This is a genomic window from Thermostichus sp. OS-CIW-26, assembly GCF_054058395.1.
Genome location: NZ_JBSSAG010000018.1, coordinates 1 through 57,158 on the forward strand (window position 1 = coordinate 1; position 57,158 = coordinate 57,158).

The following is a 57,158-nucleotide window of genomic DNA, read 5'->3' on the forward strand; positions in this document are numbered from 1 at the left end:
ATCGTATTCTTGACCTATGCGTGATGACAACGATATTCACATGGCCGGCACTGCGTTTTTAAAGGGCGTCGGCTACGGTCGGCGCTATCCTTCCCTGCCCTGAAGGACGGGGCTTGCCGCGCCTTTTGGTCAGGGTGCGTACTCTTCAAACTCGCTCCAAAAAGGCCACCCCCTCCACATGCCCGGTTTGGGGAAAGAAGTCAGCCGCCCGCCATTGGGTAAGGCGATAGGATCCCTCTGCCAGTAGGATCTGCAAGTCTCGCGCCAAAGTGGCAGGGTGACAGCTAATGTAGACGATGCGTGGTGGTCGTCGCAGCTTTAGGGTCTCGAGCACTTGGCGGTCGCAGCCGCGCCGCGGCGGATCCAGCACCACAATGTCGGCAGGGGGCAGGGTCGGCAAAACCTGTTCCACCGTGCCCTGGAAAAATTGGGCTGAGGCGATACCGTTGAACTGGGCATTGTAGCGGGCTTGGGCCACCGCTTCCGGCAAAGCTTCCACCCCCATCGCCCGTTTCGCCCGTTGCGCCAGCAGCAAGGTTAAGGTGCCGATGCCACAGTAGGCATCCAGGATGGTTTCCTCTCCCCGCAGGTTCAGTTGGTCGGCTATCCAGGTAAAAAAGGCTTCTGCTTGCTCTGTGTTGACCTGGAAGAAAGAGGTGCTGTCGATCCAGAGGGAAAAACCGGCAAATTCCTCCCGCAAAGACCCCCGACCGGCAATCACCTCAGTCTCCGGGCCGAAGATGGCATTGGTGCGGGCCGAGTTGAGATTGAGACAGACCCCCACCAGGTCAGGGTAGCGCTGCATCCAGCGTTCGGCCCAGCTTTCCAGATGGGGCAGGCGACGACTGCAACTGACCAAGGTCAGGAGCACCTCGCGGGTACGGCGACCGATGCGCAAACCCAAGTGGCGGAGATGACCTTGGTGACGACTTTCGTCGTAGACACTCCAGCCCGTTTCTTGGAGATCCCGCTTGATTTCCCTCAGGAACACATCCAGCCGCTCGTCTTGCACGGGGCATTGGTTGAGGTTCACCAGGCGGTGGCTGCCCCGTTGGTAGTAGCCCATGCGCAAGGGCTGGCCCTCCGGTTTGGCCATGGGGTAGGTGACCTTGTTGCGATAGCGCAGCGGCTGCTGGGATCCCAAAATAGGGACAGGCTGCGGCAGAGTCAGACCGCCAATCCGCTCCAGTGCATCCCTGAGGATTTGCTGCTTGGTGGCCAATTGCTGGGCATAGCTGACATGTTGCCATTGGCAGCCACCACATTTGTCCGCCACAATGCAGGCTGGTCGCACCCGTTGGGGAGAGGGAGAAATCAGCGACCGAATTCGCCCGACCAAGTAATTGCGCTTGATCTCGGTTATTTGGGCCACCACCTGATCCCCGGGCACCGCCTGGGACACAAACACCACTCGCCCTTGTCCAAGTCCTACCGTGTGGGCAATGCCATCTCCCTGGGGGGTCAGGGCCGTGACCTCCAACGCCAAGAGATCCCCAGGTTTAACGGGATCAGGAAGGCTGGAAGGGATCGGATGTTCCATTAGGCTGTTTCGCCGAAATTCGAAATAACTATAACCATAGGTCAGGTCGTGTTGGCTGGAGTCAGCATTGCCGGAAAAAGCTGTAGCAAGGCAAAAAGCATGTCAGCCGCCAACTGCTTACGGGATTGAAAACCCCATCCAATGAAGTGGTTCACTCCTTGGTCAAAGCAGATAGAGAAGGCAAAACATCTTCTCGAAAAGGAACCTCGTTTTGATTCACGTTCTCCAGCTCGGCCAACATGAGAGGGTTAACCCGGTTTAGGTAGGGCACCAAAACCTGTTGTAGCCTTCGGCTGTAGAAGCGGTGGTAGCTGTACACAGGCGTGGCCGGAAATCCCCGTCGAATCTTATGGGATCCCCCTGCGCCGGGATCAAAGTTGCGGATCCCTTCTCGGATGGCGAGGGCAATGGGCTCGTAGTAGCAAACGTTAAAGTGCAAAAACTTCACCTCCTCCCGACAACCCCAGTAGCGCCCGAACAGGCGATCTCCCTTACGAATACAAAAAGACATCCCCACAATTTCTGCATTCCGTTCCCCGGCCACTAGCACAACTCGCTCCCGATAGTTGGGATAGAGAGACTCGAAAAAGCGGCGATTGAGATATTTGCTCCAGTTCCAAAATTGGGCGCAGGTGTTGCTGTAAAAGTCGTACATGAGAGACAACAGGCGGGGCGTGATCTCCTCTCCTGTGTAAATCTTGAGTTCTAGGCCGCTTTTTTCCATTGCAGCCCGCTCTCGCTTGATGTTGCGCCGCTGGTTGGCATTGAACTGGCTCAAAAAGTCTTCGTAAGAGCGGTAGCCGGGGTTGTGCCACTGGTAGTTGTGGGTGATCCGAGGCGTAAATCCATCCGACTCCAATTGAGTCCGCCAGTCCAGATCTACATAAAGCAAGCTAAACACCGAAATATCCTTCTCTTGGCAAAACCGGTCAATGGCTGCCAGCATCAACGACCACACCTCTGCTTCCGAATACTCGGGATGGACGAGGATGCGATAGCCCGTGGCCGGGGTGAAGGGGGCCATGCCGATTAACTTCGGGTAGTAGCGTTCCCCCAGTTGGCCGGCAACTGCAGCCCATTCTTGGTCAAAGACAAACTCCCCCTGGCTGTGGCTTTTCAAATACAAGGGGGCAGCAGCAACCAACTGGCCGTCCGCCTCCACCAACAGGTGACAGGGCAGCCACCCTGTCCTGCGGCTGGCACAACCTGAGCTCTCTAGGCTGTGCAACCATTCGTATTCCAAAAAAGGAGAGGTGCGCTCCGTTTGCAAGGCGTGCCAGGCCACTGCCGGGATCTCGCGAATATCGTGGCACCAGCGCCATTTCAACCCGGTTGACATTTGCCTGCTCGGATCAGACCAACCCGCCGTGCAATTGCCTCAGCTTGGCTGGGAAAAGGCCCCCAATGCTCTTGCCGACTCAACGCCGCCAAATGCAGCACCTGGCAGGATCCCTGCGCCTGCTTGATTATGGACCACCCTGAAGCGGGGTCGGAAACCACGCTGCTGCTCCTTTGCCCGTCCACAACTTCTCCGGCGGAAAACCACACTTTTGGGTTCTGGTTTGATTTTAATCGGGATCCCTGGGCTCGTAGTAACGGTTGGCCAAATCCAGAGCCATCTGAAACTTCTGCTCGCGGGTGAGGTCAGCCCGTCGGGCAATGTGAGCAAAGCGGTTGATATCTGGGGGCAGGAAGTCGAAAGGACGCTGTTCCCGCACGATGTCCAAGACCAAATCGCAAAGGGCCTGCTGGTAATCGTTGTAGAAGATCTCTCCCAAAGCCTTGAGCCGTCCATCGGGCACCGGATTGTTAAAGTCGATGGCCTGGAGCTCTCCCTGCTCGTCGATAAATAGCTCCACCGAGTTCATTTCATAGCCCAAAACTCGATTGATAATCCGACAGGTATTGATGACTTTCTGGCCCATTTCCGGCGTGAGAAATTCTGGATCAAACAGATATTCGCTGGCATCGAACTTGCGAAAGATATACTTGATCGGAATGATCTTTCGGCCAATGCAGAGGGCGCGAATCTGCCAAGGGTAAGGGGTTTTGACCTTCTCTTGGATCATCATCACCTGAGATCCAGAGCGGTCGTAAAAATAGAGGAGCTGCTCCATGTTGTGGGCTATTTCTACTCCAATGGCCTCTCGCCCCTCCGCCGGCTTAATCACAATTGGCCAGCCCAGATCTTCCGCCATCCCCTGCCAATCGAAAAACTTGTGATACTTAAAGTCCTCTGCTTTCAATGCGGGGGCTTCTTTAGGGGGCAGAATGTAAGTTTTGGGGATGGAGATCCCCAGCTCTTTGACCACCATGTAGGCAGCATCTTTGTTGCGCAGGTAGTAATAAAAGCTAAAGGGGTTGTTGATGAGGTAAACCCCCCGAAAGGCAAAGCCCATGAATAGGCCGATGGCTTGGGGGTAAAGGTAGCTGAAGCGATCCAGGATCAGGCGATACTTGGTGCGGTAATCCAGGTTCACCTCATGAATGGTGACATGTTCGGCCCGGATCTTGTAAGTTTGGCCGTTGCGAGCTTGAACAGGGGGAAGTGCGTTGAGGCGAGCCAGAGTATCGTCCCCAAAAGGCTCGCTGAAGTGCAGGCTGCCAACCCAATAGTCTTCAATCATCAAAGCTCTCTCAAAAGCTATTCCCTGCAAGGGATCCTACGCGAAGGCGCGGATTTGCGCTTGCCAAGTGGGCCAGTCGTGATCCCCCTCCCATACCTCCAGTTGATGGGGGATGTCGTTGCGGCTGAGCACTTCTGCCAGGCGCAGATTGTCGCTGAGGCAGTGGTCGCGGCGAGCGGTGAGCAACTTCAGCTCGGTGTTGCGCCCGCCCAACTGATCCCAGAGTTGCCGGCTCATGTTGGACATATAGGCCAGCGGGTTGATGAAATACAGCTCCTGCTCTGCCCGTTGGGGATCCCAGCCGGTGACAGAGCCGAGAGCGGCCACATCGTAGGGCCCCCCCAGAGCCAAACAACGGCGCACTAGGCCGGGATGCCGACAGGTGAGGTTGACAGCATGGGTAGCTCCCAGGGAAAACCCAGCTACCACCAGAAACTCATTTTGCGCCTCGGCCTTGGCGTAGGGGATCAGCTCTTCTACCCAGTGCCGCTCCAACAACAGCCAACGCTCCCGCCGTTGGGGCAAGTCCAGCTGGCGGTTGAACAAAGTCTCCCAATCTAGGGTTTCCACGCAAAAAGCCTGCAAATAGCCCTGCTCCAGATGATGGCTGAGGCTGGCAATAATGCCGCGATCTTCCACGTCAAAAAAACGCCCGTTGCTGGTGGGCAGACAGATCAGCGGGTAGCCGTGATGCCCAAAGTGGAGCATCTCCATTTCCCGGCCCAAGATCTGAGAGGGAAAGCGCAAGTAGCGGCGAGCGTAGGCCATGAAAAACGGGGAAGGGATCCTCAAGAAATACCCAACCTTTCCGGGGGAAGCATTCTGCTCTGCCTGGTCGAGCAAGGCAAAGGGCACTCTCTGGAAAGGTCCACAAGAGCCACCAGAACAGATGGGAGCAGACCTGACCAACTGACAGGAACCTCAGGAAATTTCCGTGAACAGATCCTTGAGGGCTGTGCGGGCGGCCAAGTGCTTGCGGGTGGACTCGAGAATTTCGGCTTCTCGGCGCAGCCGCCTTTCGGTACTGACCATTTCCAGCAGAGCTTGCTGCTCTTGGGGGGCCCCATGGAAGTGGCTAGCCACCCAGTAGGACAGTTCTATGGGGGTGGTGGGGAGCTGCTCCGGCAACTGTGCATCCCGCTCCATTAGCTTGCCCGAGAGACGCACCACATCTTGAAGGAGAGTGGTAACCTGGCGCACCCAGCTCTGCAGGTCATCGGAAGGGGTGGTCGGCTCATCCTCAATCCATTCCACCAGCCCCACCCGGAAGGGTTTTTCCCGCACGTAATTCAAGACGCGGAAGCGCTGCTGCCCCAAGGTCAAAATGTCCATGCGGTCATCCGGCAATCGCTGCACCTGCAACACCTCAGCACAACAGCCCACCCGCACTGGGGATCCCGTCTGGGGATTGAACATCAGCACCCCAAAGCGGCGATCCGTCTCCAGAATGGTGTTGATCATCATGCGGTAGCGGTACTCGAATATGTGCAGCGGCAGAGGTCGGCCCGGAAACAGCACCACCTCCGGCAAGGGAAACAGCGGTAGCTCGCGAACATCCAAGGAAGAAGAAGGCATAGGGCTTGTGCTTCTCGCTGTACTGAGTCTAGCCCATCTTTATTGGCCAATCTTTATCTCTGCTAAAGGTAGGGGATTGACAGGGAGGGGATCCCTCAAGAGAAGCGGTGGTGCCAGACTGTGATGGCAATCGCCAAGGCATCGGCGGCATCATCCGGGCGGGGCAAGCTGGGCAGGTTGAGTTCCCGGGCCACGGCAGCTTGTACAGCCTGCTTGTCGGCGCGTCCGTAGCCTGTCAAACTTTGCTTGACTTGGGCGGGCGTAAACTCCACCGGCAACAGATGATGCTGGGCCAAGGTGAGCAGGATCACGCCACGGGCTTGGGCGATGGCAATGGTATTGCCCATTTTGTAGAAAAAAAGTTTTTCCAGCCCCACCTGATGCGGGCGCAGTTGGCGCAGCAACTGGCTCAAATCCTCGTGCAGCGTTTGCAGCCGCTCCGGCATCGAGTGTTGGCTGGGGGTGCTGATCACCCCATAATCCACAGGTTTCAACCCCGCAGATCCCGCCAGAATGCAACCAAAACCCATGGTTTCCAGACCTGGATCTAGGCCGAGGATGCGCTGCTCAGGTGGGGTGTCTGATACATTTACGCTGAACACTGCTGAACATCACTGTTCAACTATGCAGCGATAGCACTCTGTTTGTTTCCAAACAGAATGGCGGTATCCCGCAAAGCTTTGAGTAGAATACCCAAAGCGCAGTTTCCGTGTCGTCTTACTACCAATTTTCTGCTTTGCTTTGGCTACCATGTTGGCAGACTCGAAAGTAAACAGAAAGATCAACTGGTAGTAATCCGCACTGAACATATTATACATTATTTTCAGTATAGTTGAGCTTATTATTGACTAGAGTCATGCTCCTCTGTCGGCGAGGGGCGGGGGGATCTGACAAGGGCTATGGCCTGCCGGGTGACTGCGCATGATGGGGATGATCGGTGTGCAGGTAGGTCAGGCCCGAGATCAGGGTGAGAACCACCGCCACCCAAAAACAAGGGATCCCTCCCGGCCACCCCAAAATCAGCAAAGCAATGGCCAGGATTTGGGTTACCGTCTTGGCTTTGCCCCAGAAATTGGCACCGCGGATTTGGCTTTGGTTGACCCGCCAGCCGGCGATGGCCAGCTCCCGCCCCACCAGCAAAAACACGCCCCAAGCGGGGATCCGCCCCAGTTCCAGCAGGCCCAGCAGCGGCGCCAACACCAGCAGCTTATCCACCAGAGGATCCAAAAACTTGCCCATATCGGTTACCAAGCCATAACGGCGGGCCAAATGGCCATCCAGCCAATCGGTTGCCGCCGCCAACAGGAACGCCCAGAGGGCCAACCTCTCTCCCCAGGGGGACTGCAGGCTCAGGCCCAGCAAAACAAAAGGGATCCCTGCCAGCCGCAGCAGGGTGACGGCGGTGGGCAGGTTCACCCACTCCAGCTTGGCACGTTGGACGGCGCTGGGATTCTCCACCTTCGGATCTGGCCTCAAGGATCAGAACTATCAGAATTATCGGTAACGGCCCAGGCGCTCGGTGAGCAGGTGGTAAAACCCCTGGGCATCCACCCCAAAAGCCACCTGAACATTGGCGAGGCGACCACTGGATCCCCAGCGATCCACCACCGTCCGGCCCAGGTTCAAGGGGCTAGCCGTTTCCACCTCGACGTAGCAGGGCTTGAGCTCGAACAACTGCGGCTGTAACAGATAGGCAATCACACAAGGGTCATGCAATGGCCCTCCCGGTAGCCCGTAGCGTTCTACGTCGACCTTACCGTAAAAGGTGAGCATATTGGCCACCGTCTGCCCAACGCGGGTGCCCAGGGCGCGGATGCGCTCAATCCGCTCCGGCGTGCTGAGGACATGTTGGGTGACGTGCAAGCCCAGCATCACCACCTCCGGGATCCCGGCGCTGAGCACGATCTGGGCGGCGTGGGGATCGGTGAGGATGTTGAACTCGGCTGCCGGGGTAACATTCCCCTCAAAGGCGGATCCCCCCATAAACACCAGCCGCTGGATGCGCTCCACAATCCGGGGCTGCTGCACCAGGGCCACTGCCAAGTTGGTCATCGGGCCCAGCAAAGCCAAGGTAACCGGCTCAGGGGCAGCCATCAGCGTCTCGATGAGATAGGGCACTGCATGCTGGGATCCCAAAGGCATCTGGGGCTCCGGCAGATCCGCTCCGTCGATCCCGGTTTTGCCATGCACCTGCTCGGCGGTTTCCAGAGGGCGCAAGAGAGGTCGGGGGCAGCCAGCATACACCCCCATCTGCGGCTGACCGGCCAATTCACAGATCTGTCGAGCATTGCGGCTGGTTTTGTCCAAGGAGACATTGCCAGCCACCGTGGTAATGCCCAGCAATTGCAGCTCTTCTGGCGACGCCATAGCCAGCAGCAGAGCCACCGCATCGTCTTGGCCAGGGTCACAGTCGATGATCAGGGGCACCATAGGGATCTCAGCAGCAGCTCACTCACCCCTAGTTTAGGTTTTTCTCCCGCTCTTTTCCTCTGGCCGGTGAGCGCGGATCCCGGTCAGATTTAAGATAGGAAATATATCTTCATCCTTTGTCTTGTTGCCTGACACCCATCCACTGCGCATCAACCTGTTGCTGGATTGGGAGCCGCCAGCAGGAGAGCCCCTAGCTTGCGAGGACTGGCTACCCCCTGAACGCTTTGTTGTCGAGTGTTTTCAGGATCAAGCTACCTTCCTAGAGGCTCTCAGGAGACAAGACGGCCATGTCGATTGCTTGGTGCTCCTGGTGGATCCCACTCGGCTGCAAGAGCTGCACGATCTGGGCAATCAGCTCTGCGCGTGGGGACTGCTGCTGCCGACGGTGCTGGCGATTGTGCTGGAAGAATCCCACCTGCAAAAGGAAACACCGGAGACGGAAGGAGAGATCCCTGCCACCTCATCTTTGGTGAAAGCATTGCTCAAGCGAGAGCAGTTTTTCTACCACAACGCCACCCTCGTCCGTCCCATTTCGCCACAGGAGCTGAAGGGGCAGGTGCGGGCCGACTGTACCGCTTCGGGATCCCCTTCCGTCTTGGAGCTGCTGGTGGATCGGGCCATCGCCTTGTTTCTGCAGATGTCTCCCACCTGCGGCCTCCCGCAGGGCCCAGCGCATCCCAGCGATCAGCCCTACCTGGCTTACAGCAACCAACAACAACGGCGGCTGGCGGAGAAATTGCGGGAACGGCTGGGCTACGCCGGAGTGTACTATCATCGTGACCCAGAGCTGTTTTACCGTCGCCTCCCGCCCCACGAGCAGCAAGCCCTCATGCGACGGCTGCGTAACCTTTACCAGGCAATCGTCTTGGACTATTTTCAATCTCCCGAGACCGTCAATGCCCGCATCGACGAGCTGGTGGCCTTGGCCTTTTTTGCCGATATCGGCGCTGCTCAACTGCTGGAGCTGCACATGAACTTGATGGAAGACTTTGCCAAACAATTGAAACTGGAAGGCCGCAGCGAAGAGATCCTGCTGGATTACCGCCTTACCCTGATCGATGTGATGGCCCACCTGAGCGAAATGTACCGCCGCTCCATTCCCAAAACCGCTCCAAGGGATCCTTAGATATGTCCACTCGCAAAGCCTATGTTCTCAAGCTCTACGTGGCGGGCAACACCCCCAATTCTCTGCGTGCCCTCAGCACCTTGCAAGACATCTTGGAAAAGGAGTTCCGCGGCGTGTACAGCCTGAAGGTGATCGATGTCTTGAAAAATCCGCAACTGGCAGAGGAAGATAAGATCTTGGCAACGCCGACCTTGGCCAAAATCCTGCCGCCACCGGTGCGGAAGATTATTGGCGATCTGTCCAACCGCGAGAAAGTGCTCATCGGCCTGGATCTGCTCTACGAAGAATTGGACGAAGAGGCTTGAGACAGGCTGCAGGAGCAAGGAGAGTGGGATGAACCAGTCATTGGGGCCTTCTGAGCCAGAAAAGCCACAAGATAACACCGCAGAGGACTCCACCGAACCAACCCCAGACAACCACCGGGCGGATCTCTCAGAGCTGCGAGGGATCCCCAAAAAACAGACGGGCATCGAGGGCTTTGAAGACATCAGTCACGGTGGGCTACCCCTGGGACGCACCACCTTGGTCAGCGGCACCTCCGGCACCGGCAAAACCCTGTTTGCCATGCAGTTCCTTTACAACGGCATCGTGAAGTATCAAGAGCCGGGGATCTTCGTCACCTTCGAGGAAACCCCCGCCGATATCATTCGCAATGCCTCCAGCTTTGGCTGGGATCTGCAGGCCCTCATCGACAGGGGCCAACTGTTTATCCTGGATGCCTCCCCCGATCCCGAAGGCTATGAGGTGAGCGGCAACTTTGATTTGTCGGCCCTCATCGAGCGCATCCAGTACGCCATTCGCAAATACAAAGCCAAGCGGGTCTCCATCGACTCAGTGACAGCCATCTTTCAGCAATACGACCCTGCCGGTGTGGTGCGGCGGGAGCTGTTCCGCCTGACGGCCCGCCTCAAGCAGGCCAACGTCACCACCGTCATGACCACGGAGCGCACCGACGAGTACGGCCCCATCGCCCGCTACGGCGTAGAGGAATTCGTCTCCGATAACGTGGTGATCCTACGCAACATCCTGGAGGGAGAGAAACGGCGGCGCACCATTGAGATCTTGAAGCTGCGGGGCACCACCCACATGAAGGGGGAATATCCCTTCACCATCACCAACGACGGGATCAACATCTTCCCCTTGGGAGCCATGCAGCTGACGCAGCGCTCCTCCAACGTGCGGGTCTCCTCCGGCATCGAGAAGCTGGACGAAATGTGCGGCGGCGGTTTCTTCAAGGACTCGATTATTTTGGCCACCGGCGCCACCGGCACGGGCAAAACCTCGCTGGTGAGCAAATTCCTGGAGCGGGGCTGCCTGGATGGGGAACGCTGCATTCTCTTTGCCTACGAAGAGTCGCGGGCGCAGCTGTCCCGCAACGCCTCCTCCTGGGGCATTGACCTGGAAGAGTTCGAGCGGCAGGGCCTCCTCAAGATCATCTGCGCCTACCCAGAATCTGCCGGCCTGGAAGACCACCTGCAGAAGATCAAAACCGAGATGATGGCCTTCAAGCCCTCCCGCATGGCCATCGACTCCCTGTCAGCCCTGGCGCGGGGAGTGAGCCAAAATGCCTTCCGCCAGTTTGTAATCGGGGTAACTGGCCTGGCCAAGCAGGAGGAGATCACCGGCTTTTTCACCAACACCACCGACCAATTCATGGGATCCCATTCCATCACCGAATCCCACATCTCCACCATCACCGACACGATTATCCTGCTGCAATACGTGGAGATCCGCGGAGAGATGGCCCGCGCCCTCAACGTCTTCAAAATGCGGGGATCCTGGCACGACAAAGGGATCCGCGAGTACCTCATCTCCAACGCGGGCATCCAAATCCGCGATTCCTTCCGGGGCTACGAGCGCATCATCAGCGGATCCCCGACCCGCATCAATGTGGATGAGAAAAACGAGCTCTCCCGGATTGTGCAAAACGTCCAGGCCCTCGAGGAAGAAGGGTTGTGAGCGGTTACAACAGTTCCGTGAGTGGGCGCGGCAACAGACCCGTTGAGTCAAGCGAATTTCCAACACCACTCAACACCGCGCAAGCCCTGCACTTGCGGCTGGCAGGGAGGGATCGGCCCAGACAAGGATTTCCCCGCGGCCAATGGCGAACAGTGGTAACCCACCTACAAATTGGGTAGTATGCCTCTAGCAGTAGCGCAAAGGGCGGGGTTTCCCGGCGTGTTTAGTTTTCTTGGTGGTTTCAAAACCCGAACCATGCTTGGGGTGGACATCAACCCCGAGCGCATCGCCGTTGCCCAATTGAAAAAGCAGGGCAATGGTCGCTATCGTCTGGCCCACTACCACAGCGTGGACATGCCGGAAGGGGCGATGGTCGAAGGGCGCATCCTCGATCCGAGCACAGTTGGCTTGATCCTGATGAATTTGCTCAATGAAAACAAGGTACCCACCAACCTGCCGGCAGCCACAGCAGTGCCCGTAAGGGAGGCCATCGTTCGTCTCATTCGCCTGCCTGCCGACCTGCCCGCCGATGAGCTGCGCCGGGTGGTTTTGGAGCAGGAGGCCGAACTTTACATTCCCTATCCGCGGGATCAGGCGGATGTCGACTACCAGCCCTTGGGTCTCGATCTTTCCCAGGATGGCATTGAGCGCATCGAAGTCTTGCTGGTGGCCATCCCCAAAGAGGTGGTGGACAACTACCTGGAGGTGCTGCAGGTGGCCAACTTGCAGGTGCGCTGTGTGGAGCTGGCCAGCTTCTCCCTCATTCGCACCATCCGCGATCAGCTAACCCAGTACGGCCCCCAAGAGGCCGTGTTGCTCAGCTCCATCGGCTACGACAGCAGCGAGATCAGCATTTTGGTGAACGGGATCCCGCAATTTACCCGCACCGTCAACATCGGCACCATCCACATGCGGCAGGTGCTGGCCCAATCCCTGAATCTGCCGCTTAGCCGCACCGGCGACCTGTTGCGAACTCTGAGGTTACCCTTGATCAACCCCACCGATATTTTGGCCACGGGAGAACAGCCAGCGCCCAGCAATCCCGGTGTAGCAGCAGTAACGCGCGTTGTCTCCGATTTGGCGGATGAACTGAAGCGCTCCATCGACTTCTTTACGAGCACAGAAAGCAGCTCGCCTGTGGTGAAAGTACTGCTGGCCGGAACTGGGGCAAGCATCGGCCAAATCGACGGCTTCTTATCTCAGTCGTTGAGCGTGGCGGTGGAGTTGGCGGATCCCTTTGGCAACATTGTCGTGCCGGATTCAGTGGAACTGCCCCTGGAGGAACGCCCAGCAATGGGAGTGGCCCTGGGGTTGGCGTTACGGGAAGACACCAAGTAGCGGCAGCAGGCAGCGCAAGCTCGCCCAACCGATGGAATAGCGCACAAGGCGGTTAAAGAGATGTACACACCGGAGATCAATTTCCTCAAAGAAAGGCCGGATGTCCTCACCACAGCTCGAACAGGGAGAGGGGCAGTAGCCGCGACTGGGGCCGCAGAGGGATCCCAGAATTGGATCCCGGCCATTGGCCTGGGGGTTGCTGTTGCTGCTGTAGCGATGGGAGCTTTTTGGTATTTCCAAGACAGCTTTTCCCGCCAGAGAGAAACCTTGAGGGCGGAGCGGGCTCGCCTTGACAGTGAGCTCAGCACAGCCAATGCTGAGTTGTCCCAGCTGCAGAATGCCAATCAAGAGCTGCAAACCATTCGCGCCCAAACGGAAGGGTTCCGCTCCTTTCTGGGATCCGTCCAGCCTTGGTCGGCCATCTTGGAAGAGCTGCGGCGCAAGATCCCCGGCCAGGGGGTATGGATAACCAACATCAGCGCTTCCGGGGATACTGTCAATATCCAAGGAGGGGCGCTGGACTTTCCCCTGGTGAACGACTTTTTGCTCACCCTGCTGGATTCCAACTTTGTTACCAGCGCCGTCCTGAACAGCAGCTCCCGGGTGGACGGCACAGACGTAACCGAGCCCAGCGTTACCTACGGCATAACCGTAACCATCCGTACCCTGGGGGATCCCGACCCAGAATTTACCCGCGAGCTGGAGCAGCGGGGAGCGATAGGCTTGGTTGAAAAGATCCGCATTTTGCGTCGAGTGGAGGCGAACTGATGACTGGATCGGTTGAAGGTTTTCCCGACGAACAACTGGTGGTTCCCCCGGCAGGGCCGCCGGTACTGCTGGGCGTGGAGCTGACCCCCATTCGAATTGGTCTTTTGATCGGGATCACAGGGTTAGCCGCGGCGGGGTTTCTGGCCTTCACCCAACTTCGCCCCTTGATCGAGGAGGTACAGGCTTTGGAAAGGGAGGTAGCCAACAAAACCACCCAGTTGCAGGACATAAAGAGCCAGATTGCCAGTTTGCAAGATGTGCCCAATCAGGTCGAGAGAGCTCGCGTGGAGCGGGAACAGATCAGTGCCCTGCTCTCCACCCCCGAGAATGCCGACACACAACTGCTGGATCTCAACCGGCTGGTGCAGGGGCAGCCCAACAGCGAGCTGCGCAGCTTTAGCCCTTCTCCACTGACTCCAGCGTCTTCGGCCAATCCGGAAGTGCCTGGGATCATCGCTCCCGCCATCCAAGTGCAGACCACCCGTGTCGCTCTGCGTGGCCCCTATACGGAGCTGATCAATCTGATGGGAGATATAGAACGTCTGCGCACGCTGTTCCGGGTGAGCAACATCAGCTTAAATCCTGTTCAAGACACAGGGGAACTGGACGCTGCTTTTGATTTGATTGCCTACATCTACAACAAAGACGTTCCGTTGGGCACTGCTCCTCCACCTGAAGGGCAAACGGCACCTGGTCAGTAGCCCAGCCATGCCTTGACTCAGGGGGGGATCCTGCCAGTGCGGGATCCCCTCTGGTTTTCAGAAGACGGGAACAACCGCCGGTTCAGCACGGATAGTGTTGCCGAATCGAAGATCTGGGAAAAATTTCTTCCGAAACGGCTACAGGTAGTGGCAAAGTCCGAGATTTCGGCTTTGATTAGGGAAGCACGGGGTGAACGAGGCCAAAGGCACCTGTGGCGAGGTGAAGCAAGAATACGACTGGGTGAAGGAGTGAGGTGTGAGGATGATGAACCGTCGAGTTGCTTATGGGTGTGCGTTGGGCTTGATCCTGTCCCTGCCCCCATTGGCCTTAGAAAGCCGGGTCAATGAGGCAGCCGCTCAACAGTTGACCTCCGCAAACCCGCAACGCCTCAGCCGCATCACAGATATCCGCCTGGTGCCCAACGGCAACCGCATGCAGTTGGAGATCAACACCGAAGGGGGCGCTCGCCCACAGGTGTTCTTTACCCAGCAGGGACAATCTTGGATCGGGGACATCACCAATGCTCAATTGAGCGGAAGCCAGGGCCGCTATCGCCAAGAGTCTCCCCTGCCAGGGGTGCGCTTCATTGAGGCCTGGCAGTTGAGCAACGACAGCGTGCGGATAGAAATAGCCGGTGTGGCCGCAGCTCCCCAAGGCTTGCTGGCTCGGCGCAGCCCGACGCAGTTGGTCTTCGACTTTGAGGGCCTACCCTCTGCCCCACTGGCTCCCCTAGCGGCGGTTCCCCCTCAACCCTCGTCCAACCAAGCAGCGCCCGGCCAACCGGCGTCACTAAACCGACCTCAGCCCGTGGCTCCTGTTCCTCAGCCCGCAGCTCCTGCCCCTGCCTCCCAACCGGTCGCTCAAAACCCTGCCCCTCCGCAGACAACTCAAGCGGCTCCTCCTGCACCTGCTGTTCCTGCTGCACCCGTGATTTCTCAGGTGCCTTCTGTGGACCAGCTCAACCAACCCCAACTGCCGCCAGGGGTTGTCAATCCTGATGTTTCTCCGTTTCAAGGTCGAGCAATGGCTCCCCCGGCTGGAGATCTTGCCGTTGGCAGTATTATTCCAGCTCCTCCCCCGGTGGATTTGGGTTCAAATGCCAAGATCACTTTGACCTTAAGAGATGCTCCTGTAGGTGATGTGTTAAGCCTACTGGTGCGTCGAGCTGGGCTTAATGTAGTTCTCAATGATGTGCCTCCGGACTTGACGATTTCCCTAGATGTAGCTGACTCACCTCTACAAGAAACATTTAACTTTATTTTGCGCTTGAAGGAGCTTCAAGCGTCTCGCGTAGGGCAAACAGTTTTCATTGGTACTACACTCCCTGGGGTTGGCCAGCAGATCGTCAGGACGTACAGACTCAATCAACTGAGAATCGAAGAGGAGATCCAAAACTTTGATTTAACTGCTGCCGGTGCCGCAGGTGGAGGTGGAACAACTGAAATCACGGCTAGGCAGCTAGGTGTTACTCCGAGTGAAATTAGAAGCAGAATTCTAGCCATTTTGGAAGCATCAAACATTCCTTTGGCTCAGGAATCGGCCATTCAAGCAGATCCAAGAACGAATTCACTGACTATTGTTGCCACACCTACCCAACATGACGTAATAGCAGCATATCTTGCCCAAATTGATCTCAGAAGTCGACAGGTCTTGATTAGCGCCAGGTTTATCGAGATTAACCTTAACGACAACTCTGACTTAGGAGTTGCATTAGGTGGTGCATCTGGAAACTTTGCGCTGGGTTCTGGAGATAATACCACCTTTGGTGGAACTCCTCTTAGCCAACCCGAGGGATCCTCAGTTCCTAACGTTGGTTCGGTTCCGGCTCCAGCAACTGGGGGCTCACTTGTGTTTAACACCTTGAATCGATTACAGCAATCTCTAGCAGCTCGTATAGATGCAGCCATTGCTTCAGGAACAGCTAAGATATTGGCCGATCCAAAAGTAGTCGTTGCCAACAACACCGGTGCGGCTGTTGTGGTTGGCCAAGAAGTCATTACCAACAGGAGAATACAAACGGATCCCGCAACAGGCCAGTCAGTAGTTGTTTTCGAGAAGGGAAACGCAGGAGTTAACTTGCTTATTCAAAATGTTAGGATTGACGATAATGGCTATGTTACGTTAAATCTCATTCCTCAGATTTCATCCATCGGTAGCCAAGTTACTTTGGCAGATGGCACCTTAATTAGCTTGCTGAACCAGCGTTCTGTTGGAACTTTGCAAACCAGACTGAAAGACAGAGAAACCCTATTTTTGGGAGGCTTGATACGAGAGGAGGATCGAGTATCTGTTGACAGGGTTCCACTGCTTTCTGAGATTCCTCTGCTGGGTTCTCTTTTTCGTAGGCAAAATACGATAAATGAGAGAACTGAAATTGTAGTCCTAATTACGCCGACAATTTTGGAGGACTGAAGGAAAATCTTTATCGCTGCAAGCCGCTTTCTTCCTGTTGAGCTAGTTACCTTCCTATAAAGACATCTTGGTTTAAATGCTAAGGTCAAGCTTTTCTTGCCGATTTTGGTTGAGACTGGGATCCCTGCTGCTGAGCTTGGCTCTGGCTGGGGCGCTGGCTTCGATTGACACAGGGTGGTCGCAAACCCATCGCCTTTCTCTACCAGTCCAGGGTCAGAGCTATCCACAGCTAGTCGAGCAATCACGCCCTTTGGTTTGGCGAGCTTTGGCGCAACAATTCCAAGCGCAGCCGCAGCCGGAGGAGATCACCTTGGAAGTACTAGGACAAGCCGGGGATCGGCAAGCTCCTCTGTTTACCGTGCGAATGCCTCGCAGCGTTTGGCAGCAGAACCCCTCACCTAGCCAACTGGAGCAACACACTACTTTCTATCCCGATGCGTTGGCTCTTTTACAACCGAGAGCACCGGTGCAGCAGGGTCAGGTAGAGTTTACTGCTCCCTCTGCAAATGGAACTACATTGGTCTCCAGCAATCCTTCCAATGGCCAAAGAGGGATCCCAATTGACCAAAGTATCCATCTGCGTTTTGATCGACAGCTTCCCGCCGGAATAACAGGTCTAGCCTTTGGGATTCAGCCCCCTGTGGAGGTGGCCTTTGACATTCGGGGAAACGAGCTGATCTTTCAACCTTTACAGCTACTCAGTTACAGCACCGATTACAGGGTGCTCCTGCCCGCAGCGGAAGAGCTGGATTTACAAAAGCCCATAGAATTGACTTTCCGCACTGAACCTCAATACACCTACCAGCGAGATATTAAACCTCTACTGGATGCTAGCTGTGTAGGCTGTCATCAGCGGGCTGGTCGGATGCGGCGCAGCCCCTTGGATAGCTATGCTGCGGTGATGCGTTATGTAACGCCGGGATCGGAAAATAGCGAGTTGCTCAAACCGCGTTGGTTAGCTCGTCATGCTGTTATCCAGCGAGCTGCAGGGATCCCTTTGAATGGAGGGGGATCCCCAGACGTGGATGCCCTGAGTTTCTTGTTCCAGGGAGGGGAGGGATCTGGACCTATGCCAAGGGCCCCTGTGAGTGACCCTCAAAGAGAGTCTCCCGGATCTTTTATCGGACGCAGTGGATCCCCAGAATTGGCCTATATTCGTCGCAACGGCACCGGCATGGATCGCCTAGGTTACTTGAGCGCTGACGAAATTCAAATCTTGCGTACCTGGATTATTCAAGATCAAGCGGCTGAGACCCATCAAAGTTAGCCTGATGGGCTGGAGAGTCTTTACTAGAATGCGTCGTAAAGCCCCTGCTTTGGGCACGGGGATATAAGACGCAGGTTGTCTGAGCAGATTAGGTGTGCTGTACGCATTTTAAGAGTCAAGCTGTGAAAAAGTCGTGAAATGGGCGGCTGTGATCATTCCAGATGAGGTTGAGACACTGTTCAGGTGGTCAGGGATCCCGTCCGGGCGATGAGTGCCAACTCCACCTGATTTTCTTGGGGCTGCTCCAGTTGCACCTCCACATCTCGGCCAAAGAAGCCTTGCATTTTTTTCTGGTAGCTTTCCTGCCATTGTTGGAAGGGAACCTTGGGGGAATCGAACAGAAGCACCAAGGTATACCGGCCATCTCGCAGCTCTTCTCTGTACCCTCTCACCTTGGGCAGATCTGCTTCCAGAGGGCCGCGCAGACCCAGAAACTCCAGGGCATCCTCCAGGTGAGCATTGGCCCCGTAGCTATATTTGGTGATATCGGCGCGGACTTGCTTTTGAATTTCCGTGGCCTGCTGGGCGCGGGCTTGGATCACCTCGAGAGAAGGGGCGGCCAGGGCAGGTACCGGCTTGAGTTCCACTACCTTCATGGTTATCCCTCCCAACAGCAAGGGGATCCCGGCAAACAGGCCGATGAGATTGAGGGTGGGATCGTTGTAGTGGGCAAAGCCCCAAGCCGTGGCGGCAACGCCGGCCAGCAACACGAGAGTGCTCAGGGGGAAGGGCAGTTTTTCAAACATACAGGAGAGGAAGAAAGGCCACCTGAAAACCCAGGCTAGCAGGAAAAGCGCCAGCGGTGGACTTAGCCTCCATTGGGATGGATAATCACAAAATGCCCACCTGGTGTGTTGAGGAGTGGTCTGTGGTTCTGTCCAATCTGTCCAAAACCTCTCGTTGCTTGCGCTCGCTGGATCGCAGAGCCCAGGAGCGAGCACCTCTATTTGAGGCCATCCGCCACTATTGCAGCTTGGATAAGGCTCCTTTTCACACGCCAGGCCACAAACAGGGACGCGGGATCCCTGCCGACTTGCGGACCTTTTTGGGAGAGAACGTCTTCCGGGCGGATCTGACCGAGTTGCCAGAGGTGGACAACCTCCACGATCCCGATGGCGTGATCCGAGAGGCCCAGGAGCTGGCGGCAGCAGCTTATGGAGCGGATCGCAGTTGGTTTTTGGTCAACGGTTCCACCTGTGGCGTGGAAACGCTGGTGATGGCGGTGTGCGATCCGGGAGACAAGATCCTCTTGCCGCGCAACTGCCACAAGTCCGCCATTGCCGGGGTGATCCTCTCCGGGGCCGTACCCGTCTACATCGAGCCCGATTTCGACGCTGAGCTGGGCATCGCCCACGGCATCACCCCAGCTGGCTTGGAGCGGGCCCTAGCAGAACACCCCGACGCCAAGGGAGTTTTGGTGGTCAGCCCCACCTACTACGGGGTTTGCTGCGATGTGCAGGCTTTGGCCTCCATCGCCCATGCCCACGGCCTGCCGCTGCTGGTGGATGAGGCCCACGGGCCCCATTTTGGGTTTCATTCGGAATTGCCCATCTCGGCCCTAGAAGCCGGTGCGGATCTGGTGGTGCAGTCCACCCACAAGGTGATCTCCGGCATGACGCAAGCCTCGCTGCTCCACCTGCAGGGATCCCGTATCGACCCCAACCGGGTGCGCAACATTCTGCAACTGCTGCAATCGACCAGTCCCAGCTATGTGCTGATGATGTCGCTGGATGTGGCACGGCGGCAGATGGCACTGGAGGGAGAAGCCCTGCTGGGCCAAGCCTTGGCTTTGGCAGATCAAGCCCGCGCCCGTCTCAACCGCATCCCCGGCTTGCGCTGTTTTGGCCCAGAGCGTATCGGCTCCACCCCTGGTTTTTTCGATTTCGACCGCACCCGCCTCACGGTAACGGTGACAGAGCTGGGGTTGTTCGGCTTCGACGCTCACGACTGGGTTAACGATCACTTCCACGTGCAGCCGGAGATGTCCACCCTGCACAATGTGGTCTTCATTGTCAGCATCGGCAATACCCAGCGAGACATTGACCGCCTGGTGGAAAGTTTCGCCGCCCTGTCGCAACATTTTCAGGGATCCCGCCCATCCAGAGCGGCAATGGAAAAAATGCAGCGGCTGGCACAACTGCCCCGTCCTTGCTTGCCACCACAACGGCTATCACCCCGGGAGGCTTTTTTTGCTCCCATTCAGCGGGTGCCTTTCCAAGAAGCAGTGGGCCATATCTGCGCCGAGATCATCTCCCCCTATCCACCTGGGATCCCGATTTTGGTGCCGGGAGAAGAGGTGACTCAAGAGGCGGTGAACTATCTGCTGTTGGTGCATGAGGCAGGAGGCTTTATCAACGGCCCAGAGGATGTGCGCCTGCAGACCCTGAAAGTGGTCAAGGCAAGGACCTAATGCTCTCCTAGCGGGCTTATGGACGGGTTTTTGCCGTTTGCGCTGGGGGGAGCAGCGGCAGGGAGTTTGCCGGAGTGCCAGAACGGCGAGCTACCTTCACCCGATCCACCCGTGGCCCCTCCATGCGCACCACCTGAAACTCCATGTCTTGGTAGGTGAACTTTTCCCCAGCACGCGGGATCTTCTGCATGTGGTAAATCAAAAAGCCCCCCAGCGTTTGGTAATCCTCGTGCAGAGGCAGGTTGAGGCCACAGCGCTCGTTGATCTCTTCAATATCTAGCTGAGCCTGGATGAGCAAGGTATTTTCGTCAAGTTCTTGGATGTCCGGCTCCTTGGTGTTGGGATCCGGGCCATCGGAGAGCTTGCCGACGATCTCCTCCACCAAGTCTTGAACGGTAATCAGGCCCGCCGTGCCGCCAAACTCATCCACCACCATCACCATCGGCCAGTGGTGCTGCCTCATTTCGGGCAACAGTTCCGCAATTGGCTTGTTCTCCGGCTCAAAGTGGGCCTCGCGGATAAAAGGCGTGATGGGGCTGTGGAGGTCGATGGATCCCTTGGCCAGCTCCCCAATGACTTCCTTGACGTGGATCAGCCCGCGGATGTCATCCAAAGACTCGCCGTAGACCGGGTAACGGGAGTGTCCTGATTCGGCCACCTCGGCCAGCACCTCTTGCACCGTTGCAGTTTCCGGCACAGCGTCGATGCTGGTACGCGGGATCATCACCTCGCTGGCCACCGTCTCGCCGAACTCGAAGATGTTGCTCAAAAGCTCTCGCTCTTCCGCCTCGATGTTGCCCGACTCCACCGAGGAAGCGATCAACAGTTGCAGCTCCTCCACCGTCATGGTGCTGTAAAAGGAGCTGGCCTCCGGAATCTGGACTCCCAAAAGCCGCAGCACACACCGAGAGGAAAAGCGGGGCAGCTCTACAAAAGGTCTTAGGATACGGCTGACCAAACGATTGAGCCAGGCCAGTTGCAGCGCAATCGGCTCGGAATAGAGGATGGCCAGAGTCTTGGGGATCAGCTCCCCCACCACGATCTGAAAATAGGTGAGCAGCGAAAACACCAACACCACTGCCACCCCTCGAATAAGGGCCGGATCCAGGTTCTGAAGCCAAGCCAACTGCCTCAAGGCCAGAAACAGCGTCGGCGCCACTTGCGTAGCCCCGATCCAGCCCAACAACACACTGGCCAGAGTGATGCCCAACTGGGTGGTGGAGAGGGCATACTCCAGTTGTTCTTGGGCTTTTTGCACAATTGCCGCCTGGCGGTTTCCCTCGCTCGCCAACTGCACCATGCGGGAGCGCCGCGCCGATACCAAGGAAAACTCGACCGCGACAAAAAAAGCGTTGATGACCAGAAGACCGATGACCCAAAGGAGACTAAGAGACGCATCTCCCCACGAAAGCTCGGTGTTGGGGAAAGCAGCCGTCGAGGCTAAAGGGGGGTCGTCCATCAGGGGGAGCAGCAAGACGGATAGACAGCATTCTAGCTCAGACTGACTCGGCCACCTGTCCTCGGCCAGCAGTCGAACTGGTTTCAGCTATCCGTCAACTATCGATGACGCCCTCTCCATGCCCAAAATGCAAGGGATCCCTGACCTTTGCACAACCCAGCTTTCGCAGTTCTCAAGGTCGCTACTTTTTCATCAAGCAGTAGCAGCTACAGCCTTTTCCGGCAACGCTCACCCCCGCCTAGGCAAGGGCACCTCCTGAGTGCTAGTCGTCGATATCGACAATGTCACCGGTAGTGGCATCGATCTTGACTTCAATATCGTTGGTAAATTTCACTTCCCAAACTAGGCGCCCATGTTTAAGCTCCAACTCATCTTTTTTGATCATTTTTTTGATCACGGCATTGGGCACGGCAGATCGAGCGATCCGAATGGCTTCCTTAATGGGGATAGGCGGAGCAGAAGATTGGGCAAAAGCAGCCCTCCGGCTCCCACCCGTCGACAGCATCGGGCTAGCGGGGGACAAAATGCCAAGCAAAAGTAAGGCAGCAATCGAAAGTTTTGCAGGCTTTATTTACAGCTGCTTGAGCAACCACCTCCTTACCCTACCACCCTGAGACTCAAGAAGCCTTGCCACAAGGAGCATTGCTGCCTTCACAAGGAGTTCACCCCCTTTGCGTCATAGGGTGTAGCTGCTCGGCCCCTCTTCAGCTACGAACTGTTTGCTTCTCCAATCCAACCCTCTCGGAAACTGACTGGCTAAACAACGCTGCTGCGGGGGAGGAATACCTCTACACCTATCCCGCGTGCTGCTACTACAGGCAGGGAAGTCATGCCGACGTTGGGGCTACCGGCACTGCACGAATCGGTGATAATATTCCTACCTCTCATTCCTACCCCGGTGGGTGCCGACCATGCCAGATTTTCTGCCCTACGCCTACTTTCAGGGCCAGATTGTCCCTTTTGCCGAGGCGAAGATCTCCATTGCCACCCATGCTCTGCACTACGGGACAGCGGCGTTCGGCGGCCTACGCGGGATCCCTGATCCGCAAAACCCGGATCAAGTTCTGGTGTTCCGTCTGGATCGCCATTGCCGACGACTGAGTCAAAGCGCCCGCCTGCTCTGTTTTGATCTCCCCGCTGAACGGATTGAGCAGGTGATTGTGGAGCTGATCCAGAAAAATCGGCCCTCCACTTCTTTCTACATCCGCCCCTTGGTGTACACCTCCGACCTAGGCATCTCGCCGCGGCTGCACAACATTGAGAAAGACTTTTTCGTGTACGGCTTGGAACTGGGGGACTACCTCTCGCCAGAGGGAGTCAGTTGCCGCATCAGCTCTTGGGCCCGGCAAGAGGATCGCAGCCTACCATTGCGGGGCAAGATCACCGGCGCCTACATCACTTCCTCTTTGGCCAAAACCGAGGCGGCGCAGGCTGGCTATGACGAGGCCATTTTGATGAACTCCCAGGGCAAAGTGAGCGAAGCCTCGGGCATGAACATCTTCATCGTGCGCAATGGCGTGCTGATTACCCCCAGCTTCGACCAAGATATCTTGGAAGGGATCACCCGCGACAGTGTCCTCACCCTGGCCCGTGATCTGGGGATCCCTACCCAAGAGCGGCCCGTTGACAAATCGGAGCTGTTCATCGCCGACGAGGCCTTTTTAACCGGCACTGCTGCCAAGATCACCCCCATTCGCCAGATCGAGCAGTACGTCCTGCCCCCCTCCCGCCCCATCACCGAGCAGTTGCGGCAGAAGCTGACGGCAATTACCGAAAATCGGGATCCCGTCTATGCCCATTGGGTGAAGGTGATCCCTCTGAAAGAAAGCTAGTCCCTAGTCGAGGGGAGAAGCGTCATTATTAAACTGAGCACTCTAGATGGGTAGAGGGGGATCCCTTGCACGAAATTTCCATCACCTGGGCCGACTACCACCGCAAAATCGAGGAGTTGGCCGTCAAAGTCTACGAAAGCGGGTGGGAATTTAACCAAATCGTCTGTATTGCCAAGGGGGGGCTGCGCATCGGCGATACCTTGGCCCGTCTTTTCGACCTGCCCCTGGCTATTCTCTCAGCCTCTTCCTACTCGGGGCCCGGTAACCGCCAGCGGGGGCAACTGACCTTCTCGCGGGATCTAGCCATGACCACCGCCAACCTGGGCAGCCACGTGTTGCTGGTGGACGATTTGGCAGACTCCGGCATGACCCTGAAACGGTCTGTCCATTGGCTCAAGCACCACTATGGCTTCTACATCGAGGAGATCCGCACCGGCGTACTGTGGTACAAGGCCGCCTCCGTCTATCAACCCGACTACTATGTGGACTATTTGCCGGATAACCCTTGGATCCACCAGCCCTTTGAGCCCTACGAGCAGATGACGCCCCAGCAGCTGATGCAGTTGCTACGCTCTTCCGGTTAGTTGAATTTGCTCAAATTGGCTTGCTCGCGGCGCCTGCAGTGTCTAACGTCAGTTGGACTTCTTGGCATGAGCTGTCTACTTACGATTGCCCACCCCCACTGCAAGCTCTGTTCCCCAGAAAAGTTGAATGACTTGCTCGTACAACAGAAACCACCCAGCCCTGGAAAGCTCCTTGCTCAACACAAGCAAAAGAGCAAAATTCGGATCCAACTTTCTAAACCGATATCATGTCTGCAACTTTTTCCAGATCTGAAGGATGAATCGCAATAATGTTTAGAGCAGAAACTGGGTATTGCTGAGGTCTGACCCTAGTTAGCTTATTCAGGAAACGATTGTACGTATAAAACTCATAGCCTAAAGGCTCCAGTATTTTAGCTGTAGCAGTTCCGGTAACCTTGGAGACATGTCTGTTCTCGAAAATAATGATAGGGTGGCCGGCGGCAAGTAATTCTAGCCCACCGGAGACAACCTGCTCTTCTGCACCTTCTGCATCAATCTTGATGAGATCAATCTGGGGTTCACCTCTCGAGCGCCAGACAGAGTTCAGAGTAATGAGATTTACAACCTTTCCATCATTCGATACTTGTTCCGGCCTTTGCTTTGAATCGCCGATAGAGTTGAATACACTAGCTCTTTCTTCTTGTAACTGAACAGTGCCTTCATGATCCCCAGCGGCAGCTTCGATAAGGAAGACAACATCTTCTAAGGAGCTGGCACTTATTGTCTTTCGCATACACTGAAGACAAGAAGCCGTGGGCTCAATTGCGATTACACTACCTGTAGGGCCTACCCGATGTGCAGCAAGGAAAGTGTATACCCCAACATTTGCCCCTACGTCGATTACATTCATCCCTGGTCTTAAAAAGTGCTTGCAGAAGCTAATCTCATCCTCAAACCATTCTCCTTGAGCAAGTAAGACGCGGGTGACGATACTTGAAAACGAAGGTTCGAGGAATAACTTGCAATTTTCGTAGTCAAAGTAAAGATCGGGCTGCGCAGGGGAAGAAGCTGTTTTCACTTGAGGTACAACCTCCCACATTGCAATTTGCTTGACCAGACTTGCTTGTTGATGGGTTGGGTCAAGGCCAAGTATGTGGTTGACTGGTATTAGCCCTTCTATCTTTTTCTGCGAGAGAAGCTCAATCGCTACCGCCAGAGCTGCTTGGTTATCATCTGGATTTATCGAATAAGTTAGGTTCCAAAATCGCATGGCTTCTGGGCTGTATACGACCCCAATATGAGTAGCTATCCATCTGGCTAAATAATAGAGGTAACTGTGTTTCGTGTAAGCATTTGGGCGGGCAGAAACTTCGCTTTCAACCCAGATGGGGAGATCTATCGCTTTGGAAGGACGTAAACCTGCCGCTTCTGTGCACAGAAATTCTAGTAGAGCGTAGGCATCTTCAAAAGCGCGAGAGCGATCGCCCAATACCAATAGGGCATGGATTCGGTTTAGCCAACACGGAACATGATAGGGATCCCTTGCCAAGCCCCTTCGCCACAAAGACAGCGCTTCTTCCCAAGCGGATTGGTGCGTTGAAACCGAAGCATCAGCACTTAGGGATCGAATGAGCTGGATCCCAGCTTGATTCCATTCATCTGGAGTTGAGTACAAGTCGTTGGGGTGAAACGTATAAGTTTCGTGGGACTTACCTTCGAGAATGTGGAAGAAAGCAGCTTCCATGCTACGAGCGTGTTCTCTTGGATCCCAAATCACCGACCAACGGCGAGAATCCTTAATTTGCCTTTTGATCCGATTAATCCACTCTGGATCATTACCCAGTTGGATCCCGCGCTGGATAAACTCTTCTACCGACCAAGTAATGCAGTCTTCAAGACCAATATTTTTGAGCAGACTGTAGCTCATGCGGCCGTAGTAATGGCGACCTACCAAGGTGAGAACTGGCACGCCCATGTAGAGAGCTTCCATAGTGTGGGTTGCGCCTGTGTAGGGAAAGGTATCTAAGACCAGATCCACCAGAGCCAGTTGGCCGCGATGCTCTTCTACAGTGCTGGTTTTGGCTAGAAATCGGACGCGATCCAAAACATCTAATTCTTTGGCTCTTTCCTGATAGCGCCTGATAACCGTGGCAATTTCCCCCGAGCCTTTGACGATCAAGATCCCCTTGGGAACAGCTTTCAGGATTTGCAGATGGGCATCAATACATTCGGGGGTACGCTTGTAAGCACTGGCCGCAGTTAGGAAAACAATATCTTGCGGGCCTATTCTCAGCTTGTTTTTGAAATTCACCTCATCTGCAGGAGTAATGTCCAGATACTCAACAGCACAGTAGCTAGGCAAGCGGATAATTTTTTCATGGTAATCGGCCTGAGCATCTCCGGGAAGAATATAGGGGTCGGCAAAGAAGTAATCAAACTCCGGCAGACCAACAGCATCTCCTCCCAGCCAACCAATCTGTATAGGGGCAGTTCGCAAAGCCGCTATAACGTTGGCATCCTGACTGGTAATGGAGTCCATGAAAACCATAATATCGATGCGATCCTCACGAGCTTTTGCAGCCACCTGGGGAGGTTTAACTTCTTCAGTAAAGAAGCGGAAGTAAAGGTTTTGATGTGAGCGAAACTTTTGATACATGTTGTCATAGCTAGCCACTTCTTCATTCTCTCGGCCTTGGTAGCAGTAGTAAGCAACATCTAACAGTTCACGAGATAAGTTTCGCAAAATGGCTTCGCTGAGAAAGCCTACTGAGTGTCGTTGGAAGCATTTGCCAAGAAAGCCGACTCGCAGTTTGCGACTGCTTGGGTTAGCTCTTTGATAGGCTTTCTGGTTCTTCTGCCAATACTCTGACCAGAGAAAATCTCGCTGGGAAGCCATTAGGCTTAGACAATCACTAAAGATCCTACCGGCAAGCTGCTGGTAATAACGAATTAGGGATCGATCATCAGTTAGGTAGCCCCAACAAACGCAAACCCGGAAGAGAACAACCTTAGCCGCAGTCAAGCTCTCAGGAAGATTTTCGTCACTTACTTCTAGAGAATTCAAGTCAATCAATGTCGATGAAAGAAGATCCATGATCTTCTGGATAGCAAAGTTTACACGTTCGGATCGGGCGGCGTAGATCAGCTTTCCTAAAGATTCTGCTAGAAGAGCTAGGCGTAGGGTAAAGTTCTCTTGCACCTGGGGGCTCTCGGCTGCTGTGAGAAGAGCTTCCCCCAAGGTGGAATAGCCATCGCTGGTAGAGTGCTCGAAAAGAGCAAAAGCTACTTTTTGGAAGAAGTCGTCGACCAGGTTCTCTATCGTCCACAAACCTTCATAGCGCCCCGCCTGCTCGGGATCTGCCGCATGAGCCAGTTGGGCTAGCAAAGCAGCAAATCCTGATTTTTGACTCCCCGGCAGATGAGCTTGTAAGGCTGTGGCCAGCTCAAAAAACAAATCCAAGTAGCCGTCATCCCAGAGTCGGGTGAGCAACTGGGTCAGGAGTGGCTCTTGGGTGATGTCCAAGGTCTCGTCGTCTTCCAGACTGGCCAGGCTCTCTAGCAAAGCCTGCCCGTAAAAGCCTACGGCCAGCTCGTCTTGAGCTTGCAAAGCCTGGAACAGCAAAATCTGAGTATTATCCCGCCGACTTGGTTCCAGCTCGAAGGCCATCTCCCGTAGCTTTAGGCAGACCTGGAGTCCCTGCTGTGGATCCTGCATGCGGCTATTTTCCAGACGGCCTGCGAGGGATAGTAATAGCTCCAAGACCTTCTCGCGGGGCAGGATCCTTGCCTTTACCAGGGGCGTGTAGGATTGGTAGGCGAGGCTTAGACGGTTGGAAATCAAAACTTGCTCCAGCGCCAAAAGGGTGATCGCTACTGGGTCAGACGGGGAAGCCCCTCCATCCAACTGCAGGGGTGGGGAAAGGTCAAAGAAGCCCCACAAAAACTCTCGCCAAGCATCTGCATCTTGCTCTGAGTACAGGGCGGCCAGCCATTCTGCAAAGGCATCGGGAGACTGCTGAAACAGTTGCTTGGCTTTTAGGATCCGGGCTTGCAGCGCAGGGTTCATGGGTCGAAGGGAGAGCACTGGTCTTAATCTGCCACGCTGAGACCGACTTGGCTAAACTACTGACTCTTTTCAGGCCCACCCCGTAAAGATCCGCAATTGTGCTCAGGGGCAGACTGTTATGAATCGCCCTCAAGCGGGGTAAGTTAGCACTGGCAGGTGAGCTGCACAGTTAACTCTCCAGTTTGTCAAAGGAGCAAGTACCCATGAGCGCAAAATCTCGTCAGTCTCTGTTGCGGGCCAAACTGGCTCAGCAAATCCTCTCTAAAGCCAAGGGCTTTACTCTGATCGAGCTGTTGGTGGTGATTGTGATCGTGGGCGTGCTGTCTGCGATCGCTATTCCGCAGTTCTTGAACCAAGTCCGTCGTTCACGCGCTGCTGAGGGTCAAACAGCCTTGACGGCTGTCTCCCGTGCTTCCGAGGCTTACCGCCTTGACACGAGTGTCTACCCTGACTGGGAAAACATCGACCCCAACCAATGCAATAGAGATGACAGGGCTATACCTGACTACTGCGGGGTAAACGGTGACAAGTTCCTGAATGACCCGTGGGAAGCAATTACCCCTATCTACAAAGAGCCTGTGTTTGCGGACACACCTGGAAGCCAGAAGGGTGTGAGGATCACAACGGAGGCTGACACTGGTAAAGGGCCTGCCTACGTCAACCTTGGCAACAACCCTATTAAGTGTGAGATTGGTCTTGGGGATCAAGCCACCGAAGTTCAGCAGAACAGTCCATACTTTGTGGGTCGCTCCTGCAACGTGTTTGACGCTGACTAGTCAATACCTTGTTGCAGATCGCTTCTGCGACCTGCTTGGCTAACTTTATATGACTTGGTCATCTATTTGGCTCCCCATACCGGGGAGCTTTTTTAGTGTTCTATGATGTCGGGAGAGATTCCCAGCTCTGTAGTTTTGACGCAAGATGATCTAGCGGTTGGCGGGCTTGAGTTATTGCCTCTCCAGACGACCTCGACCCAGGATGTGGGCGGATTAAGGGGAAACTTTAAACTGCTTTGGGAAGTTCAGGGATGGAGGTCGATCAACCAAACCTTAAACTGATCAACAGAAACGCTCTCAAATACTACAGCTATCAAGAAGCCTGGAGACGCATAAAGCCGGCATAGGCAGAGGGATTTCTTTTGGAAGTGTGACCATCGTAGAAAGTATCATTACTGACCGCTTGACTTCTCACCTAGTCAAGGTTGAGAAGTTCATTCCTAGTGCCCAAAACTACTCGTTCTAATGTACCCGGATCCACCCCCAGTTTCGCAGTCTTTGGGCAAGGATTGCTACTCGCTTCGAGTTCATTGCTGAGCAGCCCCTGTGCAGAGAGCATGATCTCTGCTAGTTGCTCGCTGGTGAGGGAAGAGATCTTTTCTTGGACTTTCTCTTGGGCCAGCATTTTTGCACTCAGGACGAGTAGATTAAGCCATAGGTCAACTGGACAGAGTGGATACAGTCGCTAGCAACTGTGAAGGATAGTGAATGCGAGTGAGGATCCCCTTCTCTGTGAGGTTTTGGTTGATTGTGAAATCGTCATAAAGTATAAACTTTTGATAAATGTCTACCAGCTCGTTTGTATTTCCTAAGCAGTAGGCATCTCTTGAGAGCAGATGAAAGGGAACTCGAATGGGATTAGATTTTGAGCGCCACCAATAGTCAGGAAAGTTTCCCAGTTGGGCGTATTTTTTGTAGTAGTTCTGAAATCCGCAGTTTAAGTAGTGCAAAATAGAAGGGGATGATGTTACTAAGGTATAATCTTCTGGAATATCAAAGCTGTGTACGCTATTGGGCAAAAGAGTGAGATGGATCCGAGCTGCTGACTTTCCATTTTGATAAGCCAAAAAGTATTGGCTCTTACCGGAGATGCTCTGAAACTCAGCATAGAATCCGGGATCCAAAATAGCAGGGTTTTTCTTAAATAAAGTGACCTCGCGGAAGTAGTCTTCGATCTCAAACGCTTCAGGAGCTGCCTCGTAGTTTAAGAAGTGAACTTGCAGTATATCGTTATCTAGTTGGTCAAACCAGTCTAAAGTAAGCGCCTCGCCGAGATAGAAGAGCTCATCCCCATCAATATGAATAATCCAATCCATACCTTGCTCAAGAGCGAGTTGTATGGCGGTTTCTACGTTAAGGATCTGACGAGCCATGACCTCATAGCCAACATGAGGGCCATATTTTGGGTAGAGAACATTCCCCAATGCTTGTTGGACTTGCAAAGCTTCATCGTTGGGAATAGCCGTTACATCGGAAAACTGAAGTGCTACCTGAACAGCGAGATCCTCCGGATCGTCAAAGAAGATATAGATATGGGCGATTCCGAGAGCAAGGTGATAGCGAATGAACGACTCCAAGCACACCCCTGGATCCCGAACGGTGGTCACAATACAGACTCTGGCCATAGTGGAGCTGCAAGCCTTTTAGGTAAATTGCTTGGATCCTAGCCAAGTATTGACGGTAAAGCGACTATCGGCAAAGGCTTGACTATGACTAAATACCGGCAGGATCTCGTGCAAACAACTGCTGAGGAAGAAGACGATGCTATTGTTGGTCGGGATCACCTCATCGTAGGCTCCATAGAGAATTGGCGGATGGGGCTTTCGTCTTTGGGTGTCGTAGATGCGCAGCTCACCTCCTCGGTAAGGCTTTGGCTCTTTGTGGAAGTAGTACACGCAGCTCACCTGACGGAAGGCTGTTTGCAGGTAGGAATTATCGATGTGGGGGACGAAATAACAACTATCATAGCTGGCAATCATCTCCATCTCAAAGATTTGAATGTCGAAGTTCTCGATGCCTAGCTCAGCGAAAATCTGGGGAGCAACAGCCGCAATTTTTTCCCGCAGCAGGGCTCCATACTCCTGAAAGTGGGCAAAGTCCAGCCGCAGGGAGCGACGAAATTTTAGTGACTCGGCCTCGGTGTTGTTTTTACTATAGCTTCTGGAAGGAACAAACTTGTCCTGGTGGGTAATTGCATGCTGGAGAATGGCTTGGTTGATCTCTTGAGGCAGGAAGTTGTCCAGCTTGATGTATTTACAGGGGTAAAACCGGGTGGGTTCTGAAGGATCCGGCTGAGCAAAGGTGAGGGATACCGGGTTAGCTGCCAGCAGTGATCCAGGGCCGATTGTTTGGATATAAGCAAGATCCTGTTCGGTTAAGACCTTGTGCTGGGGATCCCAAGTGAGGAGATGGATCCCTTGGCCTAGATTGGGCAAAACCTTCTGCAGATGAAAACTGGGATCTATCCCCATCAAATCTAGGTTGGCTTGGGCTATGGCTCCGTAGCGGCAATGGTTGACCAAGTATAGGGCTGAGTCGGCCAAGTAATCCCGCAGTAGCAAAGACTGAAGCAGACAGGTACGGTAGTCCGTGAGTTCAGTCCAGAAACAAACGCCAATCTGGGTCTCTGGGAAACATTGACCGAGATCTGCCAAAAGGGCAGGAATGGGGCCTTCTAGGAGTAGAACCCGTTCTTCTAATCCCAACTGAGAAATTTGGGTTTGGATATCTTCTGTGCTGATTGACTTTTCGGATGAGCTCTGTAGGGGATTCCGTAGAATCACTGCTAACTTTTCAGGATAGCGAAGCATTGCCTGCAAAACAGCTGCGGACTCTTCCCAGCCAATCTGGCAGAAGATTTGCTGGCTAGGAAGGCAGGCTAAAGCCCAATCTAAGAGCTGGGTGAGACTCTGAGCTTGCTCCAGTTCTAAGGCAAGATCCTGTGCGAGGTCTTGGCGCTGCATGGAGAGGGATCCCTGACGTCTGCTCTAGCTTAATGTACCCGGATCCACCCCCAGTTCTCACAACTTTTAGGCCAGGCGCTCAGCCCTTTGCTGCTCCAGTTCAGCCTTGGCAGGCATCAGTTCCCCAGCGGCAGTGGCCCACAGAATCCAGGTGGCCTCCTACCCTCCCACTTCGCTGGGTACAGCCTCAAAACCTCGCTCGGCATGGGTGGTGGAGATGAGCAAGTCCATCTGGCACGTGTGCCGCCAGCTTTCCATGGGTATGCCATTGTCGTAGGAGAGCTCGTCTTGGTTAGGGGCCATCCAGGCAGGTAAACTGGATTCGGCTCTTGCAGACAGGGATCCATGGGGTTGCTTATAACCTATGCTCGGCTTATCGTTTTCCAGGGCAACAGAGATCCCTTGTTGTTGTGTCCAATCCTAGTAGCCTGTAGGAGCTAGAAGAACCTGCCGCTCAACTTGGGGAGTCGAGAAATGCAAGACATCAAGGCCAATGCTCCGCGAATTCTCCTCAATTGGCCAACTCCGCCAGACTATATCCCGCCCCCGCAGCTTTCAGATCGGCAGGTCAGTCTTTGCCCCAAGAGGAGAGCCAAGGGCTTTGGACTAAACTTTGTCAATCTCTCTAAGGAATTGGTGGAGTGCCCAGAGGGAGACTATGACCTCTATGACTTTGTGCAGCAGTCTGAGCAAATTACAAATAAGGAGTTTGACCTAGTTATTGTTTGGACTTCCAGCTTTGACTAGAGTAATCTCCTAAATACAAGGAAGTTTAAATGCCCCACACTCTTGCTAGCTGGAGACACCCACCACTGGGAGTTTCCCATCAACCATCTCTTGGCCTACTGGGCTACTGAAGGCTTTGATTACGTCGCTACTGCCTATAACTTCCAGCATTTGCACTGGTTTGCCGCAGCAGGCGCTGAGAATCTTGCCTGGTTGCCTCTTATCTCCATGCGCACTGTTACCCACGATTGGGTGGAAGATAGAGAAAATCAAGTGGTCTTTATCGGCCAACAGGGATCCCGCCATCCCAGGCGTTGCCGGCTGGTTCAAGCCATAAAGAATGCAGATTTGCCCATCCTCATCAAAACAGCCAACCGCCAAGAGGCAGCCAAATGGTTTGCCCATTCTCTGATTTCCTTTAACTGCAGCCAAAATGGGGATCTGAACTTAAGGAACTTGGAAGTGATTTCTGCAGGGGGCTTTCTGCTCACCGACCAGCTCTCCTTCGCCTCAGGATTGGACGAACTTTTGGCGCCCGGCACCTACTGCGACACCTACAACTCCAAAGCCCAACTCCTGGAGAAAATCCGCTACTACCTAGACCATCCCCAGGAGGCCATTCAAATTGCCCGCCGCGCTTATCACACTTTCGACCAACACTGGCATCCCCGCCACCGCATTCAGAACCTGCTGGACTGGGTGTTTGGGGGAGAGCTGCCGGAGCCCTTTCGTTACTCGCCCCGCTCTAATGTGCGCTACTTTGTCAGCACGGCCAGCTCTGCCTGGATAGACACACGACTAGGAATCTACGAGCCCATTCAAGAGCTGCATCGCGTGCAGGAGCGACTGAGGGTATTTGTTGGCCGAGGCTGTCCTGGGGTGATAGCCGCGGACTTGCTGGACTTGCCGCGGCTGGAGCTGTACGTGGAAGAGGGGTTTGGGGATCCCTGTGCCCTGCTGCAGCAGAAGGGAGTGCCCGAGCGAATTCACGAGGTGAGAGGGGAGCCAGCCAGTTGGCCTAGTTTTGATGCTGTGGTGTGCACAGCTGAGGACTTGCAGCGGCTGGGGCGGCCTGTGAGGGCTAACTTTGCTTTTGTCTTGGCAGAGGACCACCAACTTCTTTTGGCCAATGCCAGTAAGTTAATGGAAGCAGTGTTGCCTGGCTTTGACTTTGGCAAACTCAGGTTTTCGGTAAAGCTCTACCCAGACACCGTTTTTTACGAGAGGACGTATCTTAACTTTCCTGTGTTTCTGTCTAGTCAGGTGCAGACGGTTATCGACATCGGAGCTGGGGTAGGCCTTGGTAGCGTTTGTTTTCGGGGTTTCTGCCCTGAGGCGGCCATTCATTGTTTTGAGGTGGATCCCTTGGCCTTGCACCTGCTGCAGCAGAATGCTCTTGGCCTGGGCAACTGCTTTGTGCATCCGGTGGGGCTAGCGGGGCAGAATAGCTGCAGAACTTGTCGGCTCTGGCCGGAGGATCCTCAAGCGAAGTGGGGAGTGGAGCAGCCGCTCCCTTTCCGGGAAGCTAGGGCAGCTCTCAAGGAGCTGGGTCTGGAGTTCATCGATGTGCTCAGGGTGGCTACAGGTGGAGAGGAGGTGGAGGTGTTGACCAGCTTGCAAGAGCAGCTCAAAGACATCAAGGTGATTTACGTGGAGTTTACTTCTGAGCAAGACCGCAAGCAGATTGACCAGATGTTGGATCCCTCTCATCTCCTCTGGCAGGGGGAGATTTCTCAAGGTAACTACGGCTGTCTCTGTTACCTGAGCAGAGCTTACGTTTAGGTAAAGTAGCTGAACAAAGTAAAAAAATGAGCCACGGAGCGGAACAAATACGACTCTCTCTCAGATCTAAGCTTCCTCTTTAGGTCTACCTGCATGTTATCTTGCCTGTAAAGTCATCTTATCCCCAACTGAACTGACTATAACTGGAAAAAACTATACTGGGCAGACAAGTCAGGAGAATTTCTAGCCATCTTGTAGTAGATGTCAGACTGGACACTTACAAACAAACTTCTAGCCGGGATCCAAGCCCAGCAAGCAGGAGATTTGCGACAAGCAGAAGCCATTTACTCCGAGATCTTGGCGGAGTTTCCTGAGCAAGCCGACGCTTTGCACCTGCTGGGAACGGTGGCCCAGACCAAGGGGGATTTGGAATGGGCAGCTGCGCTAATTGCCGAGGCTATTGAGTTAAATCCTTGCGTAGCTCTTTATCATCACAACTTAGGCGTGGTCTACGAGTCTTCGGGCCAATGGGAGAAAGCCTTATCCTGCTACCAGCAGAGCTTAAACCTCAATCCCGATGCCACTCTTTCCGCCTTTCAAGCTGGCAAGATCCTCGTTAACTTACGTCGCTGCGAAGAGGCGATCCCCCTGCTCAATTCCCTGTTGGTAAACTCGGATCGAGCAGCAGGGATCCCTTTGGAAGAGGTGCATCTGAATCTGGCTATCGCCTACCGAGATCAAGGAGAACACGCTGTTGCCTTGGATCACCTGGAGAAAGCATTGGCTTTGGATCCCCAGTTAGAACAGGCTCGTTGGTTTTATCATCTCTACTTGCCGGCAGTCTATCAGAGTGAGGAAGAGCTCAACTCCTTTCGTGCTCGCTTTGTTGAGCACCTGGATCGTCTTATTGAGGAAACTCCCCTAGAAACAGAGGAGCAACGTCGCACAGCGCTGTGGGCGTCAGGACTGGGAACCAATCACTACCTACAGTACCAAGGCTACAACGACCTGGATTTACAGAAAAAATATGCCCAGTTTGTTCAACGTATAGTCAACGCTTGCTATTCCCAGTGGAGATATCTTCCTCGCCAATCCCAGCCAGAGGATCCCCTCCGAGTTGGGTTTGCCTCAGCTTCCATGCGAGCTTGCTCTTACAGCCGCTTATCTGTGGGTTGGGTTAAGTACCTAAATGCCAATTGGATTGATGGACAGGCTAACTTTGAGCGGAAGTTTCAAGTCTTCGCCTATCACTTGGATCCCAGAACCGATTTCATGACAGACCGGTATCGTCAATATGCCGATGTGTTTCGACACATTCCCACCGGACTTGAGGATGCAGCCCGACAAATCCTGCAGGATCAGCTAGATATTTTGGTGTATTTGGAGATTGGTCTTTCACCTCTTATTCTGCAACTGGCTTCCCTGCGACTGGCACCGATACAGTGCTCCACTTGGGCTCATCCTGTAACTTCTGGACTTTCTACGATTGACTATTTCCTCTCCAGCGATTTAATGGAGCCAGAGGATGCTCAAGAACATTATAGTGAGACCCTGATTCGTTTACCTCATTTGGGCACTTGCTTCGAAAAGCCGGTTTTGCCTCAGCAAAAGCGCTATCGAGAGGATTTCGGCCTGCGCAGAAACGCAGTGGTTTACCTAGCTTGTCAATACTTGGGTAAATATCTGCCCCAATATGACTATCTTTTTGCCGCTATTGCTCAGCGAGTGCCCAACGCTCAGTTTGTCTTCTTGGCTCTGCCCAATGCTGCCATTGCTCGACAATTTCAGCAACGGCTCACCCGGGCTTTTTCCCTGTACGGTCTCAATGCAGAAGACCACTGTCTGGTTCTGCCTGGATTAGACCATCAAGACTACTTGGATCTCAACCGCTGTGCCGATCTTATGTTAGATTCCTATGGCTGGTCAGGTGGGATCACCACCTTAGAGGCCGTTGCGGTCGGATTGCCTGTGATCACTTGCCCTGGAAAGCTGATGCGGGGGCGGCATACCTATGCCATTCTCAAAAGAATGGAGCTGGACAGTTTAATTGCCTCGGATCTGAAAAGCTATGAGGATTTGGCCGTAAAACTGGGATCCGATTCTGAGTTTCGCTACCACATGGCTGAGGAGGTTCGGCAGCGACGCGACCTACTCTTCGAAGATCGAGAATGTGTGGCAGCCCTGGCCCATTTCTTCCTCACCAGGAAGCCCGACGCCAGTAGTGGTTAGCCCACTGCGAAAAAGGGTTTTGCTCTGGATCCCTTCCTGAGGACAAGATGGGCTCAATGGTTCCACTACACTCTGGAAGCTCTTTTCTCGATGCCAGCAGTGAAACAGCTCCCCCAGGCCGGTGCAAGCCTAAACGTGGGAAAATCCTGTCAGTGATCTGCATTTTGCTGAGAATTGCTCAGAGCATCGTAATCTAGAGGAACATTGACATCCGGTGTCCGGAGGAGTGCTTATGCCAGGGCCAGCATCGAATGCTTCTAGAGCTCCGCAGGGATCCCTGCAGAGGGTTTTCTTGGGCCTTTTGGCCTCAGCTGCGGTTTTGGCAGGCTGTGGAGGAAGTGGAGGGAGTACAATACCGCCTCTGGTGAACGTCTGCGAACAAGCCTTCAGTCCAGGCCTTTTTGCATCGATTGGTCTGCGCCGACAGGGGGATAGGCGCAGTGGAACCTTGGGGCCAAATAGCGACTTGGAGATCTACTTCGATGAGAGGGACAATGTCATAAATGCCCGGGAAGTTCCACCTCCCCCTGGCACGTTTACCTTTTATGTCGATGGATTCCTTTACTTTCCTTCTGCAGCCAATGTTACAGGAGTTACTATCCGCCTAACTAGTCCAGTCTTCGACCCTGTGCTGGTCATCTTTGGTCTTGATGTCAACAGGGAGACTGATCCGGAATTCTTCTTCATCAACGATGACGCAAAGCCTGGTGATTTCACCACCTCCGAGCTGACGATCCCAGTACGGCTAGACCGCTGTTACTCAGTGCTGGTGCAAAGCTACTGGGCCCAGAATTCCCGCAGCGTTGCTCCGGGTAGCCCAGGCCGAGGTCCCTATACCCTCGAGGTGGTGAGGGAAACCTCTGCCGCGCCTCCTCCTCCCCCTCCCATCCAGCAGAAGCCTGACGACAGGGAAAACGGCGGTGGCGGAGACCGAGGGGGGGGTGTCGGCCTCTAGCTCTGGCGGGTGAGCTTGATGGCAAAGTCAGCGCTGCCACAGGTGGCTCTGCCGCGAATCACGCGCCCGTCAGGGCTGACCGTGCCACTCCAAGCAACGGTTGGGGTACCGCTACCCCCTATCCTGCCGCTAACAGAAAGTTGGTTGCCGATGAGCTGGCCACTGCGCTCAGAAAAGCTGGGGGAGGAAACGCTGATCTGGTTGCCCTCCTGACGAATGGAGACGGTTTCCTGGACGCCAGCCGCAACATTGACCTTGCACAGGGATCCCTGCCAGATAAAAGATCCTCCCTCGTAAAGCCACTCGCCGCTGAGGGCCAGCTCTGCCGCAGGTGTTGGCGTTGCTGGGGCAGGTGTGGCAGTGGGAGTAGGAGGTGGAGGCGGGGTGGGGGTAGGAGTACGAGGGACAAGCGGGGTGAATCGAGGGATAGGGGTAAGCGTCGGTGTCGGAGTGGGTGTTGGTGCTGGAGTCGGGGTGGGCGTCGGTGTCGGAGTGGGTGTTGGTGCTGGAGTCGGGGTGGGCGTCGGTGTCGGAGTGGGTGTTGGCGCTGGAGTCGGGGTGGGCGTTGGCACCGGAGTGGGTGTTGGTGCTGGAGTCGGGGTGGGTGTCGGCGTTGGAGTGGGAGTGGGTGCCGGTGTCGGAGTCGGGGTGGGTGTCGGCGTTGGAGTGGGAGCAGGTTCGAGTGTAGGTGTTGGGGTTACTTCAGCGGTAGGGATCGGATCCGGTTCTTCCCGGCTATCGCGGATCGTTGGGCGTGGCCACAGCAAAAAGGCGGCCAGCAAAGCCATAACGCCCAGGGATCCCCCGGCCAAAACCCACTTCAGGTTGCTGTCGGAAGGTTGCAGAACCGTTTGGGGGGCAGCTTGCCGCAGAGGGCGAGTGCGGGGAGTATCGGTTCGTGCCGGCGTGGCAGGGCGAGCGACGGGGGGATCCTGAACGGTCGGGAGAGCGTTGCTGGCTGGGATCACTGTGGAGGGCGTTTTGGGAGTTTCGCCCCCACTTTGGGGAGAGGGATCCGGTGTTTCCGGCGGAGCTTCTGCTGAGGAGGGTTCCCGCTCGGTGATGTAATAGGGGATCCCTGCACCTGGAGGAGGGGGAGAGACCGGCTCATCTTCGATGAGATCCAGATCCTCATCGCGGATATCTTCAAAGGCTCCAGAAGCCGATCCTGTATTGCGGGTGGTTTGGATTGGTGGCTTGGGGTCAGAAGAGGGTGGAGCATCCCGTTGAGCCTTAGCGCTGCCGGTGGGCAGGATCACAGTGCTGGCTTGGCCACTAGAGAGTTGGGTGGTTGCCGTCAGGTCATAGGCTTGCAGCAGTCGTTCCCCCAGCTCCCGCATCGTTTGCGGTCGTTCGTCTGGGTTTTTTTTCAGGCAATCCATCACCACGGCTGCTAAAGGGGGTGGGATCGGCTGGGGGGCTGCCTTCGGGTTGATCTCGATTGGGCTTTCGTAGCAATGGGCGTGGATCCAGCTGTGCAGGGAGTCGGTTTCCAGCTGAAAGGGCATGGATCCCGTCAGCATCTCGTAGAGCACTACCCCAAAGGAGTAGATATCCGAGCGGGCATCCAAGGCTTTGCCCCGCATCTGTTCGGGAGAGGCGTAGCGAGCTGTGCCGATAAATCCTCCCCCTTTTTGGGTGCCCAGGCTGAGGGTGTGATCCGCCAGGGTTTTGGCCACGCCAAAGTCGAGGATTTTCAGTTGGGGGATAAGCTTGCCATTTTGAAAAACTTGCTCGATGAAGAGGTTGCTGGGTTTGATGTCGCGATGGATAACGCCTCGAATCTCGCGACCCTCTACCTTGGCCTGAAACGTGTGGGCAAAGTGCAGCCCCTCACAGGCCTGCAAGGCTAGTCGAACGGCTTGTCGAACCGGCAAAGCCCCTTTTTCTCGGATCAGCTTGCCCAGATCCTGCCCCTTGAGGTACTCCATCACCAAGTAGGCCTGCTCCCCCTCTTGGCCGTGATCCAAAACCTTGACGATGCGAGGATGCTGCCCCAGAAGGGTGCTAACGCGGATCTCTTCGGCAAAGCGACGGCGCAAGTCTGTCTGGAAGTCGCCCCGGCTCAGCAGCATGGGGGCATATAAGATCTTGACAGCTACCTCTTGGCCGTTGTTGTGTAAGTCTAAGGCGCGGAAGACGGATCCCATACCACCGCTACCAATTTCTTGAATCAGCTGGTAGCGGTTGCCCAAAATGCGGTTGGTGAGATCTGCGGTCATGGGTTTGCAGCTTGGAGAAGAGGAATTGCAGGGGGAATGTCCATACCATAAACCGAATTGCTGAGGTCTGCATCAGCCTAGGTCGCGGCTGAACTCAGGGATCCGGATTGGGGCCATCTGTTGGAAATGGCGGGGTTTTCAGTTGATTCTTCAAGGTGACTTCTCAGCTAGAAATCGCAGGAGCCCCGCCCTCTGTCCGTAGGACGAGGGTCGGGAGGAATGCGGAAGTTATGATAGAACCATGACCCAAGTCCTGACCGTCTCCTGCAAGCTCAAGGTGTCCCAGTCGCAAGCTGCAAAGTTGGATGCGACAATGGATGCCTTTGTGCAGGCGTTGAACTGGGTCAACCAGAACACACCCGAGAAAGTCGCCAACGCCGTTAAGCTCCAGTCTCTGTGCTACCGCGAAATCCGTGCTCGGTTCGGCTTGTCCAGTAACTTGGCCCAGCAGGTCTGCAGACGGCTGGCCGGCGCCCGTAAAGTTGCCCGACAGAAAAACCGCCCCGTCAAAGCGTTCAAAGGGGGCTTCGCTACCTACGACGCTCGTATCTTTTCGTTCCGCGAGAAAGACTGGACGGTGTCGCTGACCACGGTGGAAGGCCGAGAATGCTTTGAGCTGGCGATTGGCCGTTACCAGAGAGAACAGTTGGCGGGCTCCAATCCCAAATCTGCCACTCTGGTCAAGCGCAAAGACGGTTCCTACTTCATTCAAATCTGTGTGGAAGCGGAGCCATCCCCACCGCAAGGCACGGATAGAGTGCTGGGCGTGGATTTGGGAAGGACGGATATTGCCCATACGTCAGAGGGGGACAACTGGAATGGACAGCAGTTGAACCGAATCCGAGACCACTACTCCAAGCTGAGGGCGGTACTTCAACGCAAAGCCAGTAAGGGCACCCGCAGTTCGCGGCGCAGATGCCGTCAACTGTTGCAACGGCTGTCTGGCAAGGAGAGGCGCTTTCAGGCGTGGGTCAATCATCGCATCTCCAAAGCTATTGTCTCTAGGGCAAAGGCGACAAACAGCGCTCTTGCTCTGGAAGACTTGACAGGGATCCGGAAAAGAGTCAATCAACAGCCACGCAGCAAAGCCGAACGGCGCAGGGCCAACAGTTGGGCGTTTTATCAACTCCGTCAATTTTTGGAGTACAAGGCTCTGCGTGCAGGGGTTGCTTTGATTCTTGTTCCGCCTGCCTACACGTCGCAGACCTGCCACCGGTGTTTGCACATTCATCCCGATCCTGCGCAATCCTACCGCAGTGGGAAGCAGTTTAAGTGTGGACACTGTGGATGGGAAGGGGATGCGGACTTGAATGGTGCGAATGTGATTGCGCTTTTGGGGGCTGCCGTAAACCAGCCTAGAGGCTCGTGGTTGGCTTGCCAACTGCAGGGCTACCGAAAGCCCGCCCTGTGCTGCGAAGCAGTCAGGGTCGGGTAGTTTACATTTACTTAACTGTTACTTAAAAGTTGTAGAAGAAAGCTCTGGCGGGGGCAGTGACGCTCAAGGGAGAGCTGCGGTGATCGGTTTCACCGTCCAAGAGAACATTTTCTGGTTAACTTTGGGGGGGATAGTCTGGATTATCCTGAGCAATCCCCAGTCTGAAGAAGGGGACAATCGACAGGGATCCCTTGATGAGGTCAGCCATGGACTTGGGCTTGGTGGTGATTGCCTACAAAGAGGGGGATCGGGAGAGCAAAGCCGCCTGCCAGAGGTGTGCGGAGCAGTTGCGCCGGCGCGGTGTTACGGTGTTGACAGCTCCCACTGGCTTGCACCACAACCCCTATCCAGTCTTTTTGGAGGCCACCTCGGATCCCATCGATCTGGCGGTGGTGCTGGGGGGAGATGGCTCGGTGTTGGCGGCGGCACGATACCTAGCCTCCTATGGGATCCCGATTTTGCCAATCAAAGTGGGGGGTAGGCTGGGGTTTTTGGCCCAGTCGGAGCGGGTGCTGCAACAGGATCCCTGGGATCGCATTCAGGCAGGGGATTTTTTCTTGCAAGCCCGCATGATGTTGCAAGCCCAGATTTGGGAACAGCCGCAGTTGGGGCAAGGGGATCCCTTGGCCGCCCGTGGAGAGGGAAAACCCCAGGGCCGCCCGGCCAGCGAAGTCTACTATGCCCTCAATGAGATCTGCCTGAAGCCAATCAACCGAGAACGGCTGCCTGCCGCGATCATGGAGATCGAGGTCAACGGAGAGATTTTGGATCAGTACCACGGGGATGGCGTGCTGGTGGCCACACCGACGGGATCCACCTCTTACACTCTGGCAGCCAATGGCCCCATCCTCGAGCCCACCCTCGACGCCATCATCATCACCCCTATTTGTCCCCTGAGTTTGTCTAGCCGTCCTATTGTCATCAGCGGCACAGCCAGGGTGGACATTTGGCCTCTTGCCGATCCCGAAGGGTTGACCCGCCTGTGGACAGATGGCGTGTTGGCTCAGTCGGTGAATCCCGGCCAGTGGGTTCACATTCAGCAAGCGCCTACACCGGCCAAGCTGATGATCCTGGAAAAAGAGCTCTCCTACTTTCGCACTCTGCGGGAAAAGTTGCAGTGGGCAGGTAGCCGCATTTACATCCCCACCACCAACCACCGCCCCGAAGGGGGATAAGGAGAGCTAGAGTGGCGAAGTTCACCACCCATCCGCACATCTCCCATGAGCCTGAAACTTTACCTCCTCAGACACGGCGAAACCCCCTACAGCCGTTCCGGCAGCTTTTGCGGCGCTCTGGATCCCGACCTCACCCCCGAAGGCAAACAAATGGCAGAAGCCTTTGCCGCAGCCTATGCTGGGATCCCTTGGCAGGCCCTCTACGTCAGCCCAATGCGGCGTGCCTTGGCTACCTTGAGCCCCCTGGCCGAGAAAGTTGGCTTGGAGATGCAGATTCGAGAGGGCCTAAGAGAAATTCACTACGGCGAGTGGGAGGGCAAAACCCACGCCGAGGCGCAAGAAGCCTACCCAGAAGCCTATTGGCGCTGGATGACCGAGCCGGCCTGGAACGCCCCTCCGGGGGGCGAAACCGCTGTGCAAATTGCCAATCGGGCCATGCCGGTTGTGGCCGAGATCCAGGAAAAATGGACAGGCGGCCACGTCTTGATCGTCTCCCACAAGGCCACCATTCGGGTTATTCTCTGCAGCCTGCTGGGCATCGACCTGGGTCGCTACCGGGATCGCATTGAGGTTTTGGCCGCCTCGGTCAGCGTGGTCAAGTTCGACCGCTATGGCCCCCTTCTGGAAATCTTGGGGGAACGCAGTTATCTGCCTTCCGATCTGCGGGAAAGGGCAGGTACCTAATTGTTAGAGGGAGCAAGGTTTAGGATTCTTGAGGTCTTTTGGGTCTCTTTTTGAGGGAGCAATCATGGGCAAAAAACTGGGATTAGCACCGGGCAGCGGCGGAGCGAGGGGATGGACTCATATTGGTGTGATTCGAGCTCTAGAGCGGGCTGGGATCTCCGTTGACTACATTGCTGGGACGATCATTGGCGCTTTTGTGGGAGCCATTTATGCAGCGGGAGAACTGGATGAGCTGGAAGACTTTGTGCGAGATCTCAACTGGAAGATGATCCTGTCTTTGTTTGATGTGGTCTTTCCCACCTGTGGCCTGCTGGATGGCAACAAAATTATGAGCTGCTGACAGAACATTTGCAAGAGCTGTGTATTGAAGAGGCCGGGATCCCCTTTTGCTGTGTGGCTACCAACTTGATCACAGGCCAGGAGGTGCTGTTGCGTTCGGGCAAAATGGCAGATGCCGTGCGGGCCAGCATCTCTATCCCAGGAATTTTCACTCCCTTTCACCACGAAGGGCGCTATCTCGGAGATGGGGGCATTGTCAACCCGGTGCCAGTGCGGGTGGTGCGAGAGATGGGGGCCGATGTTGTTGTTGCGGTCAATCTCAACCATGTGGATCCCGCGGATGTGGAGTCGCAACTGGAAGAAACAGAGGTGGAAGAAACCCTTCAACGGCGACAGCGCTTGAATGCTGAAGGAGAAGTGATCGAAGAAGAAGCCAACTTCATCACCCGCATTCGCAAACGCTATCAATCCCTACAACAAGGGATCCAAGAAAAAATTAGCCAATGGTTTCCAGATGAGCCCTCTGGTCCCAATATTTTCGACGTTATTGGCAAGACGTTGAACGTGATGGAGCAAATCGTTACCCGCAGTGTTTTAGCCGAACATCCGCCGGATTTGCTCTTACAACCCAAGCTGAGCCAGTATGGGATCTTCGATTTTCATCAAGCAGATCCGATTATTCAGGAGGGCTATCGACAAATGCGGCGGGCCATTCCAGAATTTCGACAAAAGTTGGAGCAGTGAACCACCACTTCTTCAGCAGTTTAACCTAAAGCTTTGCAAGGATCTGCGCCCAAGCTTTCCAAACAATCTCAGATGGATCCTGCTATCAAAATGGGTCTGAAGCTCACTCAATTGGGATAAATTGCAACAGCGATCCCGTGTGGATGAGATGGGCCGGGGCAGATTTTCCATCCTGGTCGGGATGGGCCAGCAGCACACAGCGATCTTGAGGGGTGAGGTCAAACTTGACAGAGGGATCAGGTTCTCTTTCCAGTGGAGGGCTGAGCTGGGGATCCCCGACAAAAGTAAGTCGTGCCAACACGGTCAGCAGGTGATCTTGATGGGCCAGGTCTGACCCAAAAGGAGTCCGCTCTTGTAACGTAACAAGTGCTACCGGGTAACCTTCTCGCATCAAGTAGAAGAGGATCCCGGCACAGCGCTCTACAGCTCGCTCCAACTTGTCTCGATGGATCTCGGGCCTCTCTTTCTGGGGCTGCCAGCGGTTTTCAAAACAGAGGGTGATGGCCTGGGCTCGTGGACGCTCCAACTCCCGCACGATCAGTTGATCCCGTTTGGCCGAGATCTTCCAGTGGACAGAACGCACATCGTCGTGGGGTCGGTAGGGCCGTAAGCTCAGGTAGTCTCCCTCTCGACCGGGCTGGGGGCGCAATTGGTTGCCGCTGCTGAGCTGATCCCACAGCGCCAATCCTTGAACCGGGGCGAGCCGCGGAAACACGATCACCGTTTGGGGATCCCTAATCTCTACCGCCTTGCGGAAGAGTTCAAATGGGAAGCTGGTGGCAACTTCAAAACCCTGCAACTGCCAGGCTCCCCGCCTTGAAAAAGTATGCTGGTAAAAAGTGTCCACCTTGGCACCGGGATCCACCCGCAAAACATAGCTGGAAGGCCAATCTTCCCGCCTCAGCCCCTCAATGCGTTCGCTCACCTGCAACGAGAAGCTGGGCAGGCGCCGTTTGCGATTGACCAGCGTGAGACCCACTAAGACAGGCTGGCCGGCGAAAATGCGGCTAGGCAACTGCCGGCTGACCTCCAGATCTTTGAGGGTGAGATCAGAGAGGGTGCCACTGATGAGAATAAGGCTGAGCAGCATTCCCAGCAACAAATACAGGGGATTGTTGCCGGTGTTGAAAGCAGCAATACTTACCAACAGGGCGATCCCGACAAACCGCCCCCCAATACGGGTGAAGCGGAAGCGGCGCAGAAAACGAACCTGGCGCCTTGATTCCTGCTCTGAGGAGAAGATCCCCAGGTTTCCCGTCCGTTGAAGTAGTGGAACTAGTTTTCGGCTTCGTTTCCACAACACCGCAGTCCCCTCATCACTCCTTCATCCCCGGCCCCTCTCCAAAGGAGAAAGAGGTCTGGAATCTACAAGCTGCTTCAGTGTAATTTGAAATCACCATAACCAGTGCTACGGGCAGGTTTTTTCTGAGAGGATTTCAGCAATGGCCGCAGCCACCCGCTCTTGTTGACAGGTGGTCAACTCAGGAAAACACGGCAAAGACAACACCTGAGCCGCACATAGCTCGGCATTGGGCAGATCCCCCCGCCTGTAGCCCAGCCCTCGGTACACCGGCTGCAGCGGCAACGGCAGAGGATAGTAAACCCGACTGCCAATGCCCCGCTCCTTCAGACCCTGCTGCAAATCGTCCCGCCGCCGCCCATCCGTCGCCTCAGAACCCACCACCCGCACCGTGTACTGGTGCCACACCGAGCTCCCCCCCACCCCCACCTGAGGCAGAATCAAACCCGGGATCCCTTGCAGCAAGCGGTGGTAACACTCCGCAATCCCCTGCCGCCGCCAGTTCCACTCCCGCAGATGGGGCAGCTTCACCGAGAGAATCACCGCCTGCAGCGCATCCAAACGACTGTTGAGACCCAAATACTCGTGGTGGTACGGACGGGTCTGCCCATGCTCCCGCAGCGCCCGCACCCGCCTGGCCAGTTGGGGATCCCGCGTCACCACCGCCCCCCCATCCCCAGCCGCACCCAGATTCTTGCTGGGAAAAAAGCTGAAGCAGCCCACCTCCCCCCAAGTGCCCACCGGCCTGCCCCCCCAGCAGGCCCCCACCGCCTGGGCACAATCTTCCACCACCGCCAAGCCGTGCCGCCGGGCAATAGCCAGAATCTGGGTCATGTTGGCCGCCTGCCCAAACAAATGCACCACCACCACCGCCTTGGTGCGGCAGGAGATGCTCCTTTCCAGCAGCTGCGGATCCAGGTTAAAGGTGCACGGATCCACATCCACAAACACCGGACGCGCCCCCACCCGGCTGATGGCGGCAGCCGAGGCAAAAAAACTAAAGGCACTGGTGAGCACCTCATCCCCCGCCTGGATGCCCAAAGCCTGCAAAGCCAACACCAAGGCATCGGTGCCGGAATTGCAGCCGACGGCCTCCAAAGAGCCACCCCCCAAAAACTGGGCAAACTGCTCCTCAAAGCGCTGCACCGCCGCCCCGCCGATGTACTGGCCAGAGGCCAGCAGCGCTTCCAGCTGCGGCTGCAACAGCCCGGCCAAAGCGCGGTACTGCCCCGTCAAATCCAGCAGCGGAATCGGCTCCTCCGTCATGGTGCTGCCTTTGGAGAAGGTGGCGGCCACAGCCCATCATCGCGGATGAGAGCCTGTGTACACAACGCTCTGGCCCAGCAGGGTTCTGGGGTTTGTCTTCCGCGGGTCGAGCTGGCCCTGAATCTATCCACCCAATCTGAGATAGAGTAAGCGGGGATCCCCTAGGCTGGATACAGCTTTCTACAGGATGCTTTATGCAGGTGGCTTCTCGAGCAGTTGGCGGCACAGCCCCTTTGGCCCCCCGCCTTTTGGCTCTGGTGCCGGGCGGGATTGGTGACCAGATTTTGTTTTTTCCCGCCCTGGCCAGTTTGCGGCAGCGCTTCCCGGAGGCGGAGCTGGAGGTGGTTGTGGAGCCGCGGGCGGCGGCTGCCTACGAGGTTTGTCCTTCGGTGAGTCGGGTGCTGACTTTTCCGTTCAAAGAACAGCTGTCGTTGGGGGATCTCAGCGACCTGCTGGGGCGGATTCGCGAGCGGCAGTATGACGGGGTGCTGAGCCTGGGCCGAAGCTTGGGGGTCAAGCTGTTGTTGTGGCTGACCGGCATTCCCAAGCGGGTGGGCTATGCGCCGCCGGGGCCGGGGCGACCTTGGCTGACCGACCCGGTGCCCCTGAAGCCAGCCCAGTATGCGGCCCAGATGTACCACGACCTGGTGCAGGGGTTTGGCATTGCTGCGCCGGCGGGGTTGCCCCAGATTCGTCTGAAAAAAGCAGACCTGGAGTGGGCAGAGCAGGAACGCAAGCGCCTTTTGGGGGATGCCGCTCAAGATTATGTGCTGTTGCATCCGGGGGCCAGCCAGCTGTCGCAGGAGAAGGGAATTCAGAAGATCTATCCCTCTGCCAACTGGGTCAAGGTCATCAAGGGTTTTCGGGAGCAGCGGCCGGAGCTGCCGTTGGTGCTGGTGGTGGGGCCAGAGGATGAGCAGCTGGCGGAGGGCTTTCTGGCGCAACTGCCGGAGCTGCCGGTGAGCCGACCGGCGGGGGTGGGGCAACTGGCGGCCTTGATTGGTGGGGCAACGCTGCTGTTGTGTGTGGACAGTGCTCCTATGCATTTGGCGGTGGCTACCCAGACGCCGCTGGTGGCGTTGTTTGGGCCCACCGACCCGCTGCGGCTGCTGCCTTCAGAGGGGCCGTTTCGGGCGGTCAAGGGGGCCGATGGGAAGGTGGAGTCGATTGCCCCCGAGCAAATTCTGCAGGTGATCTTTCCGGCCTAGAGCCAAGGTTTTCGTGGCAGCAACCCAGTCCAGTTTCTCTGCAGGCGGACCGAGAAGCCTTCTAGCCTGGGAGATGTGTCCCTGTCTGCTTTTAGCCGGCGGGAGAGCTTGCTTTGTCACCTTGGCTCTCCTAGGCTTGCTGGCGAGCGACCGTAAGGCAGTCAGCATTGCTGTTGACCGGGGGAACTTCTGCCCTCTTGGGGGAAAGGGGCTGGGGAAGTAGGGGATTCTCATGCGGACGAAGGGACTTGAACCCTTACGCCTTGCGGCACTAGATCCTAAGTCTAGCGCGTCTGCCGTTCCGCCACGTCACTCTCACCCATGCTAGCTCGCCCTCTGGGCCAGGGCGACCTGTAGGGCAGCAGTCTCAGCATCATCGTCATCTCGAATCGGAATCCCGCTCCAAGTCGCGAAAAAGAGGTGTGCTCAGGTAGCGTTCCCCAAAACTAGGCTGGATCATTACAATCCGCTTGCCAGCGTTTTCCGGTCGCCGCCCCACCTGGATGGCTCCCGCCAAGGCAGCCCCAGTGGAAATGCCGGAGAGGATCCCTTCTTCTTTGGCCAGGCGCCGGCTGTAGACCATGCTCTCTTCATCTTCCACTGGGATCACCTCATCCAGCAGGTCGCGCCGCAGCACATCAGGCACGAATCCCGCTCCGATCCCTTCAATGCGATGAAAGCCGGGCCGTCCACCACTCAAGACGGCACTGGCCTTGGGTTCAACGGCCACCAGTCGAATGGCTGGGTTTTTCCCCTTCAAAAACTCGCCCGCCCCCGTGATGGTGCCGCCGGTACCTACCCCTGCCACCAGGATATCCACTTGACCATCGGTATCTTCCCAAATTTCCGGGCCGGTGGTTCTGGCATGGATCCGGGGGTTGGCGGGATTGGTGAACTGGCCCAACATGTAAGCGTTGGGAGTGCGGCGGACGATCTCTTCAGCCTTCCAGATGGCTTCCCCCATGCCGCCGGCGCTACTGGCCAGGTGCACCTCTGCTCCGTAGGCTTTCAACAGCAGTCGCCGCTCCAGGCTCATGCTCTCAGGCATGACGATGATGAGCCGGTAACCCTTGGCAGCAGCGGCCATGGCCAGGCCAATGCCGGTATTGCCAGAGGTGGGCTCCACCAAGATGGTCTTGCCGGGGGTGATCAAACCGGCCTGTTCGGCAGCCTCGATCATGCTGACGGCAATGCGGTCTTTCACCGAAGCAGCAGGGTTAAAGCTCTCCAATTTCACCACGATCTCGGCCAGACACCCTTCCGACTGAGGGATCCGATTCAACCGCACCAGCGGGGTGCGACCGATGAGCTGGGTGATGTTGGCGGCAATTTTCATGGCTAACAAAAAGGAAGCAACCAATTGCAACAGCGGGCCGTAGGCCTTAAGTCCAGAGCACTCGGGGGCCTTGTGCGATGCTAACCCTTAAATCAACTCCCCGGCGCTCCCCTTTCAGTGCCCTTGGCCCAGCATTGAGGGGATCCCTGCATTCCTTGAAGTTTTGAGAGGGAGGGCTACAAAACCCCTCCTGAAAATGAATTAGAGTGAGATCACACCGGAAGGACGAGTCCATTATGCACCTGAGTGACATCACTCATCCCAACCAGCTCCGAAACCTGAACCTGAGCCAGTTGCGCAGCCTAGCCCGCCAGATTCGCGACAAACATCTGCAGACGGCTGCCAATTCCCCGGTCGGCTGTCATCTGGGGCCAGGGCTGGGGGTGGTGGAGCTGACCTTGGCCCTCTACAAGACCCTCGATCTGGATCGAGACAAGGTGATCTGGGATGTGGGGCACCAGGCTTATGCCCACAAAATGCTCACCGGCAGGTACCACAATTTCCACACATTGCGCCAGAAGGGGGGGATTTCCGGCTACCTGAAGCGCAGCGAGAGCCGCTTCGATCACTTTGGGGCGGGGCACGCTTCCACCAGCATCTCGGCAGCTTTGGGCATGGCCATCGCTCGGGATCGGCGGGGAGACAACTTCAAGGTGGTGGCCATCATTGGGGATGGTGCCCTGACCGGAGGCATGGCCTATGAAGCCATCAACCACGCCGGGCACCTGCCCAAGACCAACCTGATGGTGGTGCTCAACGACAACGGCATGTCTATTTCCCCCAATGTGGGGGCGATCCCTCGCTATTTAAACCGCCTGCGCCTCAGCCCGCCGGTGCAGTTTTTGGCCGACAGCCTAGAAGAGCAACTGAAGAACCTGCCCCTACTGGGATCCAGCCTCAGCCCGGAAATTGACCGCCTCAAGGAAACGGTGAAGCTGGTTACCGCCGTGCAAAACAACAAGGCAGGCATCATCTTTGAGGAGCTGGGCTTTACCTACGTGGGGCCGGTGGACGGGCACAACCTGGCGGAGTTGTTGGATGCCTTTGAGTTGGCCCACGGCATCTCCGGCCCGGTGCTGGTGCATGTAGCTACCGTCAAAGGCAAGGGCTACCCGCCTGCCGAAGCGGAACAGGTGGGGTATCATGCCCAATCCCGCTTCGACCTGGCCACCGGCAAGCCCTACCCGCCCACCAAGCCCAAGCCCCCCAGCTACAGCAAGGTCTTTGGCCATGCCCTCTGCAAGCTGGCCGAGCGGGATCCCCGCATCATCGGCATCACCGCCGCTATGGATACGGGCACTGGCCTGGATAAGCTCAAGGAAAAGCTGCCGGATCAGTTTGTGGATGTGGGGATCGCCGAGCAGCACGCTGTAACGTTGGCGGCTGGCATGGCCTGTGAGGGAATGCGGCCAGTGGTGGCCATTTATTCCACCTTCTTGCAGCGGGCCTACGACCAGATCATCCACGATGTCTGTATCCAAAAGTTGCCGGTCTTCTTTTGCTTGGATCGGGCGGGAGTTGTAGGAGCCGATGGCCCCACCCACCAAGGCATGTACGACATCGCCTATCTGCGCTGCATTCCGGAAATGGTGCTAATGGCTCCCAAAGATGAAGCGGAGCTACAGCGCATGGTGGTGACCGGGATCCAGTACACCCAGGGCCCCATCGCCATGCGTTACCCGCGCGGATCTGGCGTGGGGGTGCCTCTGGCAGAAGAGGGATGGGAACCCCTGCCCATCGGCAAAGCCGAGGTGTTGCGCAGCGGCGGCGAGGTGCTGATCCTGGCCTATGGGTCGATGGTGCATCCCAGCCTGCAGGCGGCGGAGATCTTGAAAGAACACGGCATCTCAGCCACGGTGGTCAATGCCCGCTTCGCCAAGCCTCTGGATACTGAGCTGATCCTGCCTTTGGCCGAACAGAGCCGCTTGGTGGTGACGGTGGAAGAAGGTTGCCTCATGGGTGGGTTTGGCTCGGCAGTGGCCGAAGCCCTGCTCGACGCCGACCTGGCAGTGCCCTTGTTGCGCTTGGGGGTGCCGGATGTGTGGGTGGAGCACGCCACCCCCGAGGAATCCTTGGCAGAACTAGGCTTGAACAGCGCCGGGATTGCCGAGCGGATTCGGGCCAAGTTTCAGGCACGAGTTCTCAAGGGATCCCCTGCAGAACTTCCCACTGTCAATTCCTAAATCTATCCTGAATCTATTCTGAGAGGCCCATCCGCCGGTTGAACTGCTCGATAGCGGCTTGCTGCAGAGCTTCTGCAACAGGGCGGGTGCGCAGGAGGATCTGCACATCTCGCAGCAGGTTTTCCCGCCACAGGTTCTCCCGCAACACCTGCAGGCGGGCGTAGTTGGGATCCAAGCGCATGGCCTTTGCCCCCAGTTCCTCAGCCCGTTCGGTTTCTCCCCGAATGTAGAGGGCAGTCGCCAGGGCCAAATAGGGCTCTGCTACGGCATTGTTCATCTCTATCGTGCGTTCCCAGCGATCGATGGCGGCGTCCAGATCCCCCTGCTCATAGTCCACCAAGCCCATGTTGTTCATGGCCGGCCAATAGGCGGAATCCAACTCCAAGGTCTTCTCATATTCCTGCCGGGCCGCATCCCACCGATCCAGCATGAGGTAGGCATTGCCCAGTTGGAAGCGAGCGTTGGGGTTATCCGGTTGCAGGGCCACAGCTCGTTCCAGGGTTTCAGCAGCGGCAAAGTAGCTGCCCTGCCGCAAATAAGCCGATCCCAGCGAGTAGAGAACAGCCCCATCTTGAGGAGACAGGGCGCGGGCCTTCTGCAACGAGGCAATCGCCTGCTCCAAGTCCCCCAGTTCTAGGTGGACGTTGCCCAAAACATAGAGCAGCTCTGAGGAGTTGGGCACCATGGCCACGGCCAGTTGCAGGCGGCGCAGCGCTTCTTCCGTCTGGCCAAACTGGGCCAGCCGCAGCGAGTCGGTGGCCAGTTGTAGCGCTTGGGCCTGCATCAAGCCCCCATTGGGCAGAGGGACGTGCAGCAACACCTGGGCCTGGGCAGAGCTCCACCCTCCCATCCCCAACACAACTGCCAGGCCCACCGACAAGGCTCGCCAGGGCCGGACGGATAACCGGAACAACAGTGGCGGCATGATACCCACGCGATAAACAGGCCATGCCCATGTTAGCTGCAACAGCCGGGGATCCCTACGTCTTGGTGTTCTCTTCTGCAGCGGCCATTTGAAAGGGCTCTTGAGCTGCTCATGCTCTTCTGCCTGTTGCTGAGGGTGCCCCGGCTTACACAGAGGTGGATAGGCCATGGTTTACCAGCCGAGAGCAGCCAAATCAGAGGCGCCGCCACCGCCGCCCCGATTGGGTGAGCAGATCTTCGGCAGCCTTTGGCCCCCAAGTGCCGGCCTCATAGGTGAACAGAGGCGGTGCAGCACCGCCGCCATTGCCGCTGCCGGGCTCAGACTCCCAGGCCGATAACACCGGCGTCACCACCCGCCAGGCCGCTTCAACCTCATCGGCACGGGTAAACAGCGTTGGATCTCCCAACAGACAATCCAGGAGCAGGCGATCATAAGCATCCGGTGTACTCGCTCCAAAGGCAGTCCCATAGCGGAAATCCATATCCACCGAGCGGGTGCGGATCTCTGGCCCCGGCATCTTGGCCTCAAAGCGCAACGAGATACCCTCATTGGGTTGGATGCGCAGTACCAGGATGTTGGGACTCACCTCCCGAGCTGCCGATTGGAACAGGGAAAGGGGCACCTGCTTAAAGTGAATGGCCACCTCCGAAACCTTCTTGGGCAGGCGTTTCCCAGTGCGCAAGTAGAAGGGCACCCCCTTCCACCGCCAAGTATCACACTCCAGTTTCAGAGCGACGTAGGTGGGGGTTTTGGACTGGGGATTGACATTGGGCTCCTGCCGATAGCCCAGCACCGGCTTGCCGGCAATCCAGCCAGGGCCGTACTGCGCCCGCACCGCTGCGGCTGCCACATTGCGGGGATCCGCTAGGCGGGTGGCCTGCAGCACCTTGGTCTTTTCGTTGCGCACCCCATCGCTGCGCAGTGAGACAGGTGGCTCCATGGCCGTCAGGCAATAGATCTGCATTAGGTGGTTTTGCACCATGTCTCGCAGGGCGCCGGCAGTGTCGTAGTAGCCGGCCCGATCCTCCACCCCCACGGTTTCCGCTACGGTGATCTGCACATGGTCGATGTAGTTGCGGTTCCAGAGGGGCTCGAAAATGGCGTTGGCAAAGCGGAAGACCAGCAGGTTTTGCACCGTCTCTTTGCCCAAGTAGTGATCAATGCGGTAGATCTGCTCTTCCTGGCAAATTCGCTGCACAAGGCGGTTGAGTTCCTGGGCCGAGGTGAGGTCGTGGCCAAAGGGCTTTTCGATCACCACCCGCGTTTTGGTCGGATCGGCCACCATGCCAGCTGCCCCCAGCTGTTGGATGGCCTGGGCATAGAAGTCCGGCGCCACCGCCAGATAGAACACTCGGTTGCCGCGGGTGCCCCGCTCTTCGTCCAGCTGGCTGAGCAGCTGCTTTAGGCGCAGATAGCTCTCAGCATCTCCGATATCGAGGCGGCAATAGAACAGGCGGCTGGCGAAGTCCTTCCAGAGGGCCTCCGGCCCCAAGTCCTGGGGGGCAAACTCCTGCACGGCAGCCCGCATTTTTTCCCGATAAACCTCGTGAGTCCAATCGCGGCGGGCCACCCCCACCAAGGTAAACTCCGGCGGCAGCCGTCGCTGCACAAACAGCCGATAGTAGGCCGGGATCAGCTTGCGGGCGGCCAGATCCCCAGAAGCGCCAAACTGCACCACAATACAGGGATCCGGGGTGCGTTCTTGGTTGAGACCAACGCGAAGGGGGTTTTCTGCCAGGGTTACCATAGGCCAGCTTGGCTCAAAGAGAAGGATTGGGAAGAACCTAGGGCACCAGAGAACCCTCCAGGCAGCGCAGCACTTCTTCCACGTTCTCGCGGCTGCCGATGATAAGGGGCACCCGTTGGTGGAGAGATTGGGGGACGATGTCTAGGATGGCCTCGGTGCCAGTGGTGGCCGCCCCGCCCGCCTGCTCGGCCAGAAAAGCCAGGGGGTTGGCCTCGTACATCAGGCGCAGCTTGCCCTCCGGTTTTTTCTGGGTGCCGGGATAGAGGTAAACTCCGCCCTGCAGGAGAATGCGGTGAAAATCCGCCACCAGAGCGCCGCTGTAACGGGAGATGTAGCCATCGCGGCGGTGAACATACCGGACATAGTTCTGGATCCCTTCGCTCCACTGGCAAAAATAGCCCTCGTTGAGGCTGTAGACGGAACCGCGTTCAGGAATGCGGATGTCGCTGCGGGAGAGGATAAATTCCCCCAAGCTGGGATCCAACGTAAAACCGTGTACCCCCTTGCCGACGGAATAGACCAATTGGGTGCTGGGGCCGTAGAGAATATATCCCGCAGCCAGTTGGCGACGGCCCGGTTGCAGCAGGTCTTGGTTGTCCGCTTCCGGGCGATCCTCAAGAGGGTGAAGGACGGAGAAGATGGAGCCGACGCTGAGGTTGGCGTCAATGTTGGAGGATCCATCCAGGGGATCGATCATCAGGGCCAGGCGGCTGAGGGAGCAGTTTTCCGGCAGGCGAGCCGGGGTTTTCATCTCTTCCGAGACCAGCCGACACACCAGGCCCGTTTGCTCCAAAGCGCGAATGAAGGCCCGGTTGGCATAGTCATCCATCTGTTGCTGTTCTTCCCCTTGGACATTGAGGCTGCCGGTAACCCCCAGCGCCCCTTCGATCAGTCCTGCCTGACTCAGCCGCCGGGCGATCATCTTGCCGGCCAGGGCAATGCGGTTCATCAGGGCGCTGAAGTCTTGGGCCTCTGCCGTAAAACTGCCAAACTGCTGCAAAACATGACGGGAGAGGGTGAGCACATCCCGCGACATCTCCTGTGAGGACTCTGTCCCGCCAACGCGGTCGGCACTGCTGGGCACTGCAGGCGAGGGGAGAGGAGAGCTGAGAACCATACGAGGCTTCGCCAACACGAAGGGGAAACACCAACACCCAGGATCCCTGGCCCCCATGTCTTGACTCGGTCTCGCTAACGCGATTGGAACCTGGGATCCCTTCTATTAGGTAGGCTGGCCGATTCCTGGCGCAGGTGCAGACAACTTACAGAGTTGCTTCAGATTTGGTCGGATCCCTCTTGCCGGCAGAGCTAGTGTCCCCCCGAAGAGAGGCGGTAGGATGAGTTCTAGCCGTTTTCTTCCTTGCCCACTTCCTCTCGATTCCCTCTGGCAATGATGGCCAATTCCCCTTTCCCGCTGCGCAGCCAAGTGGTTACCCAGGGAGTACAGCGCTCCCCCAACCGCGCCATGCTCAGGGCCGTAGGCTTTCGCGACGAAGACTTCGGCAAGCCCATTGTCGGCATTGCCAACGCCCACAGCACCCTCACCCCCTGCAACATGGGGATCCAAACTCTGGCGGAGCGGGCGGAGGCGGCTTTGAGAACGGCGGGCTGTATGCCCCAGGTGTTCGGCACCATCACCATTAGCGACGGCATCTCGATGGGCACGGAGGGGATGAAATACTCCCTGGTGTCGCGGGAAGTGATTGCCGATTCCATCGAGACGGTGGTCAACGGCCAGAGCATGGATGGCCTCTTGGCCATTGGCGGCTGCGACAAGAACATGCCGGGGGCGATGATCGCCATGGCCCGCCTCAATGTACCCTCGATCTTCGTCTACGGCGGCACCATCAAGCCGGGTCACTACAATGGCCGCGACCTCACCATCGTCAGCGCTTTTGAAGCCGTAGGGGAGTTCAGCGCCGGGCGCATCTCCGAGGAAGAGCTGCTGGCGGTGGAGCGCCATGCCTGTCCTGGTGCGGGATCCTGCGGCGGCATGTACACGGCCAACACCATGTCCAGCGCGTTTGAGGCCATGGGGATGAGCCTGCCCTACTCCTCCACCATGGCTGCAGAAGACGAAGAGAAAGCCGAAAGTGCCGCCCAATCGGCCAAGGTCTTGGCAGAGGCCATCAAAGCCAACATCCGCCCCCGCGACATCATCACCCGTAAAAGCATTGAAAATGCCATCTCGGTGATCATGGCCGTAGGGGGATCCACCAACGCCGTGCTCCACTTTCTGGCCATTGCCCATGCGGCAGAAGTGCCCCTGGCGCTAGATGATTTCGAGACCATTCGTGCTCGCGTGCCTGTCCTCTGCGATCTCAAGCCTTCAGGGCGGTTTGTGGCCACCGACCTGCACCGGGCCGGCGGGATCCCCCAGGTGATGAAAATGCTGCTCAACCACGGCCTGCTGCACGGGGACTGCCTCACCATCTCCGGCCAGACCATCGTCGAAGTCCTGCGGGATGTGCCGGACGAGCCTAGCCCGGATCAGGAGGTGATCCGCCCTTGGCACAGCCCCCTGTATCCCCAAGGGCATCTGGCCATCCTCAAGGGGAATCTGGCTCCCGAAGGAGCAGTAGCCAAGATTACCGGCGTCAAGAACCCGAAAATTACCGGGCCGGCGCGGGTCTTCGATTCAGAGGAGTCCTGCCTGCAGGCCATCCTCTCCGGCCAAATCCGAGCAGGGGATGTGGTGGTCATCCGCTACGAAGGCCCCAAAGGTGGCCCCGGCATGCGGGAGATGCTCTCGCCCACTTCGGCCATCATCGGCGCCGGCTTGGGAGATAGCGTTGGCCTGATCACCGATGGCCGCTTCTCCGGCGGCACCTACGGCATGGTAGTGGGCCATGTGGCTCCCGAAGCCTATGTGGGGGGCACGATTGCCCTGGTGGAAGAAGGGGATCTCATCACCATTGATGCCCCGGCTCGCCAGTTGCACTTGCACGTGAGCGAAGAAGAGCTGGCCCGCCGCCGCGCCCGCTGGTCTCCTCCTGAGCCTCGCTACAAACGGGGCACCCTAGCCAAGTACGCCAAGCTGGTCTCCAGCAGCAGCTTGGGAGCAGTGACGGATTTGAACCTGTGGGATTAATTTCCCTCACCCCCGGCTCGTCTCCCAGAGAGAGAATTGGTACTTGAGAGATAGCTCCAGATTCGTAAACTACCCGACCCTGACTGCTTCGCAGTACAGGGCGGGCTTTCGGTAGCCCTGCAGTTGGCAAGCCAACCACGAACCTCTAGGCTGGTTT

General features: G+C 56.3%; 45 protein-coding genes. 23 read left to right on the top strand and 22 right to left on the bottom strand.

The genetic code is table 11. The annotated features are described in order from the left end of the window. Positions 1 to 145 precede the first annotated feature (145 nt). The 8 genes from rlmD to ACVW0C_RS08670 all read right to left on the bottom strand — a co-directional run bounded on the left by rlmD (position 146) and on the right by ACVW0C_RS08670 (position 8,172). On the bottom strand, positions 146 to 1,540 hold the full coding sequence (gene rlmD, locus ACVW0C_RS08635) for a 23S rRNA (uracil(1939)-C(5))-methyltransferase RlmD (RefSeq protein ID WP_457384929.1): 1,395 nt from the start codon (positions 1,538 to 1,540) through the stop codon (positions 146 to 148). A 151-nt stretch (positions 1,541 to 1,691) separates the two neighbouring features. Continuing rightward, the gene (locus ACVW0C_RS08640; RefSeq protein WP_414329285.1) at positions 1,692 to 2,879 is read right to left on the bottom strand and encodes a GNAT family N-acetyltransferase; all 1,188 of its coding nucleotides are present in this window, start codon (positions 2,877 to 2,879) and stop codon (positions 1,692 to 1,694) included. A 229-nt stretch (positions 2,880 to 3,108) separates the two neighbouring features. Beyond that, entirely contained in the window at positions 3,109 to 4,167 is a 1,059-nt protein-coding gene (locus tag ACVW0C_RS08645; RefSeq protein ID WP_414350608.1) for an ATP-grasp domain-containing protein, read from the bottom strand. A 36-nt stretch (positions 4,168 to 4,203) separates the two neighbouring features. Continuing rightward, complete coding sequence (locus ACVW0C_RS08650; protein ID WP_457384930.1) at positions 4,204 to 5,022, bottom strand: alpha/beta hydrolase-fold protein; 819 nt, start codon at positions 5,020 to 5,022, stop codon at positions 4,204 to 4,206. Positions 5,023 to 5,088: 66 nt separating this feature from the next. Then, on the bottom strand, positions 5,089 to 5,742 hold the full coding sequence (locus tag ACVW0C_RS08655) for an LON peptidase substrate-binding domain-containing protein (RefSeq protein WP_457384931.1): 654 nt from the start codon (positions 5,740 to 5,742) through the stop codon (positions 5,089 to 5,091). Between the two features lie 95 nt (positions 5,743 to 5,837). Beyond that, the gene (ruvC, locus tag ACVW0C_RS08660) at positions 5,838 to 6,344 is read right to left on the bottom strand and encodes a crossover junction endodeoxyribonuclease RuvC (RefSeq protein WP_457384932.1); all 507 of its coding nucleotides are present in this window, start codon (positions 6,342 to 6,344) and stop codon (positions 5,838 to 5,840) included. A 295-nt stretch (positions 6,345 to 6,639) separates the two neighbouring features. Continuing rightward, positions 6,640 to 7,158, bottom strand: a complete 519-nt coding sequence (pgsA, locus tag ACVW0C_RS08665; RefSeq protein ID WP_457384968.1) for a CDP-diacylglycerol--glycerol-3-phosphate 3-phosphatidyltransferase — start codon at positions 7,156 to 7,158, stop codon at positions 6,640 to 6,642. 78 nt (positions 7,159 to 7,236) lie between these two features. After that, positions 7,237 to 8,172 (bottom strand): nucleoside hydrolase, encoded by a 936-nt coding sequence (locus ACVW0C_RS08670; RefSeq protein WP_457384933.1) that lies wholly within the window; start codon positions 8,170 to 8,172, stop codon positions 7,237 to 7,239. A 121-nt stretch (positions 8,173 to 8,293) separates the two neighbouring features. On the opposite strand from ACVW0C_RS08670, the gene ACVW0C_RS08675 reads away from it, so the two are divergent. The 8 genes from ACVW0C_RS08675 (at position 8,294) to ACVW0C_RS08710 (ending at position 17,744) form a co-directional block, all read left to right on the top strand. Continuing rightward, the gene (locus tag ACVW0C_RS08675) at positions 8,294 to 9,298 is read left to right on the top strand and encodes a circadian clock protein KaiA (RefSeq protein ID WP_414343474.1); all 1,005 of its coding nucleotides are present in this window, start codon (positions 8,294 to 8,296) and stop codon (positions 9,296 to 9,298) included. A 2-nt stretch (positions 9,299 to 9,300) separates the two neighbouring features. Then, on the top strand, positions 9,301 to 9,603 hold the full coding sequence (gene kaiB, locus ACVW0C_RS08680) for a circadian clock protein KaiB (protein ID WP_011430723.1): 303 nt from the start codon (positions 9,301 to 9,303) through the stop codon (positions 9,601 to 9,603). Positions 9,604 to 9,631: 28 nt separating this feature from the next. Beyond that, positions 9,632 to 11,257 carry a circadian clock protein KaiC gene (kaiC, locus tag ACVW0C_RS08685; RefSeq protein WP_011432142.1) on the top strand — a complete coding sequence of 542 codons (1,626 nt, stop codon included), beginning with the start codon at positions 9,632 to 9,634 and terminating at the stop codon, positions 11,255 to 11,257. 255 nt (positions 11,258 to 11,512) lie between these two features. Next, a complete protein-coding gene (pilM, locus tag ACVW0C_RS08690) occupies positions 11,513 to 12,595 on the top strand; it encodes a type IV pilus biogenesis protein PilM (RefSeq protein WP_457384934.1) in 1,083 nt (360 codons plus the stop codon). Positions 12,596 to 12,655: 60 nt separating this feature from the next. After that, positions 12,656 to 13,363, top strand: coding sequence for a PilN domain-containing protein (locus tag ACVW0C_RS08695; protein WP_457384935.1), 708 nt, complete (start codon positions 12,656 to 12,658; stop codon positions 13,361 to 13,363). Next, on the top strand, positions 13,363 to 14,064 hold the full coding sequence (locus ACVW0C_RS08700; protein ID WP_011432139.1) for a hypothetical protein: 702 nt from the start codon (positions 13,363 to 13,365) through the stop codon (positions 14,062 to 14,064). The genes ACVW0C_RS08695 and ACVW0C_RS08700 overlap by 1 nt, the downstream gene beginning before the upstream one ends. A 262-nt stretch (positions 14,065 to 14,326) precedes the next feature. Next, positions 14,327 to 16,477: an AMIN domain-containing protein gene (locus ACVW0C_RS08705; protein WP_457384936.1), complete on the top strand. Its 2,151-nt coding sequence runs from the start codon at positions 14,327 to 14,329 to the stop codon at positions 16,475 to 16,477. Positions 16,478 to 16,727: 250 nt separating this feature from the next. Further along, the gene (locus ACVW0C_RS08710; protein WP_457384937.1) at positions 16,728 to 17,744 is read left to right on the top strand and encodes an Ig-like domain-containing protein; all 1,017 of its coding nucleotides are present in this window, start codon (positions 16,728 to 16,730) and stop codon (positions 17,742 to 17,744) included. A 179-nt stretch (positions 17,745 to 17,923) separates the two neighbouring features. Here the strand turns inward: ACVW0C_RS08710 and ACVW0C_RS08715 are convergent, their stop codons facing one another. Further along, positions 17,924 to 18,490, bottom strand: coding sequence for a DUF2854 domain-containing protein (locus tag ACVW0C_RS08715; RefSeq protein ID WP_457384938.1), 567 nt, complete (start codon positions 18,488 to 18,490; stop codon positions 17,924 to 17,926). A gap of 122 nt (positions 18,491 to 18,612) precedes the next feature. On the opposite strand from ACVW0C_RS08715, the gene ACVW0C_RS08720 reads away from it, so the two are divergent. Next, positions 18,613 to 20,154 (top strand): aminotransferase class I/II-fold pyridoxal phosphate-dependent enzyme, encoded by a 1,542-nt coding sequence (locus tag ACVW0C_RS08720; RefSeq protein WP_457384939.1) that lies wholly within the window; start codon positions 18,613 to 18,615, stop codon positions 20,152 to 20,154. 16 nt (positions 20,155 to 20,170) lie between these two features. On the opposite strand, the gene ACVW0C_RS08725 is transcribed toward ACVW0C_RS08720, so the two are convergent. Both ACVW0C_RS08725 and ACVW0C_RS08730 read right to left on the bottom strand, forming a co-directional pair. Continuing rightward, the gene (locus ACVW0C_RS08725) at positions 20,171 to 21,613 is read right to left on the bottom strand and encodes a hemolysin family protein (RefSeq protein WP_457384940.1); all 1,443 of its coding nucleotides are present in this window, start codon (positions 21,611 to 21,613) and stop codon (positions 20,171 to 20,173) included. Between the two features lie 262 nt (positions 21,614 to 21,875). After that, positions 21,876 to 22,148, bottom strand: coding sequence for a PepSY domain-containing protein (locus tag ACVW0C_RS08730; RefSeq protein WP_457384941.1), 273 nt, complete (start codon positions 22,146 to 22,148; stop codon positions 21,876 to 21,878). Between the two features lie 376 nt (positions 22,149 to 22,524). On the opposite strand from ACVW0C_RS08730, the gene ACVW0C_RS08735 reads away from it, so the two are divergent. Together ACVW0C_RS08735 and ACVW0C_RS08740 are read left to right on the top strand one after the other, a co-directional pair. Further along, positions 22,525 to 23,445: a branched-chain amino acid transaminase gene (locus tag ACVW0C_RS08735; RefSeq protein ID WP_457384942.1), complete on the top strand. Its 921-nt coding sequence runs from the start codon at positions 22,525 to 22,527 to the stop codon at positions 23,443 to 23,445. 65 nt (positions 23,446 to 23,510) lie between these two features. Beyond that, the gene (locus ACVW0C_RS08740; protein ID WP_414329088.1) at positions 23,511 to 24,029 is read left to right on the top strand and encodes a phosphoribosyltransferase; all 519 of its coding nucleotides are present in this window, start codon (positions 23,511 to 23,513) and stop codon (positions 24,027 to 24,029) included. Between the two features lie 214 nt (positions 24,030 to 24,243). Here the strand turns inward: ACVW0C_RS08740 and ACVW0C_RS08745 are convergent, their stop codons facing one another. Next, on the bottom strand, positions 24,244 to 28,035 hold the full coding sequence (locus ACVW0C_RS08745; protein WP_457384943.1) for an FkbM family methyltransferase: 3,792 nt from the start codon (positions 28,033 to 28,035) through the stop codon (positions 24,244 to 24,246). A gap of 203 nt (positions 28,036 to 28,238) precedes the next feature. On the opposite strand from ACVW0C_RS08745, the gene ACVW0C_RS08750 reads away from it, so the two are divergent. Further along, complete coding sequence (locus ACVW0C_RS08750) at positions 28,239 to 28,811, top strand: type IV pilin protein (protein WP_457384944.1); 573 nt, start codon at positions 28,239 to 28,241, stop codon at positions 28,809 to 28,811. A gap of 659 nt (positions 28,812 to 29,470) precedes the next feature. On the opposite strand, the gene ACVW0C_RS08755 is transcribed toward ACVW0C_RS08750, so the two are convergent. From ACVW0C_RS08755 to ACVW0C_RS08765, 3 genes are all read right to left on the bottom strand, one after another. Beyond that, positions 29,471 to 30,394: a glycosyltransferase family 2 protein gene (locus tag ACVW0C_RS08755; RefSeq protein ID WP_457384969.1), complete on the bottom strand. Its 924-nt coding sequence runs from the start codon at positions 30,392 to 30,394 to the stop codon at positions 29,471 to 29,473. Positions 30,395 to 30,454: 60 nt separating this feature from the next. Next, entirely contained in the window at positions 30,455 to 31,372 is a 918-nt protein-coding gene (locus tag ACVW0C_RS08760; RefSeq protein WP_457384945.1) for a 2OG-Fe(II) oxygenase, read from the bottom strand. Positions 31,373 to 31,933: 561 nt separating this feature from the next. Further along, on the bottom strand, positions 31,934 to 32,077 hold the full coding sequence (locus ACVW0C_RS08765; RefSeq protein ID WP_457384946.1) for a hypothetical protein: 144 nt from the start codon (positions 32,075 to 32,077) through the stop codon (positions 31,934 to 31,936). 171 nt (positions 32,078 to 32,248) lie between these two features. Between ACVW0C_RS08765 and ACVW0C_RS08770 the strand changes: the two genes are divergently transcribed. The 3 genes from ACVW0C_RS08770 (at position 32,249) to ACVW0C_RS08780 (ending at position 36,451) form a co-directional block, all read left to right on the top strand. Next, the gene (locus ACVW0C_RS08770; protein ID WP_457384947.1) at positions 32,249 to 32,521 is read left to right on the top strand and encodes a hypothetical protein; all 273 of its coding nucleotides are present in this window, start codon (positions 32,249 to 32,251) and stop codon (positions 32,519 to 32,521) included. A gap of 42 nt (positions 32,522 to 32,563) precedes the next feature. Further along, positions 32,564 to 34,282 (top strand): glycosyltransferase family protein, encoded by a 1,719-nt coding sequence (locus ACVW0C_RS08775; RefSeq protein ID WP_457384948.1) that lies wholly within the window; start codon positions 32,564 to 32,566, stop codon positions 34,280 to 34,282. A 201-nt stretch (positions 34,283 to 34,483) separates the two neighbouring features. Next, positions 34,484 to 36,451 (top strand): O-linked N-acetylglucosamine transferase, SPINDLY family protein, encoded by a 1,968-nt coding sequence (locus ACVW0C_RS08780; protein ID WP_457384949.1) that lies wholly within the window; start codon positions 34,484 to 34,486, stop codon positions 36,449 to 36,451. A gap of 951 nt (positions 36,452 to 37,402) precedes the next feature. Here ACVW0C_RS08780 and ACVW0C_RS08785 read toward each other — a convergent pair. After that, on the bottom strand, positions 37,403 to 39,628 hold the full coding sequence (locus tag ACVW0C_RS08785; protein ID WP_457384951.1) for a serine/threonine protein kinase: 2,226 nt from the start codon (positions 39,626 to 39,628) through the stop codon (positions 37,403 to 37,405). 241 nt (positions 39,629 to 39,869) lie between these two features. On the opposite strand from ACVW0C_RS08785, the gene ACVW0C_RS08790 reads away from it, so the two are divergent. From ACVW0C_RS08790 to ACVW0C_RS08810, 5 genes are all read left to right on the top strand, one after another. After that, complete coding sequence (locus ACVW0C_RS08790; protein WP_457384953.1) at positions 39,870 to 41,063, top strand: RNA-guided endonuclease InsQ/TnpB family protein; 1,194 nt, start codon at positions 39,870 to 39,872, stop codon at positions 41,061 to 41,063. Between the two features lie 206 nt (positions 41,064 to 41,269). Beyond that, entirely contained in the window at positions 41,270 to 42,238 is a 969-nt protein-coding gene (locus tag ACVW0C_RS08795; RefSeq protein WP_457384971.1) for an NAD(+) kinase, read from the top strand. 45 nt (positions 42,239 to 42,283) lie between these two features. Further along, on the top strand, positions 42,284 to 42,922 hold the full coding sequence (locus tag ACVW0C_RS08800) for a histidine phosphatase family protein (protein ID WP_457384955.1): 639 nt from the start codon (positions 42,284 to 42,286) through the stop codon (positions 42,920 to 42,922). Between the two features lie 64 nt (positions 42,923 to 42,986). Next, complete coding sequence (locus tag ACVW0C_RS08805) at positions 42,987 to 43,262, top strand: patatin-like phospholipase family protein (protein WP_457384957.1); 276 nt, start codon at positions 42,987 to 42,989, stop codon at positions 43,260 to 43,262. 8 nt (positions 43,263 to 43,270) lie between these two features. After that, positions 43,271 to 43,945 carry a patatin-like phospholipase family protein gene (locus ACVW0C_RS08810; RefSeq protein WP_457384958.1) on the top strand — a complete coding sequence of 225 codons (675 nt, stop codon included), beginning with the start codon at positions 43,271 to 43,273 and terminating at the stop codon, positions 43,943 to 43,945. Positions 43,946 to 44,048: 103 nt separating this feature from the next. Here ACVW0C_RS08810 and ACVW0C_RS08815 read toward each other — a convergent pair whose 3' ends face one another. Together ACVW0C_RS08815 and ACVW0C_RS08820 are read right to left on the bottom strand one after the other, a co-directional pair. After that, positions 44,049 to 45,092, bottom strand: coding sequence for a DUF58 domain-containing protein (locus ACVW0C_RS08815; RefSeq protein ID WP_414398416.1), 1,044 nt, complete (start codon positions 45,090 to 45,092; stop codon positions 44,049 to 44,051). A 261-nt stretch (positions 45,093 to 45,353) separates the two neighbouring features. Next, positions 45,354 to 46,511 carry a DegT/DnrJ/EryC1/StrS family aminotransferase gene (locus tag ACVW0C_RS08820; protein ID WP_457384973.1) on the bottom strand — a complete coding sequence of 386 codons (1,158 nt, stop codon included), beginning with the start codon at positions 46,509 to 46,511 and terminating at the stop codon, positions 45,354 to 45,356. Between the two features lie 194 nt (positions 46,512 to 46,705). Between ACVW0C_RS08820 and ACVW0C_RS08825 the strand changes: the two genes are divergently transcribed. Beyond that, positions 46,706 to 47,719, top strand: a complete 1,014-nt coding sequence (locus ACVW0C_RS08825; protein WP_457384960.1) for a glycosyltransferase family 9 protein — start codon at positions 46,706 to 46,708, stop codon at positions 47,717 to 47,719. A gap of 379 nt (positions 47,720 to 48,098) precedes the next feature. Here ACVW0C_RS08825 and cysK read toward each other — a convergent pair whose 3' ends face one another. Next, entirely contained in the window at positions 48,099 to 49,055 is a 957-nt protein-coding gene (gene cysK, locus ACVW0C_RS08830) for a cysteine synthase A (protein WP_011433569.1), read from the bottom strand. A 236-nt stretch (positions 49,056 to 49,291) separates the two neighbouring features. Here cysK and dxs point away from each other — a divergent pair, with 236 nt between their 5' ends. Further along, entirely contained in the window at positions 49,292 to 51,238 is a 1,947-nt protein-coding gene (gene dxs / locus ACVW0C_RS08835; RefSeq protein WP_011433570.1) for a 1-deoxy-D-xylulose-5-phosphate synthase, read from the top strand. A gap of 13 nt (positions 51,239 to 51,251) precedes the next feature. On the opposite strand, the gene ACVW0C_RS08840 is transcribed toward dxs, so the two are convergent. From ACVW0C_RS08840 to fbp, 3 genes are all read right to left on the bottom strand, one after another. Next, complete coding sequence (locus ACVW0C_RS08840) at positions 51,252 to 52,163, bottom strand: tetratricopeptide repeat protein (protein ID WP_457384962.1); 912 nt, start codon at positions 52,161 to 52,163, stop codon at positions 51,252 to 51,254. 193 nt (positions 52,164 to 52,356) lie between these two features. Continuing rightward, positions 52,357 to 53,910, bottom strand: a complete 1,554-nt coding sequence (zwf, locus tag ACVW0C_RS08845; RefSeq protein WP_457384964.1) for a glucose-6-phosphate dehydrogenase — start codon at positions 53,908 to 53,910, stop codon at positions 52,357 to 52,359. A 37-nt stretch (positions 53,911 to 53,947) separates the two neighbouring features. Continuing rightward, entirely contained in the window at positions 53,948 to 54,946 is a 999-nt protein-coding gene (gene fbp / locus ACVW0C_RS08850; protein ID WP_414389055.1) for a class 1 fructose-bisphosphatase, read from the bottom strand. Positions 54,947 to 55,303: 357 nt separating this feature from the next. On the opposite strand from fbp, the gene ilvD reads away from it, so the two are divergent. Continuing rightward, positions 55,304 to 57,001 (top strand): dihydroxy-acid dehydratase, encoded by a 1,698-nt coding sequence (ilvD, locus tag ACVW0C_RS08855; protein WP_457384966.1) that lies wholly within the window; start codon positions 55,304 to 55,306, stop codon positions 56,999 to 57,001. The last annotated feature ends 157 nt before the right edge of the window (positions 57,002 to 57,158 follow it).

Coding starts and splice junctions, on each gene's coding strand:
- ACVW0C_RS08670 (WP_457384933.1), bottom strand. CDS start 8,172: ATGGTGCCCCTGATCATCGACTGTGACCCTGGCCAAGACGATGCGGTG.
- ACVW0C_RS08695 (WP_457384935.1), top strand. CDS start 12,656: ATGTACACACCGGAGATCAATTTCCTCAAAGAAAGGCCGGATGTCCTC.
- ACVW0C_RS08745 (WP_457384943.1), bottom strand. CDS start 28,035: ATGAACCCTGCGCTGCAAGCCCGGATCCTAAAAGCCAAGCAACTGTTT.
- ACVW0C_RS08765 (WP_457384946.1), bottom strand. CDS start 32,077: ATGGCCCCTAACCAAGACGAGCTCTCCTACGACAATGGCATACCCATG.
- ACVW0C_RS08790 (WP_457384953.1), top strand. CDS start 39,870: ATGACCCAAGTCCTGACCGTCTCCTGCAAGCTCAAGGTGTCCCAGTCG.
- ACVW0C_RS08655 (WP_457384931.1), bottom strand. CDS start 5,742: ATGCCTTCTTCTTCCTTGGATGTTCGCGAGCTACCGCTGTTTCCCTTG.
- kaiB (WP_011430723.1), top strand. CDS start 9,301: ATGTCCACTCGCAAAGCCTATGTTCTCAAGCTCTACGTGGCGGGCAAC.
- rlmD (WP_457384929.1), bottom strand. CDS start 1,540: ATGGAACATCCGATCCCTTCCAGCCTTCCTGATCCCGTTAAACCTGGG.
- ACVW0C_RS08840 (WP_457384962.1), bottom strand. CDS start 52,163: ATGCCGCCACTGTTGTTCCGGTTATCCGTCCGGCCCTGGCGAGCCTTG.
- dxs (WP_011433570.1), top strand. CDS start 49,292: ATGCACCTGAGTGACATCACTCATCCCAACCAGCTCCGAAACCTGAAC.
- ACVW0C_RS08705 (WP_457384936.1), top strand. CDS start 14,327: ATGATGAACCGTCGAGTTGCTTATGGGTGTGCGTTGGGCTTGATCCTG.
- ACVW0C_RS08795 (WP_457384971.1), top strand. CDS start 41,270: ATGGACTTGGGCTTGGTGGTGATTGCCTACAAAGAGGGGGATCGGGAG.
- ACVW0C_RS08750 (WP_457384944.1), top strand. CDS start 28,239: ATGAGCGCAAAATCTCGTCAGTCTCTGTTGCGGGCCAAACTGGCTCAG.
- ACVW0C_RS08645 (WP_414350608.1), bottom strand. CDS start 4,167: ATGATTGAAGACTATTGGGTTGGCAGCCTGCACTTCAGCGAGCCTTTT.
- ACVW0C_RS08805 (WP_457384957.1), top strand. CDS start 42,987: ATGGGCAAAAAACTGGGATTAGCACCGGGCAGCGGCGGAGCGAGGGGA.
- fbp (WP_414389055.1), bottom strand. CDS start 54,946: ATGTCGCGGGATGTGCTCACCCTCTCCCGTCATGTTTTGCAGCAGTTT.
- ACVW0C_RS08780 (WP_457384949.1), top strand. CDS start 34,484: ATGTCAGACTGGACACTTACAAACAAACTTCTAGCCGGGATCCAAGCC.
- ACVW0C_RS08825 (WP_457384960.1), top strand. CDS start 46,706: ATGCAGGTGGCTTCTCGAGCAGTTGGCGGCACAGCCCCTTTGGCCCCC.
- pilM (WP_457384934.1), top strand. CDS start 11,513: ATGCTTGGGGTGGACATCAACCCCGAGCGCATCGCCGTTGCCCAATTG.
- ACVW0C_RS08770 (WP_457384947.1), top strand. CDS start 32,249: ATGCAAGACATCAAGGCCAATGCTCCGCGAATTCTCCTCAATTGGCCA.
- cysK (WP_011433569.1), bottom strand. CDS start 49,055: ATGAAAATTGCCGCCAACATCACCCAGCTCATCGGTCGCACCCCGCTG.
- ACVW0C_RS08735 (WP_457384942.1), top strand. CDS start 22,525: ATGCCAGATTTTCTGCCCTACGCCTACTTTCAGGGCCAGATTGTCCCT.
- ACVW0C_RS08700 (WP_011432139.1), top strand. CDS start 13,363: ATGACTGGATCGGTTGAAGGTTTTCCCGACGAACAACTGGTGGTTCCC.
- zwf (WP_457384964.1), bottom strand. CDS start 53,910: ATGGTAACCCTGGCAGAAAACCCCCTTCGCGTTGGTCTCAACCAAGAA.
- ACVW0C_RS08785 (WP_457384951.1), bottom strand. CDS start 39,628: ATGACCGCAGATCTCACCAACCGCATTTTGGGCAACCGCTACCAGCTG.
- ACVW0C_RS08800 (WP_457384955.1), top strand. CDS start 42,284: ATGAGCCTGAAACTTTACCTCCTCAGACACGGCGAAACCCCCTACAGC.
- ACVW0C_RS08640 (WP_414329285.1), bottom strand. CDS start 2,879: ATGTCAACCGGGTTGAAATGGCGCTGGTGCCACGATATTCGCGAGATC.
- ilvD (WP_457384966.1), top strand. CDS start 55,304: ATGGCCAATTCCCCTTTCCCGCTGCGCAGCCAAGTGGTTACCCAGGGA.
- ACVW0C_RS08820 (WP_457384973.1), bottom strand. CDS start 46,511: ATGACGGAGGAGCCGATTCCGCTGCTGGATTTGACGGGGCAGTACCGC.
- ACVW0C_RS08715 (WP_457384938.1), bottom strand. CDS start 18,490: ATGTTTGAAAAACTGCCCTTCCCCCTGAGCACTCTCGTGTTGCTGGCC.
- ACVW0C_RS08725 (WP_457384940.1), bottom strand. CDS start 21,613: ATGGACGACCCCCCTTTAGCCTCGACGGCTGCTTTCCCCAACACCGAG.
- kaiC (WP_011432142.1), top strand. CDS start 9,632: ATGAACCAGTCATTGGGGCCTTCTGAGCCAGAAAAGCCACAAGATAAC.